General features: G+C 72.0%; 43 protein-coding genes, 1 pseudogene and 1 riboswitch (1 of these 45 running past the window's edge). Of the genes and pseudogenes, 25 read left to right on the top strand and 19 right to left on the bottom strand.

Annotated elements, in window-relative coordinates; translation table 11 throughout:
• Nucleotides 1–401: the 3' portion of a DUF2244 domain-containing protein gene (locus ACKUB9_RS15420; RefSeq protein WP_407523416.1), read on the top strand. Its footprint begins 136 nt before the window's first position; 401 of the gene's 537 nt are visible here — the last part of the coding sequence; its start codon lies beyond the left edge, outside the window; its stop codon occupies nt 399–401.
• A gap of 52 nt (nt 402–453) precedes the next feature.
• Here the strand turns inward: ACKUB9_RS15420 and recD2 are convergent, their stop codons facing one another.
• From recD2 to ACKUB9_RS15405, 3 genes are all read right to left on the bottom strand, one after another.
• Nucleotides 454–2,652 carry an SF1B family DNA helicase RecD2 gene (gene recD2 / locus ACKUB9_RS15415; RefSeq protein ID WP_407523419.1) on the bottom strand — a complete coding sequence of 733 codons (2,199 nt, stop codon included), beginning with the start codon at nt 2,650–2,652 and terminating at the stop codon, nt 454–456.
• Nucleotides 2,653–2,703: 51 nt separating this feature from the next.
• Nucleotides 2,704–3,075, bottom strand: coding sequence for a hypothetical protein (locus tag ACKUB9_RS15410; RefSeq protein ID WP_407523422.1), 372 nt, complete (start codon nt 3,073–3,075; stop codon nt 2,704–2,706).
• 108 nt (nt 3,076–3,183) lie between these two features.
• Nucleotides 3,184–4,083: a LysR substrate-binding domain-containing protein gene (locus tag ACKUB9_RS15405; RefSeq protein ID WP_407523425.1), complete on the bottom strand. Its 900-nt coding sequence runs from the start codon at nt 4,081–4,083 to the stop codon at nt 3,184–3,186.
• A 109-nt stretch (nt 4,084–4,192) separates the two neighbouring features.
• Between ACKUB9_RS15405 and bioB the strand changes: the two genes are divergently transcribed.
• Nucleotides 4,193–5,191, top strand: coding sequence for a biotin synthase BioB (bioB, locus tag ACKUB9_RS15400; RefSeq protein ID WP_407523427.1), 999 nt, complete (start codon nt 4,193–4,195; stop codon nt 5,189–5,191).
• Between the two features lie 76 nt (nt 5,192–5,267).
• Nucleotides 5,268–6,689, top strand: a complete 1,422-nt coding sequence (locus ACKUB9_RS15395; protein WP_407523429.1) for a DUF459 domain-containing protein — start codon at nt 5,268–5,270, stop codon at nt 6,687–6,689.
• Nucleotides 6,690–6,721: 32 nt separating this feature from the next.
• Here ACKUB9_RS15395 and ACKUB9_RS15390 read toward each other — a convergent pair whose 3' ends face one another.
• From ACKUB9_RS15390 to gltB, 3 genes are all read right to left on the bottom strand, one after another.
• Nucleotides 6,722–8,152 (bottom strand): glutamate synthase subunit beta, encoded by a 1,431-nt coding sequence (locus ACKUB9_RS15390; protein ID WP_407523432.1) that lies wholly within the window; start codon nt 8,150–8,152, stop codon nt 6,722–6,724.
• Nucleotides 8,153–8,220: 68 nt separating this feature from the next.
• On the bottom strand, nt 8,221–8,811 hold the full coding sequence (locus ACKUB9_RS15385; protein WP_407523435.1) for a glutathione S-transferase family protein: 591 nt from the start codon (nt 8,809–8,811) through the stop codon (nt 8,221–8,223).
• A 100-nt stretch (nt 8,812–8,911) separates the two neighbouring features.
• Nucleotides 8,912–13,603, bottom strand: a complete 4,692-nt coding sequence (gene gltB / locus ACKUB9_RS15380) for a glutamate synthase large subunit (RefSeq protein WP_407523438.1) — start codon at nt 13,601–13,603, stop codon at nt 8,912–8,914.
• Between the two features lie 604 nt (nt 13,604–14,207).
• Between gltB and ACKUB9_RS15375 the strand changes: the two genes are divergently transcribed.
• From ACKUB9_RS15375 to ACKUB9_RS15350, 6 genes are all read left to right on the top strand, one after another.
• Nucleotides 14,208–15,269, top strand: coding sequence for a threonine aldolase family protein (locus ACKUB9_RS15375; RefSeq protein WP_407523441.1), 1,062 nt, complete (start codon nt 14,208–14,210; stop codon nt 15,267–15,269).
• 112 nt (nt 15,270–15,381) lie between these two features.
• The gene (locus ACKUB9_RS15370) at nt 15,382–16,296 is read left to right on the top strand and encodes a hypothetical protein (protein WP_407523443.1); all 915 of its coding nucleotides are present in this window, start codon (nt 15,382–15,384) and stop codon (nt 16,294–16,296) included.
• A 332-nt stretch (nt 16,297–16,628) separates the two neighbouring features.
• The gene (locus tag ACKUB9_RS15365) at nt 16,629–17,843 is read left to right on the top strand and encodes an ABC transporter substrate-binding protein (RefSeq protein WP_407523445.1); all 1,215 of its coding nucleotides are present in this window, start codon (nt 16,629–16,631) and stop codon (nt 17,841–17,843) included.
• Between the two features lie 105 nt (nt 17,844–17,948).
• Nucleotides 17,949–18,821: a branched-chain amino acid ABC transporter permease gene (locus ACKUB9_RS15360; RefSeq protein ID WP_407523447.1), complete on the top strand. Its 873-nt coding sequence runs from the start codon at nt 17,949–17,951 to the stop codon at nt 18,819–18,821.
• A gap of 67 nt (nt 18,822–18,888) precedes the next feature.
• Nucleotides 18,889–20,943 carry a branched-chain amino acid ABC transporter ATP-binding protein/permease gene (locus ACKUB9_RS15355; protein WP_407523449.1) on the top strand — a complete coding sequence of 685 codons (2,055 nt, stop codon included), beginning with the start codon at nt 18,889–18,891 and terminating at the stop codon, nt 20,941–20,943.
• Between the two features lie 4 nt (nt 20,944–20,947).
• Nucleotides 20,948–21,670 carry an ABC transporter ATP-binding protein gene (locus ACKUB9_RS15350; protein WP_407523451.1) on the top strand — a complete coding sequence of 241 codons (723 nt, stop codon included), beginning with the start codon at nt 20,948–20,950 and terminating at the stop codon, nt 21,668–21,670.
• A gap of 67 nt (nt 21,671–21,737) precedes the next feature.
• Here the strand turns inward: ACKUB9_RS15350 and ACKUB9_RS15345 are convergent, their stop codons facing one another.
• The 3 genes from ACKUB9_RS15345 to ACKUB9_RS15335 all read right to left on the bottom strand — a co-directional run bounded on the left by ACKUB9_RS15345 (nt 21,738) and on the right by ACKUB9_RS15335 (nt 26,843).
• Nucleotides 21,738–23,189 (bottom strand): PepSY domain-containing protein, encoded by a 1,452-nt coding sequence (locus tag ACKUB9_RS15345; RefSeq protein ID WP_407523453.1) that lies wholly within the window; start codon nt 23,187–23,189, stop codon nt 21,738–21,740.
• Nucleotides 23,190–23,195: 6 nt separating this feature from the next.
• The gene (locus ACKUB9_RS15340; RefSeq protein WP_407523540.1) at nt 23,196–25,328 is read right to left on the bottom strand and encodes a TonB-dependent receptor; all 2,133 of its coding nucleotides are present in this window, start codon (nt 25,326–25,328) and stop codon (nt 23,196–23,198) included.
• Between the two features lie 184 nt (nt 25,329–25,512).
• Nucleotides 25,513–25,708, bottom strand: a riboswitch (cobalamin riboswitch).
• 268 nt (nt 25,709–25,976) lie between these two features.
• Nucleotides 25,977–26,843: a UTP--glucose-1-phosphate uridylyltransferase gene (locus tag ACKUB9_RS15335; protein WP_407523455.1), complete on the bottom strand. Its 867-nt coding sequence runs from the start codon at nt 26,841–26,843 to the stop codon at nt 25,977–25,979.
• A 143-nt stretch (nt 26,844–26,986) separates the two neighbouring features.
• Here ACKUB9_RS15335 and galE point away from each other — a divergent pair, with 143 nt between their 5' ends.
• Nucleotides 26,987–27,976, top strand: coding sequence for a UDP-glucose 4-epimerase GalE (gene galE, locus ACKUB9_RS15330; RefSeq protein WP_407523457.1), 990 nt, complete (start codon nt 26,987–26,989; stop codon nt 27,974–27,976).
• Between the two features lie 4 nt (nt 27,977–27,980).
• Nucleotides 27,981–29,162 carry a lytic murein transglycosylase gene (locus ACKUB9_RS15325; protein ID WP_407523459.1) on the top strand — a complete coding sequence of 394 codons (1,182 nt, stop codon included), beginning with the start codon at nt 27,981–27,983 and terminating at the stop codon, nt 29,160–29,162.
• 109 nt (nt 29,163–29,271) lie between these two features.
• Here the strand turns inward: ACKUB9_RS15325 and ACKUB9_RS15320 are convergent.
• From ACKUB9_RS15320 to ACKUB9_RS15300, 5 genes and pseudogenes are all read right to left on the bottom strand, one after another.
• Nucleotides 29,272–31,498: pseudogene (locus ACKUB9_RS15320) on the bottom strand (xanthine dehydrogenase family protein molybdopterin-binding subunit).
• Nucleotides 31,491–32,552, bottom strand: coding sequence for an FAD binding domain-containing protein (locus ACKUB9_RS15315; RefSeq protein WP_407523461.1), 1,062 nt, complete (start codon nt 32,550–32,552; stop codon nt 31,491–31,493). Before ACKUB9_RS15315 ends, ACKUB9_RS15320 begins: the two are co-directional and overlap by 8 nt.
• Complete coding sequence (locus ACKUB9_RS15310) at nt 32,549–33,046, bottom strand: (2Fe-2S)-binding protein (RefSeq protein ID WP_407523464.1); 498 nt, start codon at nt 33,044–33,046, stop codon at nt 32,549–32,551. The genes ACKUB9_RS15315 and ACKUB9_RS15310 overlap by 4 nt, the downstream gene beginning before the upstream one ends.
• Before the next feature lie 264 nt (nt 33,047–33,310).
• Nucleotides 33,311–33,637 carry a YnfA family protein gene (locus tag ACKUB9_RS15305; protein WP_407523467.1) on the bottom strand — a complete coding sequence of 109 codons (327 nt, stop codon included), beginning with the start codon at nt 33,635–33,637 and terminating at the stop codon, nt 33,311–33,313.
• Nucleotides 33,638–33,674: 37 nt separating this feature from the next.
• Nucleotides 33,675–37,205 carry a hypothetical protein gene (locus tag ACKUB9_RS15300; protein WP_407523470.1) on the bottom strand — a complete coding sequence of 1,177 codons (3,531 nt, stop codon included), beginning with the start codon at nt 37,203–37,205 and terminating at the stop codon, nt 33,675–33,677.
• Between the two features lie 469 nt (nt 37,206–37,674).
• On the opposite strand from ACKUB9_RS15300, the gene ACKUB9_RS15295 reads away from it, so the two are divergent.
• The 8 genes from ACKUB9_RS15295 (at nt 37,675) to ACKUB9_RS15260 (ending at nt 46,523) form a co-directional block, all read left to right on the top strand.
• Complete coding sequence (locus ACKUB9_RS15295; RefSeq protein WP_407523473.1) at nt 37,675–38,136, top strand: MerR family transcriptional regulator; 462 nt, start codon at nt 37,675–37,677, stop codon at nt 38,134–38,136.
• 151 nt (nt 38,137–38,287) lie between these two features.
• Nucleotides 38,288–40,081 carry an acyl-CoA dehydrogenase C-terminal domain-containing protein gene (locus tag ACKUB9_RS15290; protein ID WP_407523476.1) on the top strand — a complete coding sequence of 598 codons (1,794 nt, stop codon included), beginning with the start codon at nt 38,288–38,290 and terminating at the stop codon, nt 40,079–40,081.
• A 29-nt stretch (nt 40,082–40,110) separates the two neighbouring features.
• Nucleotides 40,111–40,365, top strand: coding sequence for a hypothetical protein (locus ACKUB9_RS15285; protein WP_407523479.1), 255 nt, complete (start codon nt 40,111–40,113; stop codon nt 40,363–40,365).
• Between the two features lie 167 nt (nt 40,366–40,532).
• Nucleotides 40,533–41,741, top strand: coding sequence for an acetyl-CoA C-acetyltransferase (locus tag ACKUB9_RS15280; protein ID WP_407523482.1), 1,209 nt, complete (start codon nt 40,533–40,535; stop codon nt 41,739–41,741).
• Between the two features lie 117 nt (nt 41,742–41,858).
• Nucleotides 41,859–42,329: a DUF2059 domain-containing protein gene (locus tag ACKUB9_RS15275; protein ID WP_407523484.1), complete on the top strand. Its 471-nt coding sequence runs from the start codon at nt 41,859–41,861 to the stop codon at nt 42,327–42,329.
• 78 nt (nt 42,330–42,407) lie between these two features.
• Entirely contained in the window at nt 42,408–44,612 is a 2,205-nt protein-coding gene (locus ACKUB9_RS15270) for a 3-hydroxyacyl-CoA dehydrogenase NAD-binding domain-containing protein (protein WP_407523488.1), read from the top strand.
• 100 nt (nt 44,613–44,712) lie between these two features.
• Nucleotides 44,713–45,648, top strand: a complete 936-nt coding sequence (locus ACKUB9_RS15265; RefSeq protein WP_407523490.1) for a diacylglycerol/lipid kinase family protein — start codon at nt 44,713–44,715, stop codon at nt 45,646–45,648.
• Nucleotides 45,645–46,523: a metallophosphoesterase family protein gene (locus tag ACKUB9_RS15260; protein ID WP_407523493.1), complete on the top strand. Its 879-nt coding sequence runs from the start codon at nt 45,645–45,647 to the stop codon at nt 46,521–46,523. The genes ACKUB9_RS15265 and ACKUB9_RS15260 overlap by 4 nt, the downstream gene beginning before the upstream one ends.
• On the opposite strand, the gene ACKUB9_RS15255 is transcribed toward ACKUB9_RS15260, so the two are convergent.
• From ACKUB9_RS15255 to ACKUB9_RS15235, 5 genes are all read right to left on the bottom strand, one after another.
• The gene (locus ACKUB9_RS15255) at nt 46,498–46,884 is read right to left on the bottom strand and encodes a RidA family protein (protein ID WP_407523496.1); all 387 of its coding nucleotides are present in this window, start codon (nt 46,882–46,884) and stop codon (nt 46,498–46,500) included. The two genes, ACKUB9_RS15260 and ACKUB9_RS15255, sit on opposite strands and share 26 nt — an antisense overlap.
• A gap of 47 nt (nt 46,885–46,931) precedes the next feature.
• Nucleotides 46,932–47,468, bottom strand: a complete 537-nt coding sequence (locus ACKUB9_RS15250; RefSeq protein ID WP_407523498.1) for a coiled-coil domain-containing protein — start codon at nt 47,466–47,468, stop codon at nt 46,932–46,934.
• Between the two features lie 33 nt (nt 47,469–47,501).
• A complete protein-coding gene (locus ACKUB9_RS15245) occupies nt 47,502–47,642 on the bottom strand; it encodes a hypothetical protein (protein WP_407523501.1) in 141 nt (46 codons plus the stop codon).
• A 42-nt stretch (nt 47,643–47,684) separates the two neighbouring features.
• Nucleotides 47,685–48,152, bottom strand: coding sequence for a cupin domain-containing protein (locus tag ACKUB9_RS15240; RefSeq protein WP_407523504.1), 468 nt, complete (start codon nt 48,150–48,152; stop codon nt 47,685–47,687).
• Between the two features lie 161 nt (nt 48,153–48,313).
• The gene (locus ACKUB9_RS15235) at nt 48,314–49,903 is read right to left on the bottom strand and encodes a catalase (protein WP_407523507.1); all 1,590 of its coding nucleotides are present in this window, start codon (nt 49,901–49,903) and stop codon (nt 48,314–48,316) included.
• A gap of 181 nt (nt 49,904–50,084) precedes the next feature.
• Between ACKUB9_RS15235 and ACKUB9_RS15230 the strand changes: the two genes are divergently transcribed.
• From ACKUB9_RS15230 to pgeF, 6 genes are all read left to right on the top strand, one after another.
• Entirely contained in the window at nt 50,085–51,026 is a 942-nt protein-coding gene (locus ACKUB9_RS15230; protein WP_407523510.1) for a LysR substrate-binding domain-containing protein, read from the top strand.
• Nucleotides 51,027–51,110: 84 nt separating this feature from the next.
• On the top strand, nt 51,111–52,178 hold the full coding sequence (locus tag ACKUB9_RS15225) for an AbrB family transcriptional regulator (protein ID WP_407523513.1): 1,068 nt from the start codon (nt 51,111–51,113) through the stop codon (nt 52,176–52,178).
• 89 nt (nt 52,179–52,267) lie between these two features.
• Entirely contained in the window at nt 52,268–53,815 is a 1,548-nt protein-coding gene (gene ilvA / locus ACKUB9_RS15220) for a threonine ammonia-lyase, biosynthetic (RefSeq protein WP_407523515.1), read from the top strand.
• Between the two features lie 59 nt (nt 53,816–53,874).
• Nucleotides 53,875–54,771, top strand: coding sequence for a prolipoprotein diacylglyceryl transferase (lgt, locus tag ACKUB9_RS15215; protein ID WP_407523518.1), 897 nt, complete (start codon nt 53,875–53,877; stop codon nt 54,769–54,771).
• Nucleotides 54,772–54,797: 26 nt separating this feature from the next.
• On the top strand, nt 54,798–55,865 hold the full coding sequence (locus tag ACKUB9_RS15210; RefSeq protein ID WP_407523542.1) for a class I SAM-dependent methyltransferase: 1,068 nt from the start codon (nt 54,798–54,800) through the stop codon (nt 55,863–55,865).
• A gap of 10 nt (nt 55,866–55,875) precedes the next feature.
• Nucleotides 55,876–56,643, top strand: a complete 768-nt coding sequence (pgeF, locus tag ACKUB9_RS15205; RefSeq protein WP_407523521.1) for a peptidoglycan editing factor PgeF — start codon at nt 55,876–55,878, stop codon at nt 56,641–56,643.
• The last annotated feature ends 506 nt before the right edge of the window (nt 56,644–57,149 follow it).

The following is a 57,149-nucleotide window of genomic DNA, read 5'->3' as shown; positions in this document are numbered from 1 at the left end:
TGATGGGCTTCTGCTGCCTCGTCTCCCTGGTGACGAGCCTCGTCTTCCTGCAGAAGGGCTTTTGGCCGGTCGCCGGCTTCTTCGGCCTCGACATGCTGGCACTGTGGCTGGCGCTGCGCGTCAGCTTCCGGCGCGGGCGCTCCTTCGAGGAGGTGATGATCAGCCAGATCGAGATCCTGCTCGCCCGCGTGAGCCCCAAGGGCGAGCGGGCGGAATGGCGCTTCAACCCGCTGTGGAGCCGGCTGCACACGGTCGAGGACGACGAGTACGGGCTGCAATCGCTCGCCATCGTCTCCCGCGGGCAGCGCGTGCTCGTGGCCCGCGATGCCTCGCCGCCGGAGCGCCAGACCATCGCGGAGGGTATGACCCGCGCGCTGGCGGAGGTGAAGAAGGGGTTCTGAGGGCGTCCGCCCGGCCCTCGCGGCCGCATCGCCCGGAGGGACGCGCCAGGCCCTAGCCCAGCCACTCCCGCAGCTTGGTGAACCGGGGCCGCATCGCGCCGCCGCGCACCGCGATCCCGACCGCGCGGCGCTGCGCCACCAGCACGACGAGGCGCTTGCCCCGGGTCACGCCCGTGTAGAGCAGGTTGCGCGCCAGCATCGTGTAGTGCTGGAGCGCCACCGGGATCACCACGGCCGGGTATTCCGAGCCTTGCGCCTTGTGGATGGTGATCGCGTAGGCCGGCGAGAGGGCGTCGAGTTGGTCGAAGGGCCACGTCACCTCGCGTCCGTCGAAGCCGGCGACCAAAGTCCCCTCCTCCGGGTCGATGCGCAGCACCAGGCCGAGGTCGCCGTTGAAGACCTCGCGGTCGTAGTCGTTCTGGCCCACCATCACCCGATCGCCCGGCGCGAAGCGCCAGCCGAAGCGCTCGACGGAGGCCGCGGGCTGCGGGTTGAGCACCTGCTGGAGCGCGTGGTTGAGGTGGCGGCTGCCGAGCGCCCCGCGGGTCATCGGGCAGAGCACCTGCACGTCGCGCACCGGATCGAGGCCGAAGCGGCGCGGGATGCGCCGCGTCACGATCTCGACGAGCTTCTCCGCCCCGATCTCGGGGTCGTCGATCTCGACCACGAAGAAGTCGCCGGACGGGTCCGGGCTGCCTTGCGGCATCCGCCCCTCCTTGATCCGGTGGGCGTTGACGATGATCCGGCTCTCGGCGGCCTGGCGAAACACCTCGGTCAGGCGGGCCACCGCCACGCGCCCCGACGCGATGACGTCGGCGAGCACCTGTCCCGGGCCGACCGAGGGCAACTGGTCGACGTCGCCGACGAGCCAGAGCGCGGCGTGGCGCGGCAGGGCGCGCGTCAGGGCGTTCATCAGCGGCACGTCGATCATCGAGGCCTCGTCCACCACGAGGAGGTCGCAGCTGAGCGGGTCGTGCTCGCCGCGCTGGAAGCCGCCCCGCGACGGGTCGACTTCGAGCAGGCGGTGGAGCGTCTTCGCCTCGCGCCCGGTCTGCTCGCTCATCCGCTTGGCGGCCCGGCCGGTGGGCGCGGCGAGGAGCACGCGCGCCCCGACGGTGTCGAGCACCCGCAGCAGCGCGTCGAGGGTGCTGGTCTTGCCGACGCCGGGCCCGCCGGTGATGACCGCGACCTTGGCGGCGAGCACGCTCCGCACGGCCTCGGCCTGCGAGGGCGACAGCGTCCTGGCCGTCTGCGCCTCGACGGCGGCGAGCGCCGGCCCGGCCGCGACCTCCCCCCAGGGGAGCGGCGCCTCGTCCAGCGCGGTCAGCCGCTCGGCGATGGCCCGCTCGGCCGCGTGGAGGCCGCGCAGGAAGACGTGGGTCTCGCCCCCGATCGCGTCCGCCACCACCGCGTCGCCGCCGAGTTCCTCCACCAGCGCCGTGCGGGCGAGCGCCGGCTCGACGCCGAGAAGGTCGGCCGCCCGCGTCACGAGGTCGGGCACCGGCAGGGCGCAGTGGCCGTCATCCATGGCCGCCTGGAGCGCGTAGGCGATGCCCGCCCGCAGCCGCGCGGGCGCGGTCGGCGGCAGGCCGAGCTTGGCGGCGATGGCGTCCGCCGTGCGGAAGCCGATGCCGCGCACGTCGCGGGCGAGGCGGTAGGGGTCCTCCGTCATCACGGCGACCGACTCCGCCCCGTAGGTCTTGTAGATCCGCACCGCCCGGGCCGTGCCGACCCCGTGCGCGTGCAGGAAGATCATGATCTCGCGCACCACCTTGTGCTCGGCCCAGGCCGCCACGAGGCGCGCGGCCCGGGTCGGGCCGATGCCGGCGACCTCGATGAGGCGGTGGGGCTCGGCCTCGATCATCGCGAAGGTCTCGGCCCCGAAGGCGCGCACGATGCGCCGGGCCATCTCCGGGCCGATGCCGCGCATCTGGCCAGAGGCGAGGTAGCGCGCGATGCCCTCCTCGCCCGTGGGCGGCGTGCAGGCCAGCGTGTCGGCGCGGAATTGCAGGCCGTGGGTGCGGTCGCTCACCCAGGCACCGGTGGCGGTGATCCACTCGCCGGCCGCGACCGCGGGCGCGTGCCCGACCACGGCCACGAGGTCGCGCTTGCCCCGCGCCTTGACCTTCAGGACGCAGAAGCCGGTCTCGGAGCTGTGGAAGGTGACGCGCTCGATCGAGCCCGCGAGCGCGTCGCGCGGGGGCGCGCCGGTTTCGTGTCCGGCGGGGCGGCGTGTGGCGGCGGCGGGCATCGGGCGACGGGGGAGAGATTGGCACTTCGGCCCGCCGCCGCAAGGCCGCGCCTACCAGCCGTCCGGGATGTCCGCGGGGGGCAGCGGCGGTCCGAGGCGGCGGCGCGGCGGACCTTCCTCGTCCGGGCCCCAGTCGGGGCCGCGCCAGCCGGGGCCGCGCCAGCGCGGCGGGCCGTCGAGGGCCGGTCCCTCGTCGCAGACCCGGACCCGTCGAACCACCTCGTCGCCGTAGGGGTCGATCCGCCGCTTCACGAAGACCCGGCAGGTCTCAGTCGGGGGCACGACGCGCGGCGGCGGCACCCAGCCGGGACGGGACTCGAACCGCGGCGGAGGCGGCGGCTCCTCGTAATCCGCGGCGAGGACCGGCGCGGTCAGGATGAGCGCGGCGGCCGTCGCGGCGGCCAGGCGAACGACGCGTGACATCGGATCGATGCTCCCGGGCGGGCACCGGCCCGCCGATGCCCGATCCTCGATCCGCTCGCTTGAACCGCGACTGAAGCCGGCGTTGCCGGCCGTACAGGATCCACGGGATCAGCTCAGCTCCGCCATCTCCGGATCGATCCCGAGCTCGCCCGCCAGCCAGCGCGCGAAGGTGCGCAGCGGCGCGCGCGGCCGGTTCCCCGCCGGGAAGACGAGGTGGTGGCCGACATAGGTCACGTCGCGCGCGAGCCCCCGCAGCGGGGCGACCAGGCGGCCGCTCGCGATCTCGCGCTCGGCGAGCAGCGTCGATTCGAGAGCGACGCCGAGCCCGTCCGCGGCCGCCGCGATGGCGAGGAAGCTGCGGTCGAAGCGCACCCCGAGCGGCCGGGGCGCCGGCAGGTCGTTCTGCGCGAACCAGAGCGGCCAGCGCACGAGCTTGTTGTCGCTCTGGATCAGCACGTGGGTGAGGAGGTCTTCCGGCGCGCGGATGCGGGCCGCCCGCACGGGGTCGCAGAGCGGCGTCACGGTCTCGGTGCAGAGCGGCACCACCACCAGCCCTTCCCCGCGCGGCGGGCCGTAGACGATGTCGGCGTCGAACTCGTCGGTGGTGAAGCGCGCGTAGTCCATGCCGGCGGCGAGCCGCACCTCGAAGCCCGGATGGTCGGCGAGGAAGCGGGCGAGCCGCGGGGTGAGCCACTGCGCCGCGAAGCTCGGGGCGCAGTGCAGGCGCAGGAGCTGCGGCCCGCGCGCCGCCACGAGGTCGAGGCCGCGGTGCAGCTCCTCGAAGGCCCGCCCGACATGCTCCAGCAGCGCCTCGCCGGCGGCGGTGAGCGCCACCCCCTGCCCGGCCCGCTCGAACAGCGCGACGCCGAGGGCCTCCTCCATCTTGCGGATCGCGTGGCTCACCGCGCTCGCGGTCAGGTTCAGCTCGGCCGCCGCGGCCTTGAACGAGCGCCGCCGCGCAGCGGCCTCGAAGGACCGGACGGCGGAGAGGGGCACCCGGAGCGACATGCGCCACGATGCCGCCGACCACCCCGGATTGGCAACGGTTGGACCCCGCGAGGGGCGGGACAAGCCGGGCAGATCGCGCTATGCGGACGGCAGAGACCCGAGGAGCCCGATGAGCACCGACACCGCGCGCCCCGACGCCATCCGGCACGATTGGACCGTCGCCGAGATCCAGGCGATCCACGACCTGCCGCTCCTCGACCTCGTGCACCGGGCGGCCGGCGTGCATCGCGCCCATCACGACCCGGCCGACATCCAGCGCGCGAGCCTGCTCTCGATCAAGACCGGCGGCTGCCCGGAGGATTGCGCCTACTGCCCGCAATCGGCCCACCACAAGGAGGCGGGTCTCGGCCGCCAGCGCCTGATGCCGGTGGAGACCGTGCTGCGCGAGGCCGCCGCCGCCAAGGCGGCGGGCGCGACCCGCTTCTGCATGGGCGCCGCGTGGCGCCAGCCGAAGGACGGGCCCGAATTCGACGCAGTGCTGGCGATGGTGCGCGGCGTGCGCGGGCTCGGGATGGAGGCCTGCGTGACGCTGGGCATGCTCACGCCCTCGCAGGCCGAGCGCCTCGCCGCGGCCGGCCTCACCGCCTACAACCACAACCTCGATACCGGGCCGGATTTCTACGGCGACATCATCTCGACGCGCACCTACGCGGACCGGCTCGACACCCTGCAGGCGGTGCGCGATGCCGGGATCGGCGTCTGCTGCGGCGGCATCATCGGCATGGGCGAGGGCGTGCAGGACCGCGCCGCGATGCTGCAGGTGCTGGCCAACCACGCGCCGCACCCCGAGAGCGTACCGATCAACGCCCTCGTGGCGGTGGAGGGCACCCCGCTCCAGGACCGCCCCCCGGTCGACCCCCTCGACCTCGTGCGCATGTGCGCCACCGCCCGCATCGTGATGCCCAAGGCCCGGGTGCGCCTGAGCGCGGGCCGCCGGGCGCTCACCCGCGAGGCGCAGGTGCTGTGCTTCCTCGCCGGCGCCAACTCGATCTTCTACGGCGAGCGGCTGCTCACCACCGCCAACAACGAGGCCGACGCGGACGCCCAGCTCCTGCGCGACATCGGCGTGCCGGTGCCGGAGGTGGTGGGCCTGGAGGCGGCCGAGTAGCGCCCGCCTCCTGCCCCGGGGTGCGCTTCGGGCCGCCGCGCGTTATCCTGGCGCGGCGTTCAGGAGCGAGCAGCGGATGACGGGGCCGAGACATCCAGGATTGACGATCGGGCTCGTCGGCGCGCTCTTCGTCATGGCCGCCTCGTCGGCCTCGGCGCAGTGGTGGGGCGGAGAGGACGCCGCCCAGCCGCCGCGCCGCCAGGACCCCTACGGGTACGGCTCCCGCAGCCGCGGCTACGGTGAGGATCCGTACGGCCGGCAGGGCTACCGGCGCGCCCCCGCGCCCGAGCCGCAGCGCGACGGGTTCCGCTGGCCCTGGGAGCCGCAGCAGCCGCAGCAGGCCCAGCCGGCTCCGGCCCCGGCCCCGAGCTACGGCGGCGGTTACCGTACGCCGCGCCCGCGGCTGCGCGAGGCCCCGGTCCGCGAATCCTATCGCAGCCACGAGGGACGCTCGGTGCAGCGGCCGAAGCCCCGCCCGGCGGCGCCGGTGGCGGCCGCGCCGGCCGCCAAGCCCAAGACCAACCCGACGACGCAGATCGCGGTCTTTGGCGATTCGCTCGCCGACCTCCTCGGCAAGGGGCTGGAATCCGCCTACGAGGCGAACGGCGACGTGCTGGTGATCCGCCGCGCCCGCGGCGACAGCGGCCTCGTGCGCAAGGACGTGGTCGACTGGCCGAAGGCCGCCGAGGAGTACCTGGCCGCCAACCCCAAGCTGACCTACGCGGTCGTGATGATCGGCGCCAACGACCGCCAGTCCCTGCGCGACGGCGACCAGTCGCTGGAGGCGCTCGGCGACCGCTGGCGCACCCTCTACCGCGACCGGGTCGACGCGCTCCTCAAGGTGTTCACGGACGCCAAGGTGCCGGTGATCTGGGTCGGCGTGCCGCCGATGAAGAGCGAGTCCTTCTCGGCCGACCTCAGCTCGATCAACGAGATCTACCGCGACCGGGTGCAGCGCGCGGGCGGCATCTACGTCGACATCTGGCCGGCCTTCGCGGACGAGCAGAACCGCTACGCGGCGACCGGCCCGGACCTCGAAGGCCAGTCGGCGCGGCTGCGCACCGCCGACGGGGTGCACTTCACCCAGGCGGGCGCCCGCAAGGCCGCGCACTTCGCGGATGTCGAGATCAAGCGGCTGATGGAGGCGCGCGGCGTCCTGCCGAGCGTGCCGGACGCCGTGGCGGCCACCCCGCCGCCCGCCTCCGGCGAGGCCGGGCAGCCGCGCCTCGACGACGATGCGGCCATCGACCGGCTCATCACCGCGATGCTGCCGAGCCTGCCGGAGCCGCCCGGCATCCCGGCGCTGCCGGTCAAGCCGGCGGCCGGACCGGTGGTGCCGCTCACCCGCAACGAGGTGTCGCCGAACGGCCAGCTCCTCAGCGGCCGTCCGCGGGTCGACGGCGATGCGGGCTACACCGTCGAGCGCAGCCTCACCCGCGGCGCCCCCGCCACCCCGCAGCCGGGCCGGGCCGACGATTTCCGCTGGCCGCGGAGCTGAGACGCCTCCCCTGGCCGCCTCCCCTTGCCGCCTCAGAGCGGCAGGGTCGTCGCGCCCATCAGGGCCTCGTCGATGGCGCGGGCCGCCTGACGCCCCTCGCGGATCGCCCAGACCACCAGCGACTGGCCGCGGCGCATGTCGCCCGCCACCCAGACCTTGTCGTTCGAGGTGCGGTAGGAGACCTCGTCCGCCTGGACGTTGCCGCGGCGGTCGCGCGCGACGCCCGATTCCTCCAGCAGGCCCGGCGAGACCGGACCGGAGAAGCCGAGCGCCACGAAGACGAGGTCGGCCGGGAGCAGGAACTCGGTGCCGGCCAGCGGCTGGCGCTTCTCGTCCACGCGGGCGCAGATGACGCCCTTCACCTTGCCCTTCTTGCCCTCGATGCGCAGGGTCGCGGCCTGGAACTCGCGCTCGGCGCCCTCCGCCTGGCTCGACGACACGCGCATCTTGGTCGCCCAGTAGGGCCACACGGCGAGCTTGTCCTCGCGCTCCGGCGGACGCGGGCGGATGTCGAGCTGCGTCACCGAGAGGGCGCCCTGCCGGAAGGCCGTGCCGATGCAGTCCGAGGCGGTGTCGCCGCCGCCGATCACCACCACGTTCTTGCCGGCCGCCAGGATCGGCGTCTCGCCCGCCAACACCTCGTCCTCCGATCCGACCCGGCGGTTCGACTGCACGAGGTAGGGCATGGCGTAGTGCACGCCCTCGAGGTCCTGGCCCGGCAGCTTCGGGTCGCGCGGGTCCTCGGCGCCGCCCGCGAACAGCACCGCGTCGAACTCGTTGTGCAGGCTCGCGAAGGAGCGGGTGACGCCGACATTGACCCCGTAGTGGAACTGCACGCCTTCGGCCTCCATCTGCCGCACGCGGCGGTCGATGTGGCGCTTCTCCATCTTGAAGTCCGGGATGCCGTAGCGGAGCAGGCCGCCGGCCCGCGGCTCGCGCTCGAACACGTGGACGTCGTGGCCGACCCGGGCGAGCTGCTGGGCGGCGGCGAGGCCCGCCGGCCCGGAGCCGATGATCGCCACCGTCTTGCCTGTCTTCGCCTGCGGCGGTTCGGGCACCACCCAGCCCATGCTCCAGGCCTTGTCGGCGATCGCCTGCTCGATGGTCTTGATGGTGACCGGCTGGTTCTCGAGGTTGAGCGTACAGGCCTCCTCGCAGGGCGCCGGACAGATGCGGCCGGTGAACTCCGGAAAATTGTTCGTGGAGTGGAGATTGCGCGAGGCTTCTTCCCAATCCGCGTTGAAGACGAGGTCGTTCCAGTCCGGGATCTGGTTGTGGACCGGGCAGCCGGTCGGCCCGTGGCAGAACGGGATGCCGCAATCCATGCAGCGCGCCGCCTGCTTCTTCAGGTCGTGCTCGTCGAGCGGCAGCGTGAATTCGAGGAAGTGCCGCACGCGATCGCCGGCGAGCTGATACTTCTGCTCCTGGCGGTCGTATTCGAGGAAGCCTGTGACCTTGCCCATCGGAAGAACTCGAAGTCTGGAACGAAGAACGGGCCGGTGCGAACCTTGAGGGAGCCCGGCGCGGCGATTTAGGTCGCGCGCGGCAGGCCGAGGGCCTGCATGCAACGCGTGAGCCAGCCCCGCACGGCCGGCCTTGTGTCGAGGCTGAACCCGCCCTCGTCGGCGAATTGCGTATAGGCGAACAGGGCGACGTCCGCGATGGTGAAGCCGTCGCCCGCGAACCACTCCGCGGCGACCAAGCGTCGCTCCATCAGGTCGAGGGCCGCCTCTCCGCCCGCCACCTTCCGCGGGTCGCGGGTCTCGGCCGGCTCGCCCCGGTAGCGCATGTGGAAGCGGCAGACCGCGATCGTCGGCTCGTGGCTGTACTGCTCCCAAAAAAGCCACTCGTCGATCTTGGCCTGGGTCCACGGATCCTCGGGCAGCAGCGCGCTGCCGCGGGCGAGGTGGCGGATGATCGCGTTCGACTGCGCGAGGCAGCGCCCGTCCGCGAATTCCACCCCGGGCACCTGCCCGGCGGGAAAGCGGGCGAGGTACTCGGGCGTGCGGCTCTCCCCCCGCATGATGTCGATCGGCACCCAGGTGTAGGACAGGCCGAGATGATCGGCGACGTACTTCACCTTCAGGCAATTGCCCGACTTGTCGTCGCCGTAGATCTGCACCGCCGGAATCTCCCTGCTTCGCAAGCGTTGCCACATCGAGCGCGGGAACCCCTCTCCCGAGTGGGAGAGGGGTTCCCGTGCCAATCTCCGAACCGTCGGCCTACTCCGCCGCCACCGGCATCCGGGCCCGCTCCATCTCGCGCAGCGCCCGCCGGTACTCGACCGGCATCACCTTCACGAACTTGGTGCGGTAGGTGTCCCAGTTGTCGATGATCGCCTTGGCGCGCACCGAGCCGGTGTACTTGAGGTGGTTGTTGATCAGGCCGACGAGGCGCTCCTCGTCGTGGCCCGACATGTTGGCCAGGATGTCGATGCGCCCCTTGGTCTCCAGGTCGCCGTCCTGGTGGAAGCGGCGCATGAACTCGTCCTCCTCCTCGACGGGTTCGAGATCCACCATCGAGAGGTTGCAGCGCTTGGCGAACGTGCCGTCCTCGTCCAGCACGTAGGCGATGCCGCCCGACATGCCGGCCGCGAAGTTGCGCCCGGTCTCGCCGATCGACACCACGACGCCGCCGGTCATGTACTCGCAGCCGTGGTCGCCCATGCCCTCGACCACCGCGATGGCGCCCGAGTTGCGCACCGCGAAGCGCTCGCCCGCCGCGCCCCGGATGTAGGCCTCGCCCGCGATCGCGCCGTACAGCACCGTGTTGCCCACCATGATGGTGCGCTCGGCCGGCGAGCCCAAGGCCTCGGAGGGCCGCAGGATCAGCTTGCCGCCCGACAGGCCCTTGCCGACGTAGTCGTTGCCGTGGCCTTCGAGGATGAGCGTCACGCCCGCGGCGAGCCACGCGCCGAAGCTCTGGCCGGCGGTGCCGGTCAGGTGCACGGTGAGCGTGTCGTCGGGCAGCCCCTCGTGCCCGTGCGCCTTGGCGACCTCGCCCGAGAGCATCGCGCCCGCGGCCCGGTCGGAGTTGCGGATGACGTCCGAGACGCTGGCCGGCTCGCCGGAGGCGATCGCACCTTTCAGCGCCGCGATCAGGCGGCGGTCCAGCACGGTGTCGATCGGGTGGTTCTGCGCCTCCACGTGGCGGATCGCGACGTGATCGGGCACGTCGGGCTTGTGGAAGAGCTTCGTGAAGTCGAGGCCCTTGGCCTTCCAGTGCGAGATGGCCGCGAGCTTGTCGAGGTAGTCCGAGCGCCCGATCAGGTCGTCGAGCCGCGTCACGCCCATCGACGCCATCAGCTCGCGCACCTCCTCGGCCACGAAGAAGAAGTAGTTGATGACGTGCTCGGGCGTGCCCTTGAAGCGCTTGCGCAGCACCGGGTCCTGGGTGGCGACCCCGACCGGGCAGGTGTTGAGGTGGCACTTGCGCATCATGATGCAGCCGGCCGCGATCAGCGGCGCGGTGGAGAAGCCGAACTGGTCGGCCCCGAGCAGGGCCGCGATCAGCACGTCCCGGCCGGTGCGGATGCCGCCGTCCGCCTGCAGGGCCACGCGGCCGCGCAGGTGATTGAGGACGAGGGTCTGCTGCGTCTCGGCGAGCCCGGTCTCCCAAGGGCCGCCCGCATGCTTGATCGAGGTGAGCGGGGCCGCGCCGGTGCCGCCGTCGTAGCCCGAGATGGTGATGTGGTCGGCGCGCGCCTTGGCGACGCCGGCCGCCACCGTGCCGACGCCGACCTCCGAGACCAGCTTCACCGAGACGTCGGCGGCCGGGTTCACGTTCTTGAGGTCGAAGATCAGCTGGGCCAGATCCTCGATCGAGTAGATGTCGTGGTGGGGCGGCGGCGAGATCAGGCCGACGCCGGGGGTCGAGTGCCGCACCTTCGCGATCTTGGCGTCGACCTTGTGGCCGGGCAGCTGGCCGCCCTCGCCGGGCTTGGCACCCTGCGCCACCTTGATCTGCATCATGTCGGCGTTGACGAGGTACTCGGTGGTCACGCCGAAGCGGCCCGAGGCCACCTGCTTGATCGCCGAGCGGCGCGAGCGGCCGTCCGGCAGCGGGCGGTAGCGCTCGCGCTCCTCGCCGCCCTCCCCCGAGTTCGAGCGCCCGCCGAAGGAGTTGAGGGCGATCGCCAGCGTCTCGTGCGCCTCCTTGGAGATGGAGCCGTACGACATCGCGCCCGTGGCGAAGCGCCGGACGATCTCGGCGGCCGGCTCGACGGCGTCGAGCTCCACCGGCGCCCGGCCGATCTCGGCCGCGCTCTTGATCCGGAACAGGCCCCGGATGGTCTTGAGGTGGTTCTCCTGCTCGTTCACGAGGCGCGCGTACTCGCGGTAGCGCTCGGGCAGTGCGAGGCGCACCGCGTGCTGGAGCGTCGCCACCGTGTCGGGCGTCCAGGTATGGGCCTCGCCGCGCAGCCGGTAGGCGTACTCGCCGCCGACATCGAGGGCGTTGCGGTAGACCGGCGCGTCACCGAAGGCGTCCTGGTGGCGGCGGATCGTCTCCTCGGCCACCTCGGCCATGCCGATGCCCTCGATCGTCGTCGCCGTGCCGAAGAAGTCGCGCTCGACGAAGGACGAGTTGAGGCCGACGGCGTCGAAGATCTGCGCGCCGCAATAGGACTGGTAGGTGGAGATGCCCATCTTGGACATCACCTTGAGCAGGCCCTTGTCGATCGACTTGATGTAGCGGGTGACGATCTCGTCCTCGGAGACGTCGGGCGGCAGCTCGTCCTTCATGGCGAGCAGCGTCTCGAAGGCGAGGTAGGGGTTGATCGCCTCGGCGCCGTAGCCGGCGAGGCACGCGAAGTGGTGCACCTCCCGCGGCTCGCCCGATTCCACCACGAGCCCCACCGAGGTGCGCAGACCCTTGCGGATCAGGTAGTTGTGCACCGAGGCGGTGGCCAGCAGCGCCGGGATCGGCACCCGGTCCGGCCCGACCGCGCGGTCGGAGAGCACGATGATGTTGTAGCCGCCGCGCACCGCCGCCTCGGCGCGGTCGCAGAGCCGGTCCACCGCCCCGTCCATGCCGGCCGCGCCGAGTTCGGACGGGTAGGTGATGTCGAGGGTCTTGGTGTCGAAGCGGTCCTCGAAATGGCCGATGCAGCGGATCTTCTCCAGGTCCGCGTTGGTCAGGATCGGCTGGCGCACCTCCAGGCGCTTCTTGCGCGAGGTGCCCTCCAGGTCGAGGATGTTCGGCCGCGGCCCGATGAACGAGACGAGGCTCATCACGGCCTCCTCGCGGATCGGGTCGATCGGCGGGTTGGTCACCTGCGCGAAGTTCTGCTTGAAGTAGGTGTAGAGGAGCTTCGGCTTGTCGGAGAGCGCCGAGAGCGGCGTGTCCGAGCCCATCGAGCCGACCGCCTCCTGGCCGGTGACGGCCATGGGCTGCATCAGGAGCTTCAGGTCCTCCTGGGTGTAGCCGAAGGCCTGCTGGCGATCGAGGAGCGACACGTCGGTGCGCGACTCGCGCGGCTGCACCGGGCGCAGCTCCTCCAGCACGATCTGGGTGCGCTTCAGCCAGTCCTTGTAGGGGTTGGCGACCGCGAGCTCGCTCTTGATCTCCTCGTCGGAGACGATCCGGCCCTTCTCCAAATCGATGAGCAGCATCCGGCCCGGCTGCAGGCGCCAGGACTCGACGATGTCCTCGTCGCGGATCGGCAGCACGCCCATCTCGGAGGCGAGCACCACGAGGCCGTCGCGGGTCACGACGTAGCGCGCGGGCCGCAGGCCGTTGCGGTCGAGGGTGGCGCCGATCTGGCGCCCGTCCGTGAAGGCGACCGCGGCCGGCCCGTCCCACGGCTCCATCAGCGCCGCGTGGTACTCGTAGAAGGCGCGCCGCTCCTCGCTCATCAGCGGGTTGCCGGCCCAGGCCTCCGGGATGAGCATCATCATCGCGTGCGCGAGCGGGTAGCCGCCCTGCACGAGGAATTCGAGCGCGTTGTCGAAGCAGGCGGTGTCGGACTGGCCCTCGTAGGAGATCGGCCAGAGCTTCGAGATGTCGTTGCCGAACAGCTCCGAATCCACGCTCGCCTGGCGCGCCGCCATCCAGTTGACGTTGCCGCGCAGCGTGTTGATCTCGCCGTTATGCGCCACCATCCGGTAGGGGTGGGACAGGCGCCAGGTCGGGAAGGTGTTGGTGGCGAAGCGCTGGTGCACGAGGGCCAGCGCCGAGGCGAAGCGCTCGTCCTTGAGGTCGAGGTAGTACTGGCCGAGCTGATGGACCAGCACCATGCCCTTGTACACGATGGTGCGTGAGGACAGGGAGACCGGATAGAACTCCTTGAGCTTGGGATCCTTCAGGTCGTAGACCGAGTTCGAGATGACCTTGCGGCAGAGATAGAGCCGGCGGTCGAAGGTGTCCTGGTCGGGGCTCGACGCGGGCCGGCCGATGAAGACCTGCCGGTGGCGCGGCTCACTCAGCTTCACGCTCTCGCCGAGGTCGCTGCCGTCCACCGGGACGTCGCGCCAGCCGAGCAGCGTCAGGCCCTCGTCGGCGATTGCCTTCTCGACGATGCCGACCACCTGCGCGAAGCCGGCCTCGTCGCGCGGCATGTAGAGCTGGCCGACACCGTAATGGCCGGCCTCCGGCAGGTCGATGCCGAGGCGCGCCGCCTCCGCGGCGAAGAAGTCGTGCGGGATCTGCACGAGGATGCCGCAGCCGTCGCCCATCTTGGGGTCGGCGCCCACCGCCCCGCGGTGGTCGAGGTTCTCCAGGATCTGCAGGCCCTGCTGGACGATGGCGTGGCTGCGCCGGTCGTGCATGTCGGCGACGAAGCCGACGCCGCAGGCGTCCTTTTCGCGGGCCGGGTCGTAGAGGCCTTGCGCCGCCGGCAGCGCCGGATCGCGCACGACGAGGGCCGGTGCCGCCTGCCCGCGGGGAGGGTGCTGGGTCTTGTCCAGGCCGCTCATCGTCTCAAGTCTCCCTCACGCCCGTGCCGGGCTCGCGCCCGCGGACGACCGCTCGATGGCAACGCCTCCGCCCGTCCGGGCGTGCCGCTGGTCCGGTGATCCGCCGGACCCCGGCGGGGCCGGGACGGCGGGCAGGAACGGCCGGACCCGGGAGGGTCCGCCGTCTGGTCTCTCGTCTGGAGGTCCGGTCGCGTCTCGCGTCAGGGAGCGCCCGCACCTCGCGGGCACCCGGCGGCTTTGTCAGCCGGCGCGCACCCGCATCGCCTCGGCGGCGATGCATGTCGTATCTCGTTTGGCCGTCGTGCAAGCCACAAGCCAGCGCCCTTCGCGACCCGGATGCAGGAATCCGGGAAAATGGGACAGCCCTGCTGTCCTAAGTCCGGAAGCTGCCAGATTTCAATCGGTCCAGCAAGGGCCGAGACGGCCGACGATTGTGCTTTTCTTGCGCATTGCGGCGCGGCGCCGCAACGAACGACCGCGGCGGCATGATCTCGCGCAGCTTTCGCGTCCCGGCGCATGCCCGTCATGATTCCGCCGCGGGGACATGGCCGCGCCGGCCTGCCATGGCGACCGGTAGACCGAATCGGCCCGGGAGGGAGAGCGCATGAACTTCGCGAGCGACAACGTGACCGGCGCGAGCGCGCCGATCCTCGACGCGCTGGTGCGGGCGAACGCGGGCGCGATGCCCGCCTACGGCGAGGATCCGCTCACCGCGAGCCTCACGGCCCGCTTCCGCGAGGTGTTCGAGCATCCCGATCTCGTCGTGTTTCCCGTCGCCACCGGCACGGCGGCCAACGCGCTCGCGCTCGCCGCGATGGTGCCGCCCTTCGGATCCTGCCTCTGCCACGCGGAGGCGCACGTCACGACCGACGAGTGCGGCGCGCCGGAATTCTACACCCACGGCGCCAAGCTCAGCCCCCTGCCCGGGACCGGCGGGCGGATCGACCCCGAGGCGTTGGCGGCGGCGCTGGCGGGCCGCCCTCTCTCCGTCCACCGGATGCCGGCCCGCGCCCTGTCGCTGTCGCAGGCCACCGAGGCCGGCCTCGTCTATGCGCCGGAGGCGCTGGCGCGGCTGTGCGGGATCGCCCATCGGCACGGGCTCTCCGTCCACATGGACGGGGCGCGCCTCGCGAACGCGGTCGCGAGGCTCGGCTGCCGCCCGGCCGAGATCACGTGGCGGGCCGGCATCGACATCCTCTCCTTCGGGGCGAGCAAGAACGGGGCGCTCGCCGCCGAAGCGATCGTGGTCTTCCGTCCCGACCTCGCCGAGACGATCGCCCATCGCCGCAAGCGGGCCGGGCACCTGCTCGCGAAGGGGCGCCTGCTCGCCGCGCAGCTCCACGCCTATCTGGCGGACGATCACTGGCTCGCCAACGCCGCTTGGGCGAATCGCATGGCCGCCCGCCTCGGCACCGGCCTCGCGGCGCTCCCGGGCGTGCGGCTCGCGTGGCCCGTGGAGGCGAACGAGGTCTTCCCGATCCTGCCCGGCCCGCTGGCGCGGCGGCTGCGGGAGGGCGGCGGGGCCTTCTACGACTGGAGCAGCACCTCTCTGCCCGAGGGCGAGCGCGTGCGAGAGGACGAGACCCTCGCGCGCCTCGTCACCTCCTTCGCCACGCAGGAATCGGAGGTGGAGGCTCTCCTCGACCTCGCGCGGCAGGCGGGATGACCCGCTGCGGCGCAGCCCCCGCATTCCCGCCCCAATCGGGCGGTCTAACGGGCGCGTCCAAGCACAAGGGGATGCGGGGAGTTCGCTCCCGGCGGAACCCGAGAACAAGGGAATGCGGGACATGATCGCGGTGCGATCCAAGAGGAGCGGGGCCGCTGCGGCCGCGCTCGCCCTCGCGGGCCTCCTCGCCTGCGCGGGGGGCGGCGTCTCCACGCCGGCCGCCGCGCAGGCGTTCTACGGGGTCGAGGAGGTCGACGCCGTGCTCGCGCCGCGCGCCGTGCTCGGGCGCCTCAGCCGCGACGGCTACCGGGCCTTCTCCCATCCCCGCTTCGACGGCGAGGCCTACACGGTCGATGCCGACAGTCCCTGGGGCAACCGGGTGCGGCTCATCGTGGATGCCCGCAGCGGCCGTCTGATCGACCGCGAGCGCATCGAGGCGCCGCTCTACCCGCCGGGCGCGATCCCGGGCGGCCGCCGCGCCGGCTATGGCTGGACCGAGGCGGATGTCCGCGTTCCGCCGGCCGAATCCTCCCGCGATCCGGCGCTGCGCGCGCCCTATCGCGGCGAACTGACCTACGGCCGCGAGGAGCCGATGGAGGAGCGGCGGGTCGCGACCCGGCCGGGTCCGCTGCCGTCCGACCGTCCGGCCGTGTCGCGGGCCGCACCCGGCGTGCCGCCCGCGGCGGCCGCGGCACCGGCCGCGCCGGGCGTCAATCCGCTCGGCCTGAACCCGGACAGCCCGGAGGCGCGCGCCGTCCGCCGCCCGGAGACGCCGCGCAGGATCGCGAAACCGGCCAAGCCCGTCGAGAGCCCGGCCGCCCTGATCGAGCCGAAGCCCGCCGCCAAGGCGGCCCCCGCGCCGGAGGCCAAGCCCGCCGAGACCGTCGCGGACGCGAGCCCGCCGCCGGCCCCGAAGGCGGCGGAACCGGGCTGGAAGTCGCCCCCCGACGGCGGGCGTCCGGTGCGCGTCATCGGCGGCGTCACCCCGGTTCCCGCCAAGGACGAGGCCAAGAACGAGGCGAAGTAGCCGGCAGGCGGCACCCCGGGTCTCTCGATCCGGAGCTGGCGAAGGGCTGGACCGACGCCCGCCGGCAGCCCGTGCGATGGAGCGCCCGCGCTCACGCCAGGGAATTGTCAGACGAACCGGCCGGTGCTCGCCGTTCGCAGTGTAGAGCGGGCGGCGCCGTCGAACTTCCACAAGCACCTGCCGGCCGCGATCGGGTGACGGCGCGCTTGTCATCCCCAACCCTCTAGATCTAAAGACGCGCTCGACAAGGGCCGGCGGCTTGGGTTTCATCCGCCGCTCCTGGGCCGATCCCTGCGGGTCGGCAAAAGAAACGTTCTCGGAGGAGATACCCGATGCGATTGCCCTTCACCGCCCTTGCGGCGGCGCTCGTCTGCGCGACGGCGCTCACCGGCAGCGCCCAGGCGGCCGATCCGATCAAGATCGGCGTCTCGGGCCCCTTCACGGGCGGTTCGTCGTCGATGGGCGTGTCGATGCGCGACGGCGTGCGCCTCGCGGTGCAGGAGATCAACAAGAAGGGCGGCGTGCTCGGCCGCCAGCTCCAGATCGTCGAGCGCGACGACGAGGCCAAGAACGAGGTCGGCGCCCAGGTCGCGCAGGAGCTGATCAACAAGGAGAAGGTCGTCGCGACCCTCGGCTTCATCAACACCGGCGTCGCGCTCGCCGCGCAGCGCTTCTACCAGGAAGCCGAGATCCCGGTGATCAACAACGTCGCCACCGGGACGATCATCACCAACCAGTTCAATCCGCCGGACTACGACGCCAACTACGTCTTCCGCACCTCGGCCTACGACGTGCTGCAGGCCGGCATGATGGCCGACGAGGCGATCGCCCGCGGCTTCAAGAAGATCGCGATCCTGGCCGACTCGACCAATTACGGCCAGCTCGGCCGCGAGGACCTTGAGAAGTACCTCAAGGACAAGGGCGTGAAGCCCGTCGCGGTGGAAAAGTTCAACATCAAGGACGTCGACATGACGCCCCAGCTGCTGAAGTCGCAGGCGGCGGGCGCGGACGTGATCCTGGCCTACGGCATCGGGCCGGAGCTCGGGCAGGTCGCCAACGGCATGGCCAAGCTCGGCTGGAAGGTGCCGATGATCACCTCGTGGCCGGCCTCGATGCAGAGCTTCATCGATATCGCGGGCACGAACGGCAACGGCGTGACGATGCCTCAGACCTTCATCGAGGACCAGACCCTGCCCAAGCGCAAGGCGTTCCTGGAAGGCTACTACTCCACCTTCAAGGTCAACAAGATCCCGACCCCGGTGGCCGGCGCGCAGGGCTACGACTCGGTCTTCCTCCTGGCGGCCGCGATCCAGCAGGCCGGCAGCACCAACGGGCCGAAGATCCGCGCGGCGCTCGAAGACCTCAAGGAGAAGGTCGAGGGCGTGGTGACGACCTACGACAAGCCCTTCACCAAGACCGACCACAACGCCATCACCCGCAACATGGTGGTGTTCGGCAAGGTGCAGGACGGCCGGATCGTCTACGCCAAGGAAGAGGACGCCAAGAATGCCGGCGTCGTCCGCGTGAAGGAGAAGGCGTCGAACTGACGCCGCTCACCCGGGCGTGAGGCCCGGGTCCCCGCCTGAGCCCGAGCCCGCGCGGTCCCCCGCGCGGGCCTCGTCCCATCCACGGCCTCCCTCCGGGTCTCTTCGATGACCATCTTCCTGCAACTCGTGGCGAGCGGCGTCGCGGTCGGCATGATCTACGCCGCCATCGCGTTCGGCTATCAGCTCACCTTCGCCACCTCGAAGACCCTGAACTTCGGCCAGGGCGAAGCCCTGGCGCTCGGCGCGCTGTTCGGCCTGACGCTGGTGCCCTTCACCGGCTACTGGCTGATGCTGCCCCTCGTGCTGATCTTCGGCTTCGCCCTCGGCGCGGTCGTCGAGCGGCTCGGCGTGCGCCCGGCCGTGAAGATCAAGTCCGAGTACGGGTGGATCATGGCCACCATCGCGCTCGGCATCATTTTTCGCAATGTCGCCGAGAACATCTGGGGCCGTGACGACCTCAAGTTCCCCTCGCCGCTGCCCGAGGCCGCGCTGACCTTCGAGGGCATCCGCGTCCTGCCGATGGAACTGCTGATCGTCGCCGGCGCGCTCCTGATGATGCTCGCGGTCGAGATCTTCAACCGCAAGTCGATCTGGGGCAAGGCGGTGGTCGCCACCTCGAACGACATCGACGCGGCCGGCCTGATGGGCATCAACACCCGCAAGGTCATCACCCTCTCCTACTCGATCAGCGCCATGACGGCGGCCTTCGCGGGCGTGCTCGTCGCCCCCGTGACGCTCACGGGCGCCACCATGGGCGCCGTGCTGGCGCTCAAGGCCTTCGCGGTGGCGATCATCGGCGGCCTCGAATCGGGCCTCGGCGTGATCGTGGGCGGCCTGATCCTCGGCATCGTCGAGACGCTGACCGGCTTCTACATCTCGACCGGCTACAAGGACGTGCCGGGATTGATCCTGCTCCTCCTCGTCCTCGCGGTCAGGCCGGTGGGCCTGTTCGGCAAGGCCGTGATCAAGAAGGTCTGATCGGGAACATCAGATCCGGGCGCCGCGCCCTCGTCCCGCTCCAACTCTGCCTCAAGGTTTCCTCATCATGGCGCAGTCCGCCCAAGCGCTCGCCCGCGAGACCGTCCCGCCCGCCGCCCCGGCGGCGGCCGGGCTCGGCCGCTACACCAGCCTGATCGGCGCGGCCCTCCTGGTCCTGTTCCTGGCGGCCTTTCCCCACGTCGTCACGAGCCAGTACTACATCCACCTCCTGATGGTGATCGCGATCTACGCGATCCTGATCCTCGGCCTCGACATCGTGGTCGGCTACACCGGGCAGGTGAGCCTCGGGCATGCGGGCCTGTTCGGAGTCGGCGCCTATTCGGCGGCCGTGCTCTTCCTGCACTTCAAGCTCGGCCTGTGGTGGGGGATCCTGGCCGGCATCGGGGTCACGGCGGGCTTCGGCCTGCTGCTCGCCATCCCGGCGCTGCGGGTGAGCGGTCCCTACCTCGCGATGGTGACGCTCGCCTTCGGCACCATCATCCAGATCTTCATCAACGAGATGACGCCGCTGACGAACGGCCCGCTCGGCATCACCCTGCCGCCGGCCCGCGTCATCGACTTCTCCCTCGTCGGCATGCAGGCCCCCTGGGGGGCGGCCGGGCGCAAGCTCGAATTCTACTACCTCGTCTGCGCCTGCCTGCTGCTCACCATCGTGGTGGTGAACCGGATCGTGCGCTCGCCGTTCGGGCGCGCCTTCGAGGCGTTGCGCGACTCGCCCATCGCCTGCGACTGCATGGGCGTGAGCGTCTACCGCTACAAGGTCTACGCCTTCGTGGTCTCGGCGGGGCTCGCCGGCCTCGCGGGCGCGCTGTTCGCGTGGTCGGAGCGCTACGTCGCGCCGAACTCCTACGGCTTCGAACTCACGGTGCTCTTCCTCCTCGCCGTCACGATGGGCGGGCGCAAGTCGCGCTCCGGCCCGCTGATCGGCGCGGCCATCATCGTGATGATGCCCAACATCCTGGCCGACATCGCGCTCGTGCGCATCATGGCGGGCATCATCGCGGCGCTGGCGCTGGTGATCCTGGCGGTGGCCTTCCTGCGCCGCCAGGAGAACCGCATGGCGATCCTGGTCCCGGCGCTGCTGTGCATCGCCTTCTTCCCGGCGACGCTCGCCCTGCAGTCGGTGACGGATTTCCGCCTCACCGTCTTCGGCCTGATGATCCTGTTCGTGGTCTACTACCTGCCGGAGGGGATCGTCGGATACCTCCGCGAAAAACTGCCCTTCCTGCGCCCGGCCCATACGGGCGAGGGCAAGGCGCTCGCCTCCTCGGGCGAGGCGCTGATCCAGCAGGGCGGGCGCGCGGGCGCCGATCCGCTCCTCAAGGTCGACGCTGCGGTGATGCAGTTCGGCGGCCTCAAGGCGCTGGCGGGCGTGACCCTCGACGTGCGCCCCGGCACGATCCACGGCCTGATCGGGCCGAACGGCTCGGGCAAGAGCACGATGATGAACGTGCTCACGGGCATCTACAAACCCACCGACGGCGCCGTGACGCTGGCGGCGGGGGCCGGCGCGGGCAAGCGCCTCGACGGCCTCACGCCTTCCGACATCGCGCTCTCGGGCGTGGCGCGCACCTTCCAGAACGTGCAGCTCTTCCGGGAGATGACCGCGCTGGAGAACGTGCTCGTCGGGCTCCACCACGCCTTCCACGGCACGATCTTCGACGCGATCCTCGGCACGCCGCGGCGGCGGCGCGAGGAGCGCGAGGCCCGCGCCCGCGCCATGGCGATCCTCGACTTCGTGGGCCTGGGCAGCCTCGCGCAGGTCGAGGCGCGCAACCTGCCCTACGGCAAGCAGCGCCTCCTCGAGATCGGCCGCGCGCTCGCGCTCGATCCGGTGCTCCTCCTCCTCGACGAGCCGGCGGCGGGCCTCACCGCCCCCGACATCGCGGAACTCATCACCATCATCCGCAAGATCCGGGACGCGGGCATCACCGTCATCCTGATCGAGCACCACATGGACGTGGTGATGGGGCTGTGCGACCGCGTCAGCGTGCTCGATTTCGGCCACAAGATCGCGGAGGGCAGCGCCCGCGAGGTCCAGGCCGATCCCAAGGTCATCGAAGCCTATCTCGGCAGCCCGGTTGCCGACGCCGCGGAGTAGCCCGATGCTCGACGTCACCGGATTGGCCGCCGGCTACGGCCAGGTGGAGGTGCTGCACGGCCTCACCTTCGCGGTGCCGAAGGGGCAGGTCGTCACCCTCATCGGCTCGAACGGCGCCGGCAAGACCACGACGATGCGGGCCCTCTCGGGCATGATCAAGCCGAAGGCCGGCTCGATCCGCCTCAACGGCCGCGAGATCGCCGGTCTCGACAGCCACGAGGTCGCCCGCACCGGCCTCGCCCACTCGCCCGAGGGGCGCCGGGTGTTTCCGACGCTCACCGTCGAGGACAACCTGACGCTCGGCGCCTTCCCGCGGCTGACCGGCTCGCGCCCCAAGGGCGACGTCTCGGCCGACCGCGAGCGCGTCTACGTGCTCTTCCCGCGTCTCAAGGAGCGGCGCGCGCAGCTCGCCGGCACCCTGTCGGGCGGCGAGCAGCAGATGCTGGCGATGGGCCGCGCGCTCATGCTGCGCCCGGACATCCTGCTCCTCGACGAGCCCTCGATGGGCCTCGCGCCGAAGCTGGTGGAGGAAGTCTTCCGCACCATCCGCCGGCTGAAGGAGGAGGCGGTGACGATGCTGCTCGTCGAGCAGTTCGCCATGGCGGCGCTGGGCGTCGCCGACCACGCCTACGTGCTGGAGAACGGCCGCATCCGCTTCCAGGGCCCGGCCGCGCAGCTGCGCAACGACCCGGCGGTGCGCGCGGCCTATCTCGGCGGCAGCCACTGATCCGCGCCCCGGCGACCGGTCGCGCCGCGACCGGACGCCGCTCCCGGCCTCGTTTCGCGGCCGAGCGTCAGCGCAGCCGCCGCCAGCCGATCACGAGTCCGGACACCGAGATGACCAGGCCGGCGGCCGAGAGCAGCCAGACCACCGCGTCCCAGGCCGGTCGCCGCCTCAGCAGGAACAGGAAGTCGAGGCTGTGCGGCGCGTGGAACAGCCACCGGTAGGCGCGTGAGGAGCGGTCCGCCCTCCCCAGGATCTCTCCCGTGGCGGGATCGATGTGGAACCACGTCGCGTCGGGATCAGCGAACGTCACGCGCAGCACCGGCAGGCGGCGCGGCTGGTGATGCGAGTACCAGTAGGCGTCCTCCTCGGTCAGCAGCACCGCCCCGGTGAGCGCGGCCTCCGGCAGCAGCCGTCGCGCCGCCTCCACGATCCTGGCCCCCTCCCCCTCCGAGGCACCCGATGACGGCGCGCAGCAGACCACCGGTGGTCCCTCCCGGCAGGTGAGGAGGGCGCGCGGCTCTCCCGCCAGCCAGCCGAAGCGCACCTCGGCGAGGTCGGGGCAGGCGGCAGCGCGGACCCGAGCCAGATCCAGGCCGGAGCGCGGCTCGACCGCCCCCGCGTAGCGCTCCAGCATCGCCTGCGTCGGCGCGCGCGGACCGAACCAGCGGTTCGGGTTCATCGATAGCCAGCCGCTGGCGACGAAGGTCAGGAGGGTCAGGCCGCCGACCAGTCCGCCGAGATGGTGCCATGCGGCCCAGCCGCGATACGGGGAGATCGATCCCGACGCGTAGCGACGGCGAACCCGCACCCGCAGCAGCCCGACCCACAACCCGGTGATCGCCCCCACGATCGCGATCCCGGAGACCCACAGCACCACGTCCCGCCACAGCTCCGCCTGCGCCCGCAGCGGCGTGAGGTAGATCCAGTGCGGGATGGCGCCGAGCCAGTTCCAGAACCGCTCCGTCCCGGAGGTATCGAGGGCGATCTGGCCGGTCCGGGCGGACACGTAGAGCCGCGTGTTCTCTCGGTCGCCCAGGGCGACGAGGTGGAACGGCCGCAGCGCATTGTAGCGCGCCGTCACCGACCATTGGTCGCGCTCGACCTCGCCGGCGAGCCGGGGCTGCACCGTCCGCGGATCATGTGCGGCCACGGCGAGCGCCACATCTGCCTCGATGCCGCTGATCAGCCGGCCATCGGCGGCCGAGACGGTGTGCTGTCCACCATCCCAGGCCACCATCCGGTAGACCGGCTCCCGGTCGAGCATCGCCAGGCGCAGCTCGCGCGGGAAGCGGGTCAGTCCCGCCGTGGCGAGCGCGGCGTCGGGGGAGATCGCGACGCGGTCCCATGCGAGCCCCGGCAGGGCCGCGCGCCGCTCCGCCTCGGTCAGGCCCGGAAAGCCGACATCCATCATCACGATGCCGGACACGAACCAGATCACGAACAGCTGGCAGGTGGCGATGCCGAGCCAGCGGTGGCCGAGATACAGCCACCGCTTCAGGCGCTTCACGAGCGGGCGCATCGCGGCTCAGAACGCGACGTTGTAGGCCACCTCGACCGAGCGCGGTCGGCCGAGCAGCCAGTAGGTGGACCCGCCCGTCACCGGGTAGATCCTGTCGAGCAGGTTGTAGACCCGCACGCTGAGACGCGAAGTGTCCGTGATGCGGTAGTCGAGGCTCGCGTTCACCACCTCGTAGGCCGGCCGTCGCACGGTGTTGGCGAAGTCGCTGTAGGTCTCGCCGACGAACTGGACGCCGGCCCGCGCCTCCCAGCGCGGCGCGAAGGCCCAGGACAGCCAGAGATTGGCCACGCGCTCCGGCACGTTGATCGGCTGCTTGCCCGCGAAGTTGACGGCGACGCCGCCGACGGATTGCTGGAAGTCGTCGTACTGCGCGTGCAGCAGGGCGAGGTTGCCCTCGATGCGCCAGTTCTCCCACAGGCCGAGCGAGACGAAGGCCTCGACCCCGTGCGAGGACTGGCTGCCGACCTGGATCGCCACGGTCGGGCGCTGCGGATCGACGGTGAGCAGGTTGTCCTTCCGGATCCGGTAGCCGGCGAGCGTGAACTCGCCCCGGCCGCCCCAGAACACCTGCTTGTAGCCGACCTCGACCTGCTCGCCGGTCGAGAGTTCGAAGTCCTTCTGCGCCAGCGACAGCGTGATCAGCGAGTTCACCGGATCGACCGCCGTGGCGTAGCTCGCGTAGAGCGAAGAATCGGGCGTCGGGTTGAAGACGGCGCCGAACCGGTAGCTGACCGCGCTGAAATCCTTGGAGAAATCATTGGCCGGATTGCGCAGGTCCTCGCGGCGGACGGTCGGCGCATCGTAGCGCACGCCCGCGATCAGGGAGAGCTGATCCGTGACGATCAGCCGGTCCTCCGCGAACAGCGCGTACTGGTCGGAGCGGGTGGCGTAGCCGGGGCTGGTTCCGTTCACCCGCAGGAACGTGCCGGGCGAGAAGACGTAAGGATTGACGAAGCTCGTTCCGCCATAGGGCGAGTTGTTGGTGTGCAGGAAGTCGATGTGGTTGACGTCGAAGCCGACCACGACCTCGTTCCTGAGCCCGAACAGGCTGCCCCGGAACGTGGCGTCGAAGCGATTGCCGATCTGCTCCTGGTCGTGGAAGATCTCGATGTAGTCGGAGCGCCGGATCAGGCCGCTGGCCGGCACGAAGGCGTAGATCTCGGCGTTGCGCCAGCGCCGCTCCGAGGTGAGGTGATAGGCCGTGTTGCGGATGGTCACGTCCGCGCTGGGGGTCCACTCGGTCTTGAGCTGGGTCCAGTTGTCCTTGAAGATGATCCGGCTGTCGTCGACGTTGTAGTTGCTGAACCGGGTGCGCGGATCGATGCGCCCGCCGATGAGCGGGGTGCCGAAGTAGCGCAGCGGCTCCTGATAGCCGTAATCGTGCGAGAGCGTGAAGGCGAGGTCCGGCGTGGCCTGGAACAGCAGCGCGCCGGAGATCGCGAGGTTCGAGAAATCGCCGTTCTGCCGCAGCCAGCCGTCGGCCTGGTTGCCGCTGACGTTGAGGCGGTAGAACAGGCTCTCGCCCAGGGGACCGCCCGAATCGAAGGCGAGGCGCTTGACGCCGTCCGAGCCCAGCGCGGCGCGCGCCGCGTTGATCGGGACGAGGGTCGGCTTCTTGGGCACCACGTTGATGATGCCGCCGATGGCGCCGTCGCCGGAGAGCACGGAGGCGGGACCGCGCAGCACCTCGATGCGGTCGACGTTCCAGGTGTCGAACGGGTAGGTGATGGTGCCCGCCCCGACGTAGAGGCGGGTGCCGTCGTAGAGCTGCATCACCGAGTTGACGCCCGCGAAGCCGCGGGAGGTGTAGGAGTTGAAGCCGTTGCCGGGAGCGCCGAGCGTGGTGATGCCGGTGGCGTTCTGGGTGATGGCCTCCTGCACCGTCTCCTGCCCGCGCTCGCGGATCTTCTGCCCGGAGATGATCTCGATGCTGGCCGGCGTCTCCAGCGGCGAGAGGTCGAGGCGGCTGCCGCTGCGGTTCGGCGTCGCGAGGTTGAGCCCGGCCGGCGCAGCCGTGTAGGGCGTGGGCGCCAGCAGGGTCACGCCCGAGCGCTGCCCCGCCACGGTGATCTGGTCGAGTGCCACGACGCTCCCACTGGGCGCCTGTTCCTGGGCCTGCGGGGTCGCCGGCGCGAGCATCGCGGCGGTCGACAGGAGCAGCGCGGCCCGCAGGCGCGGGCGCGGCGGAAAAACCGCCGGGGGGAAGAGGGAGAACACGGGTGAGCCTCGGGAGACGGCAGTGGCACGTCACCGCGAGCGAGGTCGGGCCGGCGCGAGCGCCCGCTTCGACACGCATCGGGACACCCCGCCCGGCGCGTTTCGCGTGTGACCACGGCTGACGGCAGGTCTCCTGGCTCGCGGGTCAGGGCCCGCCACCGTCTTCCCGGGTGAGGCACCCAGTGACGTCGGTGGTGGCAGGCTCGCCGCTCACAGTTGCGGGGACAGCCGCGGCCTCGGGCCGGAGCCCTCACCGCGTTCCCTTTTGATCCCCGAAGGGAACCGTCACAGCTTGTGTTGCAGGCCCCTGTCCGGCGGTCAAGGCGCACGGCGCAGGATCCGAGAACCCGTGTCCCGTGAAGCACGGGCCATCCACACCCGCGTCGCGCGGGGCAGCGGGCAGAAAAAAAGGCCGTTCGCGAGGAACGGCCCGAAGTCTAGGGAGGAAACGCCCAAGGAGGGCAGCGAGACCGCGACGCCATCGCGATCTCGCAATGCACAATTTAAGGCGCGGCGCACAAACCGCAAGCGGAATTTAACGCCCGGCCCCGCATCGCGTGCATGCCCGCCTCACGCCCCACGCATCAGCTCGGCTATTTCGCGCTTCAGGTCGTCGCGCAGGTCCTCGCGCTCCAGCGCGTAGGCGAGGTTGGCGACGAGGAAGCCGAGCTTCGAGCCCGTGTCGTAGGTCTTGCCGCGGTAGCGCATGCCGTAGAAGGCCTGGGTCTCGGCCAGCCGCTTCATCGCGTCGGTGAGCTGGATCTCGCCGCCCGCGCCCTTCTCGCCCTTCTCCAGGATGCCGAAGACCTCGGGCTGCAGGATGTAGCGGCCGGAAATGATGAAGTTCGACGGCGCGGTGCCCTTCGGCGGCTTCTCGACCATCCCGGTGATCCGGAAGGTGTCGCCGTACTCCTCGCCGACGCTGACGATGCCGTACTGGTGGGTCTGGTCGGGAGCGACCTCCTCGACCGCGATGATGTTGCCGCCGTGGCGCTCGTAGGCGGCGAGCATCTGCTTCATGCTGCCCCGGCTCAGCATGTCGGGCAGGATCACCGCGAAGGGCTCGTCGCCGACGATCTCGCGCGCGCACCACACCGCGTGGCCGAGGCCGAGCGGCGCCTGCTGGCGGGTGAAGCTGGTCTGGCCCGCCTGCGGCAGGTCGCGCTTCAGCTCCTCATAGGCCGCCTGCTTGCCGCGCTCCTGAAGCGTGCGGTCGAGTTCGAAGGCAATGTCGAAATGGTCCTCGATCACGCCCTTGCCGCGGCCGGTGACGAAGATGAAGTGCTCGATGCCGGCCTCCCGGGCCTCGTCGACCACGTGCTGCACCACCGGCCGGTCCACGACCGTCAGCATCTCCTTGGGCACCGCCTTGGTGGCCGGGAGGAAGCGGGTGCCAAGGCCCGCGACGGGCAGGACGGCTTTGCGAATCGGCTTCATCGTGCGTGATCCGGTGGAACGAGTGGGGGACGGGATGACCCGCCGCTGCCCCAGCCATACCCTGCCGCATCGCAGCGGGACAGGTCATTGACGCCAGGGCGAGGCCGGCTAGTGATCGGAGCGCACAAGCGCGGGAGCGGGGCATGGCGGTACTGGTGACGGGTGGGGCCGGGTACATCGGCAGCCACATGGTTCTGGCGCTGCTCGATGCGGGCCAGGACGAGGTGGTGGTGATCGACGATCTCTCCACCGGCTTCGCCTGGGCGCTGCCGCCGGAGGTCACCCTGGTACACGGCGACATGGGCGACCAAGCCCTCGTCGCCGAGACGATCCGCCGCCACGAGGTCGATGCGATCGCGCATTTCGCGGCCAAGATCGTGGTGCCGGATTCGGTCACCGACCCGCTCGGCTATTATTTGAACAACACGGTCAAGTCGCGCGCCCTGATCGAGACCGCGGTGCGCGAGGGCGTGCGCCACGTGATCTTTTCCTCCACCGCCGCCGTCTACGGCGAGCCTGCCGTGGTGCCGGTGCCCGAGGACCTGCCGACGAACCCGATCAACCCCTACGGCCGCTCGAAGCTGATGACCGAGTGGATGCTGGCGGATGCGGCGCGCGCCCACGGCCTCGCCACGGTGGTGCTGCGCTACTTCAACGTGGCGGGCGCCGATCCGCGCGGGCGCTCCGGCCAGTCGACCCCGAACGCCACGCACCTCATCAAGGTGGCGACGCAGGCCGCGCTCGGCACCCGCAGCCACATGGAAGTCTTCGGCACGGACTACCCGACGCCGGACGGCTCGTGCCTGCGCGACTACATCCAGGTCTCCGACCTCGCCGACGCCCATCTGGTCGCCCTCAACCACCTGCGCGGCGGCGGGGAGAGCCTGACGCTCAACTGCGGCTACGGCCAGGGCTATTCGGTGCTGGAGGTGATCCAGGTGGTCAAGGAGGTGTCGGGCCGCGATTTCGAGGTCCGCCTCTCGCCGCGCCGCCCCGGCGACCCGTCGCAGATCGTCGCCGAGGCGCAGCGCATCCGGGATCTCGGCTGGACGCCGAAGAACGACGATTTGCGCGCCATCGTCTCGCAGGCGCTCGCTTGGGAGGCCTCCCTCGCCACGCGCAACCAGCGCTGAGGCGATGCGCCGGCTGCTGTTCGCGCCGCTCCTGCTCGTCGCCGTCCTCTCCGGGGCCGCCGCCCAGCCGGACGCCTTCCGGGCCTGGATCGAGGGGCTGTGGCCGCTGGCGCGCGAGCGCGGCGTGTCGCGGGCGACCTTCGACGCGGCGTTTCGGGACGTGCCGGGCCCGGACCCCGCCGTCCTCGCGCGGATCCGCCGCCAGGGCGAGTTCGGCCGGCCGGTCTGGGAGTATCTCGCGGGCGCGGTCTCGACCGGGCGGATCGCCCGTGGCCGGGCCGAGGCGGCGCGCCGGGCCGAGACGCTCGCGGCCATCGAGGCGACCTACGGGGTGCCCGGGCCGGTGCTGCTGGCCTTCTGGGGCATGGAATCGGATTTCGGCGGCGGGACCGGCGGCACCTCGGTGATCCGGGCCTTGGCCACGCTCGCCCAGGCCGGCCACCGCGGCGACCTGTTTCGCGACGAACTCCTCGCTGCGCTCACCATCCTCGAGCGGGGCGAGGCCAGCCCCGCGACCCTGCGCGGCTCCTGGGCCGGCGCGATGGGCCAGACCCAGTTCCTGCCCTCGGCCTACCTGCGGGCGGCGGTGGATTTCGACCGCGACGGCCGGCGCGACATCTGGGCCTCGGCCCCCGACGCGCTCGCCTCGATCGCGAATTTCCTGCGACAGGCCGGCTGGCAGCCGGGCCTGCCCTGGGGGGCGGAGGTGCGCCTGCCGGCGGAGTTCGACCTGTCGCGCTACCGCGGCCCCTATCCGGATTTCGCGGCCCGCGGCGTGGTGCGGACGGACGGCGCGCCCCTGCCGCGGACGGGCGAGGCGAGCCTCTTCCTGCCGGGCGGCGCGGGCGGGCCCGTCTTCCTGATCGGCGACAACTTCGAGGCGATCCGCGCCTACAACACCTCGGACGCCTACGCGCTCGCGGTGGGGCATCTCGCCGACCGCATCGCCGGCGGCCCGGCGCTGGCCGCCCCCTGGCCCGTGACGGCGCCGCGCCTCGATCAGGCCGGCCTCAAGGCCCTGCAGCAGGGCCTCGCCGCGCGCGGCCACTACGCCGGCCCCCTCGACGGCCGGGCCGGCCCGAAGCTGCGCGAGGCGGTGCGCCGCTACCAGATCGCCGCCGGCCTGCCGGCGGACGGCTACCCGACGCCCGCGCTTCTGCGCCGCCTGCAGGAGGCGGCGCGGTAGAGCGCTCTCCGCCGAAGTGGACGCCGGTTCGGCGTTGGAGAGCGCGAAAAACACAGAGCCGGGAGCTGCACTCGATGGCAAAGTGATCGAATGCAGCTCCCGCTGCGTCTCACAGCAGCCGGTCGAGCGTGATCGGGAATTGCCGTACGCGCACGCCGGTGGCGTGCCAGACGGCGTTGGCGATGGCGCCCGCGGTGCCGGTGACGCCGATCTCGCCCACGCCCTTGATGCCGAGCGCGTTGACGTGGGGATCCTCCTCCTCGACCAGGATCGCGTCGAGGGAGGGCACGTCGGCGTTCACCGGCACGTGGTACTCGGCCAGGTTGGCATTCATGATCCGGCCCGAGCGCGGATCGGTCACCGCCTGCTCGTGCAGGGCGAAGGACACACCCCAGACCATGCCGCCGTAATACTGGCTGCGCACGAGGCGCGGATTGATGATCCGGCCGGCCGCGAAGGCGCCGACGAGGCGGGTGCAGCGGATCTGCCCGAGATCGGGATCCACCTTCACCTCGGCGAAGACCGCCCCGTGGGCGTGCATGGCGTAGGATTCCCGCAGACCGGGGTCGCCCGCCCCGGTGCCGCTTCCCTCGACATGGTCGAGGCCCGCACGGGCCAGGATGTCGGTGAAGGCCTCGCCGCGGCTCTCGTCATCGCGGCGCAGCAGGCGCCCGCCGCGGGCCACCACGCCGGCATTGCCGGCGCCGTAGAGCGGCGAACGCTCGTCGCCGGTGGCGAGGGCGGCGAGCTTCGCCACCGCATCCGCGCCGGCGGCGTGGATCGCCGCCCCGGCGGTGGCGGTGTGGGCCGAGCCGCCCGCGATGCCGGCATTGGGCAGGCGCGAATCGCCCATGCGAAACTCGACCGCGTCGAGGTCGAGGCCGAGTGCGTCGGCGGCGATCTGAGCGAGCGCCGTCCAGGCCCCCTGCCCCATGTCGTGCGCGCCGATCTCCACGGCGGCCCCGCCGTCCCGGCGCAGCACCGCCCGGGCCTCGGCCTGGAACATCAGGGCCGGGAAGGTCGCGGTGCCGACCCCCCAGCCGACCAGCAGCCCGTCCGCGTCCCGCATGCGGCGCGGTTCGAGCGGCCGGCCGCGCCAGCCGAACCGCTCCGCCCCTTGCGCGTAGCAGGCGCGCAGGGCCTTCGAGGAAAAAGGCCGGCCGCTGAGCGGTTCGGTCTCGGCATAGTTGCGCAGACGGAATTCCAGCGGGTCGAGGCCGCAGGCAAGCGCGAGTTCGTCGATCGCGCTCTCCAGCGCCGCGCTGCCCGACGCCTCGCCGGGCGCACGCATGAACAGCGGCGTGCCGGTGTCGAGCCGCACCGCCTCGTGCGTGGTCGAGAGGGCGGGTGTCGCGTAGAGCGTGTGGGAGACGCCGCCCGCCGGCTCGAAGAAGTCGTCGAAGGTGCTCGACGCCGTCAGCGTGTGATGGTCGAGGGCGGTGAGCCGCCCGTCGCCATCCGCGCCGAGCCGCAGGGTCTGGCGGGTCGGGGCGCGGTGGCCGACCGGGCCGTACATCTGGTCGCGCCGCAGCACGAGCTTCACGGGATGCCCGACGAGGCGGGCCGCCATCGCGCCGAGCACCTGCGGCCCGGAGATCAGCCCCTTCGAGCCGAACCCGCCGCCCAGGAACGGGCTGCGGACGTGGATCCGCTCCGGCTTGATGCCGAACAGGCCGGCGAGCCGCCCCTGCGCGATCGCCATCCCCTGGCTCGGCGTGTCGAGGATCAGGTCGTCGCCTTCCCATGCGGCCACGACGGCGTGGGGCTCCATGGCGTTGTGGTACTGCGCGGGCGTCTCGTAGGTCGCCTCGATCCGCGCGGAGGCCCCGGCGAGGCCCGCCGCCCCGGGACGCCGCCGCAGGATCGCCGACACCGATCGCCTCCGGCGCGAAGGGCGAGTCCGCATCGAGCCCGACGCGGGGCGGCTCGGCCTCGTAGGCCGGGGCGAGGAGGGCCGCGCCCTCGGTGGCCGCCTCCAGCGTCTCGGCGATCACCACGGCGATCGGCTGGCCGGGATAGCGCACCCGATCGTCCTGCAGCAGGTCCAGGCGGAAGGTGAAGGGGTCGCGCTTCTCGTCCGGGTGCCGGGCGAGCGCGGGAGCATTGTCTGGCGTCATCACGGCGACCACGCCCGGATGGGCCTCGGCCGCCGCCACGTCGAGGTGCGCGACCCGGCCGCGCGCCACCGTGCTCGCCGCGATGACCGCGTGGAGCAGGCCCTCCGGACGGGCGTCGGCGGCGAAGCGGGCGCCGCCCGTGACCTTCAGGCGGCCCTCGCGGCGGGTGAGCGGCTGGCCGATGCTCGACCCGTGGCGGACGCGGACGGCCTCAGACATGGGCGGGCGCTCCTGCTGTGTGGGTGGGGAAGACCGAGGCCGGCAGCGCCGGCAGGCGCTCTGGACGCCCGTCGGCCGCGCGGGCGAGCGTGCGGGCGACGAGGCGTGCTGCGAGCGTGATCTTGTGGGCGTTGTCGCCCGAGGGCGCGGCGCCGGCCAGCGCCGCCTCGCCGGCCTTGCGGAAGAGCGCCGGGTCGGCGGCCGCGCCCGCGAGCAGCGCCTCCGCCTCCCGGGCGCGCCAGGGCTTGTGGGCGACGCCGCCGAGCGCGATGCGCGCCTCCGCGATGCGATCGCCCTCGAAGCGCAGGCCGGCGCAGACCGAGACCACCGCGAAGGCGTAGGACGTGCGCTCGCGGACCTTCAGGTAGCGGGAATGATCCGCGAAGCCCGCGGCCTCGGCCGGCAGCCGCAGGGCGACGATCAGGTCGCCCGGCTCCAGCACGGTGTCGCGCTCGGGCTCATCTCCGGGCAGGCGGTGGAAGGCGTCGAGCGGCACCTCGCGGCGCCCGCCCCTCCCCTCGATCTCCACCACCGCGTCGAGGGCCGCCAGCGGCACGCAGAAGTCGGACGGGTGTGTGGCGATGCAGCGCTCGCTCCAGCCGAGCACCGCGTGCTGGCGCGTCTCGCCGCCGCGCGCGTCGCAGCCGGCGCCGGGCGTGCGCTTGTTGCAGGCGCTCGCCGGGTCGGCGAAGTAGGCGCAGCGCGTGCGCTGCACGACGTTGCCGGCCGCGGTGGCGGCGTTGCGCAGCTGGGCCGAGGCCCCGGAGAGCAGCGCCTCGGCCAGTGCCGGATAGGTCGCCTCGACGTGCGGGTCGTGGGCGAGATCGGCGTTGCGCACCAGCGCGCCGATCCGCAGGCCGCCGTCCGGCAATTGTTCGATCCGGTCGAGGCCCGGCAGCCGGGTGACGTCCACGAGGCGGGAGGGGCGCATCACGCCGCCCTTCATCAGGTCGACGAGGTTGGTGCCGCCCGCCAGGAAGACGGTGCCGGGCTGGGATCCGGCCGCCACCGCCTCGGCCACCGAGCCGGCGCGCAGGTAGTCGAACCGGTTCATGCCGCCTCTCCCTGAGCCTGCTGACGCAGGCGGCCCTGCGCGTCGAGGACGGCCTCGGTGATGCCCGCATAGGCGCCGCAGCGGCAGAGATTGCCGCTCATCGCCTCCCGCACGCGCTCGGGATCGTCGCCGGCCCGCCCCTCGCGGATCAGCCCCACCGCCGACATGATCTGCCCCGGCGTGCAGAAGCCGCACTGGAAGGCGTCGTGGGCCACGAACGCCTCTTGGACCGGATGCAGGGCCTCGCCCTCGGCCAGTCCCTCGATGGTGAGCACCCGCGCCCCGTCGAGGCTGACCGCGAGGGCGAGGCAGGCGTTCACGCGTCGGTCGTCCACCAGCACCGTGCAGGCGCCGCATTGCCCGCGGTCGCAGCCCTTCTTGGCGCCGGTGAGGTGGAGGCGTTCGCGCAGGAGGTCGAGGAGCGTCACGCGCGCGTCCTCCAGCACCACCGTGCGGGACGTGCCGTTCACGGTGAGGGTGATCGGGATGGTCATGCCGCCGCTTCCCTGAGTGAAACGCCGGGGCAGGTAGTTCCGCGAGACCGTACGACCAGTCTTGACGGCGGCGGCGCCCCTGCGTTGCGCCGCCGCATGGTCCGTTTCGTCCGTCAGCCAGGGGAAAAACGGTCGTTCGAGCATCACGCCGAGAGTCGTCGGCGACCGTGACGCCAAACAGGACGTCGAGCGGAGGTGTTCAAGGCTGGTCCGCTTGAATGCGTCCCGGCGAGGCTGAGGCCGCCTGTCTCGGGCGATGAACCCTCAGCGGACCCGCGGCCCCAGCAGGATCACGGCGGTGCCGAGGAGGCAGAGCGCCGTGCCGCCGAGGTCCCAGCGGTCCGGCCGCTGGCCCTCCGCCGCCCACAGCCAGAGCAGCGAGGCCGCGATGTAGACGCCGCCATAGGCCGCGAAGGCCCGGCCGGCCGCCTCGCTCCCGACCCGCGTCAGCAGCACCGCGAACAGCACGAGGCTGACGAGGCCTGGCACCGCCCAGAGCGGCGAGCGGCCGAGGCGCAGCCACGCCCAGAAGGCGAAGCAGCCGGCGATCTCCGCCAGCGCCGCGGCGGCGTAGGCGAGGAGCGTCGTCATCCCGCGGGTCTCGCCCGGGCCGGACGCCCCGGGGCGGTCACACCCCGGTGCCGGCAGGCTTGGCGGCGCTCCGCGCCGGCTCGGGACGGCGCTGCGGCCCCGCCGGAGGCGGCGCGCCGATCAGCGACATCGGCGCGGCGGCCTGGGCGGTGCCCTCGGGCCGCGGCGGCGGCGGCTCGTTCACGGCCGGGTCGCCGGCTCTCGGCTTCCAGGCTTCCGCCGCGGCCTTGGCGGCCGCCAGGTCCTTGGGCGAGAGCTTCGCGGCGACCTCGTCGCGCTTGCGTCCCGCATCCTCGTCGCCCTGCGCGGCCGCGGCGGCGAACCAGCCGTAGGACTGGGAAAGGTCCTGCGAGGCGCCGAGCCCGCGGGCGAGCAGCACCGCGAGGTTGTACTGGCTGTCGCGAATGCCGAACTCGGCCGCGCGGCGGAACCATTGCGCGGCGGCGGCGTAGTCGGGCTTGCCGCCCGCGGCCCCCGATTCCGCCAGCATCACCGCGAGGTTGTGCATGGCGCGGACATGGCCCTGATCGGCGGCGCGGCCGTACCACAGGCGGGCCTGGCCGGCATCCCGGGTGACGCCCATGCCCTTCTCGTACTGGCTGCCGAGCCGGTACTGGGCCGGCGCGTAGCCGGCGGCGGCCAGCCGCTCGAACAGCTTGGCGGCGAGCGCGAGGTCGCGGACCATGCCCCGGCCGTCTCCGGCCCGGCTGGCGATCTCGTAGAGCGCGGTGCCGTCTCCCTCCAGCGCGGCTTGGCGCAGGGGCGCGAAGCTGGCCGGGAGTCCCGCGAGGTCCCCGCCGAGCGCGGCAGCGCTCGCGACCCGGGGCACCGCGGGCGCCTTCTCGACGGCCGCCGGCTTGTCGCTGCCCGGCGGCTCGGCCTGGGGCAGCGCGGAGGCGGATGGTGCGGCGGGCGCGGCCGGCTTCGTCTCCGGCGCGGCGAGCGCCTGCGTGGTCGGCGGGTCGATGGGCTTCGGAGGAGGCGACACGATCGGCGCCTGAGCCACGCTCGGAGCCGACGCGGGCGGCGGCTCGGCACTGCCGAACAGGCCGTTCACCGCCTGGAGCGTGCCCAGCGCGAGGACGATGGCCGCGAGGCCGAGGAGCAGCGGCCGGCGGCGGCGCTCCAGCGTGGCGCGCAACTGCCCCACCAACCCCGACGGCACGGCCGCGGGGGCCGCGCCCGGGTGAGCGGCGCGCGCGGCATCGGCACCGCTCCCGGCGGCCTCGGCCGCCGCGGCCTGCGCCGCCCGGCGGGCCGCCGCGATGAAGTTCGCCTTGATGTCGCCGGCGGGGAGTTCGGGGGCCGCGCCGGCCGCGGGCGCGGCGCTCGCCGCCGGGGCGGACCGGGACACGCGCGGGCGGATGGCGCCCGGCTCCAGCATCTCCTCGGAGGGGCGCGCCGGGGCGGCCTGCGCCGCGGCGGCCGGACGCGCGTCGCGCCGGCGCTGGGCCGGATCGGACGCCGCCTCCTCGGGCCGCGCCCGTTCTCCCTCCATCTGGCTCAGCCGCGAGACGAGGCGTTCGAGCGCCGTGTGGACGCCCTCCATGGTGGCCTGCATCCGCCGCTCGGAGGCGTCCTGCTGCGCCTTGAGGTCGGCGAGCGTGGCCTGCAGCGACCCGAGCTGGGCCGAGCCCGGGCCCGTCCCGGAGGGCAGCCCGCTGCCGATCGTGTCGGCGACGGCGTGCCGGGCCGCGCGCTCCACCGCGGCCTGGATCGGCGCCTCGTCGCGCAGCATCGCCACCTGGGCGAGCAGGTCGCCCATCGTGCGCTCCAGCCCCGCCAGGGCCGGATCGCTGCCGCGGGTGTCGATGCGCTTGGCGAGCGCCAGCACCTGCTTCTCGAGCCCGTCGAGGGCGTCGCTGCCCGCGCCCTGCCCGACCCGGTCGAGTTTCTCGGCGAGGCCGCGCAGCATGCCGTGGATCGACGCGAGGTCGCCCCCGGCCAGCGCCGGGCTGCGCAGCGAATCGCCGATCTGCTCCAGGCGCTCGATGACGTCGCCGACCGGGCCGGCCGCCGCCATCGTGTCGACCTTGGCCGACAGGGCATCGATGCGCCCGAGGATGTCGTCCGTCGCGGCCTCGGGAATCTCCCGGGCGGCGGTCTGGGCGCGCAGCTCGTCGATCTTGCGGTCGAGGCCGGCGATGCTCCGGGTCAGGTCCGGCGAGGCGGCCTCGGCGGGCGCGCGCAGGCCGCTGCGGATTTCTTCCAGCAGCGGCCGGAGTTCGGCGACGACGGGCCCGTCCTCGCCCGCGCCGCCGCTGTGCGAGGCCGCGATCTGGAGGCTCAGCTCCTCCACCGTGCGGGCGAGGCTCTGGATCCGCTCGGGCTCGGCGAGCGCCGCCACTTGGCGGCGGATGGCATCCAGCTCGCGAAACAGGTTGGAGATCGCGTCGCGGTTGGCGAGGCTGTTGACGTCGCTGGCGTTGAGCGCGCCGTCGACCCGGCGGGCGAGCCGCTCCACGTCCTGCGTGACGCGGGCGTGCACGTTGGCGGCGACGTCGTCGGCGAGGCGCGCCACCTGCACGCGCATCAGGTCGATCGGTCCGACGATGGCCGCGAGGTCCTCGGGCTGGCGCGCCCGCTGCACCTCGGCGGTCATCGTGCGGACGGCGTGCTCCAGCGCGCCGAGGTCGCGGCTCGTGGCGAGCCCGGTGACCGCCTCGCGCAGGCGCGAGGTCTCGGCCTGGAGATTCGCGATGGCGGGCGACAGGGTCTCGGCGGCGGCCTCGGACGTCTCGGCCACCCGCGCGAGGTCGCGGCGCATGGCCGTCATGAGATCGGCCGCATCCTCCTCGCCGTCGTCGAGCTGCTGCTGGCGCTGGCGGATCTCCGCCACGGCCGCGCGCAGCTCGTCCTGCACCGGCAGGCCGCGCCGTCCGATCGGCCGCTGGCCGCTGGCCGCGATCCGCTCGCCCAGAGCGGCGATGCGCTGCTCGAACTCGGCCAGCATGGTCTGGAGGCCGGCCGATCCGTCGGCGCCGCGGGCCGCCCGCAGGGCCTCGCCGAGCCGGCTCTCGATGCCCTCCACGGCGCGCACGATCGCCTGGTCGATGGCCTCGCGGTTCTCGGACAGCCGCCGGTCGAGCTCGGTCGTCACTAGGGCTTCGAGGCGGCGCGGGTCGGTCTCGCCCGTGCGGTCACGCAGCAGGGTGAGCACCCGCCCCTCGATGTCGCCGGCCACCCGCTCCACGCTGCGGTGGGTGGAGGCGGCACTGGCGTCGAGGCGGCGGTCGATCTCGTCGAGGCGCTGCGTCATCGCCGAGAAGGCCGCGGCGAGGCCGGGCGCGGCCTCTTGCTTCCCCTCGGCCGGCTCCCACCCTCGCACCGGGTCGGCCCGCTCGCCGGACGGGCGCTCACCGGATGGACGCTTGGCGGGACGCCGCGGCAGCGGCCGCTCGGCCTGCCGCTCGAAGCGAGGCCGCGGTGCGCCGCGGGAGGCGTCGCGCGAGATCGCGACCGCGAGCCACTCGTCGAGCGACAGGCCTGCCCGCCGCGCCGCTTCGCGCGCCGCCTCCCGCACGTCGGGATCGAAGGCATCGAAGCTCGGGGGTGCGTTCCGTCTCATGGGCGGCTCTGGACTCGCGAGAGGCGGGGCCGGGTCCGCGGGGTGAACGCGGTCGGTCCGATGCAGACCTGAATTCCTGGTCAATGACAGAGAGCCGAACGGCCTCAGGGCGACCTTCCTTCGGATAGGGTAAACAAGCTGTTAAGCCGGAGCCGCGCCGGCCGGCGCCACTGCGGGACGGGGCTTGACCGTATCGGCCTTTTGCGTCCTTTCTGCTCACAACTCCTGGGAGTGGCCATGGGTGCGTGCGGCACCTCCTGCGGGATCGGGGCGGGTTGAAGGGTGCGTTACGGTAACCATTTTTCGGACCTAACGCTTTGATTCGGCGAAGGTTTAACCGTATGTAACACACGCTCAAGTTGACTTAACCTTTCCCTAAGGTAGCTCAACTGAGCTTGTTTGTGTCACAGTACGTCACGAGGCGGCGTGCGCCGTCCTGGCTTTTGGACCCAACCGGGGGGTTGATGGCATGGCTTACGAACGACAGAGCGACGTGATGAGGGCCGCAGGCGGGCGCTCCGGAACGACAGCGCGGGGCGGACGCGGTCCTGCTGCGCGCACGGCTGCTCCCGCCACCCTCACCATCGGCGACTTGGCCGAGGAGTTCGGCGTGACGCTGCGGGCGCTGCGCTTCTACGAGGCCAAGGGCCTGCTCCACCCGCAGCGCCGGGGCACCACGCGCCTCTACACCGAGGACGACCGCACGCGACTCGCCACGATCCTGCGCGGCAAGGAACTCGGCTTCACCCTGCGGGAGATCGCCGCGATGGTGGACGGCGAGGAGATCGGCGAGCCCGGCGGGCAGCCGTCCCTCACCCTCTCGCCCGCGCAGGTCGAGGAGCAGATCGCGCATCTGGAGAACCAGAAGGCCGAGATCGAGCGTGCGCTCGCGGCGCTCCGGAACTACGGCAAGCCCAAGACCAGCGCCTGATCCACCAGCGCCTGACGCGAGGCGGCCCCGGGCGTGCGCCGGGGTCGTCCGACCTGAACCGGATTCCCCCTTCCCTACTGCGCCCAGATAGTTTACATGTGAACTATCTCGTGGCGGCACAGCCGCGGACCAGGGTGGGAGAAGGGGTTCCATGCCGAGCTACAAGGCACCCGTGGAGGACATCCTGTTCCTCCTCAACGACGTGTTCGGGTTCGAGCGGTACAACAACCTGCCGGGCTTCGCGGACGCGTCGCCCGACGTCGTCGAGGCGATCCTTCAGGAAGGTGCGAAGCTCTGCGAGGAGGTGCTGGCGCCCCTGAACCTGCCGGGCGACGCCGAGGGCTGCACCCGCCGCGAGGACGGCACCGTCACGACGCCCAAGGGCTTCAAGGCCGCCTACGACGCCTATGCGGGCGGCGGCTGGATGGGGCTGTCGATGCCGGCCGAGTACGGCGGCCAGGGCCTGCCCCACACCCTCAACAGCGTGATGCAGGAATTCACCTCGGCGGCGAACCTCGCCTTCGGGATGTATCCGGGCCTGACCCAGGGCGCGATGGCGGCGCTGCTCGTCCACGGCACGGAGGAGCAGAAGCGGACCTACCTGCCCCGGATGGTCGAGGGCGCCTGGACCGGCACCATGAACCTGACCGAGCCGCATTGCGGCACGGATCTGGGCCTGCTCAAGACCCGCGCGGTGCCCAACCCCGACGGCTCCTACAGCATCACCGGCACCAAGATCTTCATCTCGGCCGGCGAGCACGACCTGTCCGACAACATCATCCACCTCGTGCTCGCCCGCATCGAGGGGGCGCCGGCCGGCACCAAGGGCATCTCGCTCTTCGTGGTGCCGAAGGTGCTGGTGAACCCGGACGGCAGCCTGGGCGAGCGCAACGGCGTGTCCTGTGGCTCGATCGAGCACAAGATGGGCATCCACGCCAACGCCACCTGCGTGATGAACTACGATTCGGCGACGGGCTGGCTCGTCGGCGAGGCCAATCGCGGCCTCAACGCCATGTTCGTGATGATGAACGAGGCGCGCCTCGCGGTGGGCATCCAGGGCCTCGGCCAGTCGGAGGTCGCCTACCAGAACGCCGTCGCCTACGCCAAGGACCGGCTCCAGGGCCGCGCCCTCACGGGCGCCAAGGCGGCCGACAAGCCCGCCGATCCGATCATCGTGCATCCGGACGTGCGCCGCGCCCTGATGACGATCCGCGCCTTCAACGAGGCTGCCCGCGCCCTGGTGCTCTGGACCGCGCTCCAGGCCGACATCGCCCACCGCTCCGACGACCCGGCCGAGCGGCAGGCCGCCGAGGACCACATGGGCCTGATGACCCCGGTGGTGAAGGGCGTGCTCACCGACAAGGGCTTCGACAACGCGGTGGCGGCCCAGCAGATGTTCGGCGGCCACGGCTACATCGAGGAATGGGGGATGTCGCAGTTCGTCCGCGACGCCCGCATCACGCAGATCTACGAGGGCGCCAACGGCATCCAGGCGATGGACCTCGTCGGCCGCAAGCTGCCGCGCGACGGCGGCCGGGCGATGATGCGCCTCCTCCAAGAGATCGACACCTTCTGCAAGGAGAACGCGGCCGAGGCGGCGTTGAAGCCCTATCTCGGGCCCCTCGCCGCCGCGGTCGGCGACCTGCAGAAGGCGACGATGTGGCTGATGCAGAACGCGATGGCCAAGCCCGACAACGCGGGCGCGGCGGCCACGGACTACATGCACCTGATGGGCCTCGTGGCGCTCGGCTACATGTGGGCGCGCATCGCCCGGGCGGCGGTGACGGCCAAGGCCGAGGGCCGTGGCGCGGAATCCCGCATGGACGCCAGGCTCGCCACCGGACGCTTCTTCATGGAGCGGATGCTGCCCGAGACCGCGACCCGGCTCGCGCGCATCTCGGCCGGCGCCGATGCCGTCATGGCGCTCCCGGCGGAGATGTTCTAGCCTGAAGCACCAGCCCGGAGCCGCCGCCGATGGCCGAACCCGAGAACCTCGTGCTGGAGCATCTGCGTGCGATCCGCGCCTCGATCGAGCAGCTTGAGGCCCGCTTCGAGGCGCGCTTCGACGGTGTCGACACCCGTTTGGATGCCGTCGAACACCGCCTCGACGGCCTCGAGACGCGCCTCGACGGTCTGACGCACGCGGTGATCGCCGGATTCGGCGCCCTCGTCCATCGCCTCGACGGCCACGAGAAGCGGATCATCCGCCTCGAAGCGGACCGCGCCTGACGCGCCCTCGCCCCTTGGCGGAACGGCCTGAATGCCGTTCCGCCGGAGCCCCTGTCCTTGCATCGTTTCCGCTGCCGAACCGGTGCCGCCTCGGCCGACGATGCATGGATCCCTTCCGCGGTCCGGCGTCGAGCCGGACGGCCCGCGCCATCCAGGGAAGACGTCCCATGCCCGACGCCTACATCTACGACCACGTCCGCACGCCCCGCGGCCGCGGCAAGCCCGACGGCTCGCTCCACGAGGTCACGGCCCTGCGCCTCGCCGAGACGGCGCTGCGCGCCCTCAAGGAGCGCAACGGACTCGACAGGGCCACGGTCGACGACGTGGTGCTGGGCTGCGTCGACCCGGTCGGCGAGGCGGGCGGCGACATCGCCCGGGCGGCCGCCCTCGTGGCCGATTACGGCGAGCACGTGCCGGGCGTGCAGCTCAACCGCTTCTGCGCCTCGGGCCTCGACGCGGTGAACTTCGCGGCCGCCCAGGTGATGAGCGGCCAGCACGACCTGACGGTCGGCGGCGGCGTCGAATCGATGAGCCGCATCGGGCTCGGCGCCTCGGGCGGCGCCTGGCCGGTCGACCCGGCGATCGCCGTGAAGTCCTACTTCATGCCCCAGGGCGTGTCGGCGGACCTGATCGCTACCAAGTACGGCTTCTCGCGCGACGCCTGCGACGCCTACGCGGTGGAATCGCAGAAGCGCGCCGCCCGCGCGTGGCAGGAGGGCCGCTTCACGAACGCGGTGGTGCCGGTGCGCGACGTGAACGGCCTGACGCTGCTGGCCACCGACGAGCACATGCGGCCCGCCACCGACATGCAGACCCTGGGCGCCCTCAAGCCGTCCTTCGCCCAGATGGCGCAGATGGGCGGCTTCGAGGCGGTGGCGATCGCCGCCCATCCGGAGGTCGAGGTCCTCGACCACGTCCACCACCCGGGCAATTCCTCGGGCATCGTGGACGGCGCCGCCGCGGTGCTGATCGGCTCGCAGGAGGCCGGGACGGCGGCGGGCCTGCGGCCGCGTGCGCGCATCCGCGCCTTCGCCAATATCGGCTCCGATCCGGCGCTGATGCTCACCGGGCCGGTCGACGTCACCCGCAAGGTGCTCGCGCGCGCCGGAATGACCCTCGACGACATCGACCTGTTCGAGGTCAACGAGGCCTTCGCCTCGGTGGTCCTGCGCTTCCAGCAGGCCTTCGACCTCGATTCCAGCAAGGTCAACGTCAACGGCGGCGCCATCGCGATGGGGCACCCGCTCGGGGCGACCGGCGCGATGATCCTCGGCACGGTGCTGGACGAACTGGAGCGCACGGGCCGGTCCACCGCCCTCGTCGCCCTCTGCATCGGCGCCGGCATGGGCACCGCCACGATCATCGAGCGGGTGTGAGGGACCGCGCCGGGGCCGCCGGGCGGACACGGCATCGTGTCCCAAGGGGGTGCTTGACGATGGCCGGGCGAGCGGGCCTTCCGTGCGCGGCGTCGACCCCCCAACGAGGAACCATTCATGACGAAGACCTTACCCCTGCTCGGCCTCGCGCTGGCCCTCGCACTCGGCTCGGCCGCGCAGGCGGATGAGCGCGTGGCGCTCGCCCGCGGCATCGTCGAGGCGACCGTGACCAAGAACCTCGGCGCGGCCTTCCAGCAGGCCCGGGAGCGCTCCCTCGCCGCCCTGCCGCCCGAGCAGGCCGACCGCCTGCGCGCGGAGCTGGACAAGGGCTTCGCGGACGAGCGCACCAAGCTCTTGGACGAGCTCTCCAAGGAGTACGCCCAAAAATTCAGCACGGACGAACTCAAGCACATCGCCAAGATCTACGAGGACCCGATCTACCAGAAGTTCCAGGCGGTCAACGCCGATCCGAACTCCCTGGCCTCGACCATCACCAAGACCGCCGTGACCAGGATGATGAACATGCTGGCGATGGCGACGATGTCGCAGCAGCAGCCGGGCGCCGGCCCGGTCCCCCCGAAACAGTGACGCGCGGACGGCCCGCGGCGCGCATCGGCCGCCGCGGGCGCCTCACCCGCCCGGACGACGCCTGACGAGGACGCCCCGATGGACCTCACCCATTTCCGCTTCGAGATCGATTCCGACGGCATCGCGCTCGCGACCTGGGACATGCCCGGCCGCTCGATGAACGTCATCACGCCGGAGGTGATGGCGGAGCTCGACCGCATCGTCGACGCGGTGACGGGGGACGCGGCCGTGAAGGGCTGCGTCGTCACCTCGGGCAAGGACACGTTTTCGGGCGGCGCCGACCTGACGATGCTCCAGGGTCTCGGGGCCGAGTACGCGCGGCTCGCGCGCGAGCGCGGCGAGGAGGAGGCGATGCGCTTCTTCTTCGAGGAATCGCGCCGGCTGACGCTACTCTACCGCAAGATCGAGACCTGCGGGAAGCCGTTCGCGGCGGCGGTGCACGGCACCTGCCTCGGCGGGGCGTTCGAACTCGCCCTCGCCTGCCACTTCCGGATCCTGTCGGACGACGACCGGACCCGCGTCGGCCTGCCGGAGATCAAGGTCGGGCTCTTCCCCGGCGCGGGCGGCACCCAGCGCGTCGCCCGGCTGATGCAGACCGGCGACGCCCTGCAGATGCTGTTCAAGGGCGAGCAGATCCGCCCGCTCATGGCCCGCAACATGGGCCTCGTCCACGCGGTGGCCAAGCGCGACGAGATCGTCGCGCAGGCCAAGGACTGGATCCGTAACGGCGGCTCGGCGGTCGCGCCCTGGGACCAGCCGAAATTCAAGGCGCCCTCCGGCAAGGTCTACTCGCCGGCCGGGATGATGACGTGGCCGCCCGCCAACGCCATCTACCGCCGCGAGACGCACGACAACTACCCGGCCGCGAAGGCGATCCTGCAATCGGTCTACGAGGGCCTGCAGCTGCCGATGGACCTCGCGCTCAAGGTCGAGAGCCGGTACTTCGCCAACATCCTGCGCTCGCCGCAGGCCGCCGCGATGATCCGCTCGCTGTTCGTCTCGATGGGCGAACTCAACAAGGGCGCGCGCCGCCCCGAGGGCGTGGGTGCGACCGCGATCCGCCGGGTCGGCGTGGTCGGCGCGGGCTTCATGGGGGCGGGCATCGCCTACGTCACGGCTCAGGCCGGCATGGAGGTGGTGCTGGTGGACCAGTCCGCCGAGGCGGCCGAGAAGGGCAAGGCCTACGCCCACAAGCTCGTCTCCGACCAGATCATGAAGGGCCGCGCCAAGACCGCGGACCGCGACGCGCTGCTCGCGCGCATCACCGCCACCGCGGAGTACGGGGATCTTGCCGGCTGCGACCTCGTGATCGAGGCCGTGTTCGAGGATCCGAAGGTCAAGGCCGAGGTGATCGCCAAGGTCGAGGCCGCGATCGGTCCCGAGGCGATCTTCGCCTCCAACACCTCGACGCTGCCGATCAGCGGGCTCGCCCGCTCCTCCGGCCGACCGGCCCAGTTCATCGGCATCCACTTCTTCTCGCCGGTCGAGAAGATGCTGCTCGTCGAGATCATCATGGGGCAGGAGACCGGCGAGCGGGCGCTGGCCACCGCCCTCGACTACGTGCGGGCGATCAGGAAGACGCCGATCGTGGTGAACGACGCGCGCGGCTTCTTCGCCAACCGCTGCGTCGGGGCCTACGTCCTCGAAGGCCACCTGATGCTCGCCGAGGGCGTGCCGCCGGCGATGATCGAGAATGCGGGCCGGCAGGCCGGCATGCCGGTGGGGCCGCTCTCCCTCAACGACGAGGTCGGGGTCGATCTCGGCCTCAAGATCCTCAAGGCCACGAAGGCGCAGCTCGGCGACGGCGCGGTCAACCCGGTGCAGGAGCGCCTGCTGACCGCCCTGGTCGAGACGGAGGGCCGGCTCGGCCGCAAGAACCGCAAGGGTTTTTACGACTACCCGGCCGAGAAGGGGCCGAAGCGGCTCTGGCCCGGCCTCGCGGATCTCGCGGGCGCGCGGCTCGACCCCGACTCGGTCGATTTCGCCGAGCTGAAGCAGCGCCTCTTGGTGGCTCAGGCGGTGGAGGCCGCGCGCGTCTACGGCGAGGGCGTGGTCACCGATCCGCGCGAGGCCGATGTCGGCTCGATCCTCGGCTTCGGCTTCGCGCCGTTCACGGGCGGCGTCCTGTCCTACATCGACGGCATGGGCGCCCGCCGCTTCGTGGAACTGTGCCGGGCGCTGGAGGCCAAGCACGGCGCCCGCTTCGCGCCGCCGCAGAGCCTCGTGGCGATGGCCGAGAGCGGTGGGCGGTTCTACGGCAAGGCGGAGAAGCAGGCCGCCTGACGCGGCCGGGACGTCCGGCATGGGACGGCATCCCGCACTGCCATCTGCCTGAGATGAAGTCCTGGCAGGGACGCTTCCGCGGCACGGCCGGGAGGGCGGGATGGACGGAGTGGCGGGCGAGGCCCGGATACGCACGGTCGCGCTCGTGACGAACGCCGCGTCCGGGTCGCTCGCCGAGCGCGGGCTCGATCCGGGTGCGCCCGCCGCCGCCCTGGCGGCCGCGGGCCTCGCGGTCCGGCCGGAGCCCGATCCCGCCCTGCCCCTCCGGGCGCGCCTGCGCGCCGCCGCCTCCCTCCCGGGCATCGATGCGCTGGTGGTCGCCGGGGGCGACGGGACGCTGGCTTGCGCCGCTCAGGCGCTCGCGGATACCGGCGCGGTGCTCGGCATCCTGCCGGTCGGGACGATGAACCTGCTGGCGCGGGATCTCGGCATCCCCCTCGACCTGAGAGCGGCGGCCGCGGTGATCGCGGGCGGGCGCGCCCGGGCCATCGATCTCGGCGAGGTCAACGGCCACGTCTTCGCGATCAATTCGGTGCTCGGCATGCCGGCCCGGATGGCCCGCTACCGGGAGGCCGAGCGCGGGCGCCTCAGCCTCGCGGGGCTCGCCCGCTTCCTCGCCGCGCTCCTGCGCAATCTCGGCCCGTCCGTCCGGATCGGCGCGCGCCTGACGATCGGCGGCGAGACCCGGCGCGTCCGCTTCCACACTTTCGCGGCGGTGGTGGGCGATTACCGCGAGGGGGTCGGCGAGGTTCTGAGCCGGGGGGAGGTCGACCGCGGGCGGTTCACGCTCTACCTCCTGGCGCGGCTGCCGGCGCGGCGCCTGCTGCGGCTCGGCCTGGGCTTCGCCGCCGGGGCGTGGCGCGCGCTGCCGGATCTCGACCGGCGCGAGGCGACGGACTTCACGCTCCACACCCGGCGCCCGAGCCTACGGGTGATGAACGACGGAGAAGCGATCCTGCTGGAAACACCCCTGACCTACCGCATCCGGCCCGGCGCCCTCCGGGTTCTCGTGCCCGCCGACGGGGCCGGGGCGTGAGGCGCATCGCCCACATCTCCGACCTGCATTTCGGGCGCGTCGATCCGGCGGCGGTCGAGGGCCTGCTGGCGGAGCTGAACCACGACGCGCCCGACCTCGTGATCGCCTCGGGCGACTTCACCATGCGGGCGCGCACCCGGGAATACGAGGAGGCCAGCGCCTTCCTGGCGCGGATTCTTCCGCCGGTGCTCGCCGTGCCGGGCAACCACGACATCTCGCCCTACCGGCTCTGGCAGCGCTTCGTCACCCCGTTCCGGCGCTACCGCCGCTTTATCGCGCCCGAGACCGAGCCGGTGTTTCAGGACGACGAGATCGCGGTGATCGGCCTCAACACCGTGCGGACCTGGGCGCCGGAGCGGGACTGGTCGCAGGGCAAGATCGCCCGGGCGCAGATCCGCCGCACCGAAAAGGTGCTGGCCGCCCTCCCCCCGCACCTCTTCCGGATCATCGTGGGCCACCACCCGTTCATCCCGCCGCCCTGGGATGCCGAGGCGCGCTTGGTCGGGCGGGCCGACGAGGCCCTGGCGGCCTTCCAGCGCCACCATGTCGGGCTCACGCTCGCGGGGCACCTGCACCGGGGCTATTCGCGCTTCGTCACGCCCACGCCGTCGGGGCCGCCGCGGGCGGTGATCGATCGCAGCGAGGCGCAGACCACCGGGACCCGGCTCCTCGCCGTGCAGGCGGGCTCCGCGACCTCGACGCGCCTGCGCGGCAACGAGCCCAACGCCTACAACCGCATCACCGTGGAGGGCGGCGGCGCCACCGTGCAGGTGCGGCTCTGGACCGGGAGCGGCTGGTGCGACGCGGCCGCCGCGGGCTCGGCGCGCTGCGCCTCCGACGAGGCGGCGGTCACCGGGCCGGCAGCACCGCCGTGACCTCGATCTCGACCTTCATCTCGGGCCGCAGGAGGCCCGCCACGACCACGAGCGTCGCGGCGGGCCGGGCCGCCCCCATCACCCGCCCGCAGACGGCGAGCACCGCTTCCGCGTCGGCCCGGTCCGTGACGTAGTAGGTGGCGCGCACCACCTGCTCCAGGGAGGAGCCGGCCTCGACGAGCACGGCCGCGATGGTGCGCCAGCAGGCCTCCGCCTGCGCGGCCACGTCCTCCGGCATGGTCATCGCCGTGTAGTCGTAGCCCGTCGTGCCGGCCACGAACACGAACCCGTCCTGCACCACGGCTCGGGAATAGCCGTAGGCCGCCTCGAAGGGCGAGCCGCCATCGATCCGCCTGCGCATGTCGTTTTCCCCGCCTTATCGATCCAGCCGCCGCGACCGGGGCCGGGTCAGGGCTTCAGCAGGCGCGCCAGCGCGACGATGGCACCCAGCATGATGATCGTCTGGAAGCCGACGGCGCCGACCACCCACTTGATGACGTCGGCCTTGGCCTCGGCGACCTGTGCCTTGATCTCGGCCTTGAGGGAGGTCTCGGTCGTCTTGAGGTCGTTGGCGACGCCCTTGATCTCGGCCCGCAGCACCGTCTCCACGCCCTTGATCTCGGCGCGCAGTTCGTTCTCCACTCTTTTGATCTCGGCGCGCAGTTCGCTTTCTACGCCCTTGATCTCGGCCCGTAGCACCGTCTCTACGCCCTTGATCTCCGTGCGCAGTTCGCTTTCTACGCCCTTGATCTCGGTGCGCAGTTCATTCTCCACGCCTTTGATCTCGGTGCGCAGCTCGTTCTCCACCCCTTTGATATCGGCCCGGAGATCGCTCCCCACGCGCGTGATCTCAGCCCGGACTTGAGTCTCCGAGGCCTTCAGGTCGGACCGGAGCGCAGCCTCCGTGGCTTTGAGGTCGGGCTTGGTGACGAGGTCGGCCTGCACCGCGTCGGAAATGGCCTCGGCAAATCCCTCCGCCTACTCGGGCGACAGCTTCGCCTTGTCGCGCAGGGTCCGGGCGAGCTTCAGCGTGTCGAAGGCGACGGCGGTCATCCGGGAGTCCTGCGCGCCCAGCCGGCGGCGCGGCCGATGATAGCAGCCGGTCCGGGCCGCGGCCATGCTTGCCGCTAGGGAAAATCCGCTTCGACCGGCAGGCCGGCGTCAGCCGACCTCGCTCCAGCCGGCAAACCCCGCGAGCGGTTCTTGATCGTAGGCCGCCATCAGCTCCCGCATGGCCTGCCCGTCGCCGAGGCGTCCGGCTTGCGCGAGCGCGGCCAGCCCCTCGAAGAAGCCTTCGCGGCGCAGGGCCGGTGTGAAGGTCAGGGTGAACCGCACCGGCCGGTCGCCGCGATTGGCGAAGGCGTGCGGCTCGCCGGGGCGCACCAGCAGGAAGCCGCCGGGGCCGAGCGCGACCTCCCGCTCGCCGAGCCGCAGGGACAGGGTGCCCTCGTGGACCTCGAACGCCTCGGTGAGCACCGCGTGACGGTGCAGGCCCGCGCCGGGCGAGCGCGGCGCCAGACTCATGCCGTAGATGCCGAGCGCGTCGTCGGTGGCCTCGCTGCGGGCGAGGTAGCGCACCTGCATCCGGCCGATCGTGACGCCGTCGTGGGGGCCGGGAGGGGAGTCCATGCGGGCGTCTCCAGGGAGGCTGCGGGCGGCGCATCGGGGCGGACCCGCGCCAGCGTCGAGACCAGATAGCAGCCGGAGCATCGGCGGCCACACCGACGCAACGAAAAGCCCCGCCCGGATCTCTCCGGGCGGGGCTGATCCCTCGCGGGTGGGGGCCGGCGTTACTCGGCCGCGACCTGATGGGCGGGCGAGCCGTCCGAGTAGGTCTCGGTGGCGAGGCGCTTGTGCGGCGCTGCGCGGCCCGGCAGCGGCGGCAGGGCCTTCGCCTTCTCCAGGTCGATGCCCGCGCCCTCGGCGACGCGACGGCCGTAATCCTCGTCCGCGTGCCAGAAGTGCCAGACCATCCGCAACTGGATGGCTTCCGGGCACTGCTTCATGTCGGCCACGAGGTTGGCGATCAGGTCCTCGCGCTCCCACGCCTCGAAGGAGCGGTAGCGGGCGCCGGCCTGGGTGTAGTCGTCCTCGGCGCGCGAGGTCTGGTAGCGGCCGAGGTTGCCCTGGACCGGCTGGTGGTAGTCGCGTGCCGGCTTGGGCGCTTCGCGCAGGCCCTCGGCCAGCGTGCTCGGCTCGTAGTTGATGTGCTTGTTCGGGCCGGTGCCGTCGACGGAGTACGTCATCTGCCCGTCGCGCTGGTTCGAGTAGACCTTCACGCCCGGCTGAGGCGCGTTGATCGGCAGCTGCAGGTAGTTCGGGCCGACGCGGTAGCGCTGCGTGTCCGAGTAGGACAGGGTCCGGCCCTGCAGCATCTTGTCGTCCGAGAAGTCGATGCCGTCCACGAGCACGCCCGTGCCGAAGGCCGACTGCTCCACCTCGGCGAAGAAGTTGTCGGGCACGCGGTCCAGCACCATCCGGCCGCACTTCAGCAGCGGGAACTGGTCCTCGGGCCAGCGCTTCGTGTCGTCGAGGGGATCGAACGACAGATGGTCGTTCGGGTCGTCCGGCATGATCTGCACGGCAAACTCCCACTCGGGGAAGTTGCCCTTGGAGATGTTGTCGTAGAGGTCACGGGTCGCGTGGCCGACATCCTTGGCCTGGATCTCGGAGGCCTGTTGCGAGGTCAGGTTCCGCACGCCCTGCTTGGGAATCCAGTGGAACTTGCAGAGCACCGCCTCGCCCTGGTCGTTGACCAGCTTGTAGGTGTTGACGCCCGAGCCCTCCATCTCGCGGTAGTTCGCCGGGATGCCCCAGGGCGACTTCAGCCACGTCACCATGTGGATCGCTTCGGGGTGCTGGGCCACGAAGTCGAAGAAGCGCCACGCTTCCTGCCGGTTCGTCACCGGGTCGGGCTTGAAGGCGTGGATCATGTCCGGGAACTTGATGGCGTCCCGGATGAAGAAGACCTTGAGGTTGTTGCCGACGAGGTCCCAGTTGCCGTCGACGGTCTTGAGCTTCACCGCGAAGCCGCGCGGATCGCGCTCGGTCTCGGGCGATTCCTTGGCGCCAGCCACGGTGGAGAAGCGCACGAAGACCGGGGTCTTCACGCCGGTCTCGTTGAGGACGCGGGCGCGGGTGTACTTGGAGGCCGGCTCGTCGCCGATCTTGCCGTAGGCCTCGAAGTAGCCGTGGGCGCCGGCGCCGCGCGCGTGCACCACGCGCTCCGGGATCCGCTCCCGATCGAAATGCGTGATCTTCTCGATGAACTGGTAGTTCTCGAGCGTGGCCGGGCCCCGCTCGCCGACCGTGCGCAGGCTCTGGTTGTCGCGGACCGGATGGCCCTGGCGGGTGGTCAGGATGGGGCGCTGGTCGCTCATGCTCGCTCCTGTTCGCATGAGGGGGGCGGGAAACCGCCCCCCGGAGTTCCGCAGGGACACGGGAGATAGGGACGGCCTCTTGCCGACCCAAGGACCCTGGAACTGGTCTGGTTCCGGTTTATGACCCGCGTGCGACCGCCTGACAAATGCATCATTGCGAAGCGCGTGATAGACGGCGTCTATGAACGTGGCCGGGCTGTCCCTTCGCGATCTCGAATACGTCGTTGCCGTCGCTGAGGAAAATCACTTCGGGCGGGCGGCGGAACGCTGCAACGTCAGCCAGCCGACCCTGAGCGTGCAGGTGCGCAAGCTGGAGGAGGCGCTGGGGCTCGTCCTGTTCGAGCGCACCAACCGGCGGGTGCTGATCACCCCCGGCGGGCAGGCAGTGGTGCGCCAAGCCCGGGTGATGCTGTCCGAGGCGCACCGGCTCCTGATGCTCGCCCGCGAGGGGCACGGGGCGCCGCTCGCCGGACGCCTCCAGCTCGCCGCGATCCAGACGCTCGGGCCCTACCTCTTCCCGCAGGTGCTGCGGCCGCTGCGCCAGGATTTCCCCCAGCTCTCGCTGGCGCTCAGCGAGGGCCGCACCGCCGAGATCCTGGAGGGGCTGCGCGAGGGCCGGCTCGACGCGGCCCTGGTCTCGCTGCCGATCCCGGAGGCGGGCCTCGCGGTGGCGCCGCTCTTCCGCGAGCCTTTCCTGATCGCCTGCCCGGCCGATCACGCCTTCGCGAGCGGGACCGCCCCGCGCGCCGCGGACCTCGCCGGGCCGGACCTGCTCCTCCTCGACGAGGGCAATTGCCTGCGCGACCAAGCCGTGGCGGCCTGCGGCGCAGGGCTTGGGGTCGGCCGGCACGCTACCAGCCTGGAGACCCTGCGCTCGATGGTGGCGGCGGGGGCCGGCTACACGCTCCTGCCGGCGCTCGCCGCACCGCACGGGCCCGATCCGAGCGGCCTCACGGTCTGCCGGCCCTTCGGGGACAACGGCCCGGACCGGGTGATCGCGCTGGTGTGGCGGGCCAGCGACCCGCGCGGCGAAGGCTTGGCGCGCCTCGCGGAGTTCTTTCGCGATCATGCGCCCGGCGCAACACTACCCTGCGTCAAGGACAGAGAGGCCCCCGTCCAATGAGGGTCGTCCGGAGGTCGACCGGATCACCCGAGGATGACTCCGGCCCGAATCGTGGATAGCGACGCTCCGAAACCCTGATCGCACATGAAGCCATTCCCCCCTCCCCCGGACCGGACCGCCCTGCATCCGGCCCTGCAATGGAGCATCCTGCTCGCCGTCTCGGCGCTCCTGTCGGCCGGGTTCTCGGCCGCTGGGTTCCCGGCGGCGCTGCTGCTCGGGCCGATGCTCGCCGCCATCGGCCTCGGGGTCTCGGGTGCCACGGTCCGGGTGCCGCAGCTCCCCTTCCTCGGGGCGCAGGCCCTGATCGGCTGCCTCGTGGCGCACGCGGTCAACGCCTCGATCATGCGCACGCTGATGGCGGACGGGGTGCTGATGCTGGCGGTGGTTTTGGTGACCGTGGCGGCGAGCGCGGCGGTGGGTCTCGTTCTCACCCGCATCCGGCTCCTGCCCGGCACCACTGCAGCCTGGGGTTCGTCCCCCGGGGCCGCCTCCGCGATGGTGGCGATGGCGGAGGAATTCGGGGCCGATCCGCGCCTCGTCGCCTTCATGCAGTACCTGCGGGTCGCCTGCGTGGCGCTCTCGGCCTCGGTGGTCGCGCGCCTGTGCGTGGGCGACGCGCCGGCTTCCGTGCCGGCGCCGGTGGGCGAGGCCGGGCCGCTCGCGGTCGCCGGCACCCTCGCGGTGGCGGTGATCGGCGCGTGGCTGGGCCGGATTTTGCGGATTCCGGCCGGCGCGATGATCGGCCCCCTGGTGATCGGCGCGACGCTTCACGCGACCGACCTCGCCAGCATGGGCCTTCCGGCGTGGCTCCTGGCGCTCGCCTATGCGGGCATCGGCTGGACCGTGGGCCTGCGCTTCACGCGCGCGACCGTGCGGGCGACGGTCACGGCCCTGCCGGGGGTGCTCGCGGCGACGCTCGGGCTGATCGCGCTGTGCGGCGCCTGGGCCTGGGGGCTGACCTTCATCCTGCCGATCGACCTCCTCACCGCCTTCCTGGCCACGAGCCCCGGCGGGCTCGACTCGGTGGCGATCATCGCGGTCGGCTCCGGCGCCGACGTGTCCTTCGTGCTCGCGGTCCAGACGCTGCGGCTCCTCGTCGTCATCCTGACCGGGCCCTGGGTGGCCAAGTGGATCGCCCGCAGCGCCAGCTGACACGGCCACGCTCGCATCGCTGCCCGAAAGGGGCTATGCGGCCGGCATGGCGGGATGCCGCGCGTCCCGCTCCGGTTCGGATGCCTCCCGTGCACGACTACATCAGGAAGATCCTCACCGCCCGCGTCTACGACGTGGCGAGCGAGAGCCCGCTCGATCCGATGCCCCGCCTCAGCGGCCGGCTGAAGGCCCCGGTGCTGCTCAAGCGCGAGGACCTGCAGCCGGTTTTTTCGTTCAAGCTGCGCGGGGCCTACAACAAGATGGCGGCTCTGCCGCCCGAGGCGCTGGCGCGCGGCGTCATCTGCGCCTCGGCGGGCAATCACGCCCAGGGGGTGGCGCTCGCCGCCGCCAAGCTGCAGGTGCCGGCCACCATCGTGATGCCCCGCACCACCCCGGCCATCAAGGTCGAGGCGGTGCGCGCGCGGGGCGGCACCGCGGTCCTGCACGGCGACGCCTTCGACGAGGCCTACGCGCACGCCAAGACCCTGGAGTCCGAGCAGGGGCTGACCTTCATCCACCCCTACGACGATCCCGACGTGATCGCCGGCCAGGGCACGGTCGGCATGGAGATCCTGCGTCAGCATTCCGGACCGATCGAGGCGATCTTCGTGCCGATCGGCGGCGGCGGGCTCGCCGCCGGCATCGCCACCTTCGTCAAGTTCCTGCGCCCCGAGACCAAGGTCTTCGGCGTCGAGCCCGACGACGCGGCCGGCATGGCGGCGGCCCTCAAGGCGGGCGAACGCGTGGTGCTGAACCAAGTCGGCCTGTTCGCGGACGGCGTGGCGGTGCGTCAGGCGGGGGCCGAGACCTTCCGGCTCTGCCGCGAGCACCTCGACGGCGTCGTCACGGTGGACACCGACGCGATCTGCGCGGCGGTGAAGGACGTGTTCGACGACACCCGCGCCATGTCCGAGCCCTCGGGCGCGCTCGCGGTGGCGGGGCTCAAGGAGTACGTGGCCCGCGGCGAGGGCCGCGGCGGGACCCTCGTCGCCATCAACAGCGGCGCCAACCTCAACTTCGACCGCCTGCGCCACATCGCCGAGCGGGCGGAGCTGGGCGAGCGCCGGGAGGTGCTCCTTGCCGTCACCATCCCGGAGCGGGCGGGCAGCTACCGGGCCTTCATCGAGGCGCTGGGACGCCGCGCGATCACCGAGTTCAACTACCGCTACGCGGAGGGGCTGGAGGCGCACATCTTCGTGGGCGTCCAGCTCCAGGGCCTGCCCGGCGAGAAGGCGGCGCTGGTCGCGAGCCTCACCGACCGCGGCTACCCGGTGCTCGACCTCAGCGACAACGAGATGGCCAAGGTCCACGTGCGCTACATGGTGGGCGGGCGCGTGCCGGGGCTCGCCGACGAGCGCCTGCTGCGCTTCGAGTTTCCGGAGCGGCCCGGCGCCCTGCTCCGGTTCCTCGACGGGCTCGGCGACATCTGGAACATCTCCCTGTTCCACTACCGCAACCACGGGGCCGATTACGGCCGGGTGCTGGCCGGCATCCAGGTGCCGGAGGCGGACCGCGACCGCTTCTCCCGCGCGCTCGCCGATCTTGGCTACCCGCATCACGACGAGAGCGACAACCCGGCCTACCGCCTCTTCCTCGACGGGAACGCGGCCGGCATGGAGGCGCTGCAGCCCGCCTGAGCGTTCGCCCGCACTCCCGGGTTGACGACGCCCCGCGCCGGGTTCACCTCTGCCGACCGATGCCGCCGCTCCTCGCGATCCCGTTCCCCGCCATCGACCCGGTCGCCGTCGCGATCGGCCCGCTCGCGATCAAGTGGTACGCGCTCGCCTACATCGTCGGGCTGGTGGGCGGCTGGTACTACGCCAAGCGCCTCGCCGCCGCCGCCTCGCTCTGGGGTCCGGTGCGGCGGCCCTCGGCGGCCGACATCGACGACCTGATCGTCTGGGTGGCGCTCGGCGTCGTGCTGGGCGGGCGCATCGGCTACGTGCTGTTCTACAACCTGTCGGCCTATCTCGCGAACCCCTCCGAGATCCTGGCGATCTGGCGCGGGGGCATGTCGTTCCACGGCGGCTTCCTCGGCGCGGTGCTGGCGCTGGTGCTCTTCGCCCGGGCGCGGGACCTCAACCCTTACGCGATGCTCGACCTCGCCGCCGTGGTGGTGCCGATCGGGCTGTTCTTCGGGCGCATCGCCAACTTCGTGAACGGCGAGTTGTGGGGCCGGCCCGCGCCCGACTTCCCCTACGCGGTCGTCTTCCCCGGCGGCGGTCCGGTGCCGCGCCACCCGAGCCAGCTCTACGAGGCGGCCACCGAGGGCCTGATCCTGTTCGTCGTGATGGCCTTCGCCGCGCGCCGCTTCGGCTTCCGGCGGCCGGGCCTGCTCGGGGGCATCTTCGTGCTCGGCTATGCCATCGCCCGCACCGCCTGCGAGGTTTTTCGCGAGCCCGACCCGCAACTCGGCTTCCTGTTCGGGACGCACTTCCCGGTGCTCGGCGGCGGCATCACCATGGGGATGCTGCTCTGCCTGCCGATGGCCCTCGTGGGCCTCGTCTTCATCGTGCGGGCGCTGCGGGGGGCGACCCGGCCCGTGCCGCGGCGGGGCGAGGAGCCGGTGGAATCCGGAGCCCCGTCGGCGTGAGCGCGCTCCTGGCGGAGCTGCGGGCGATGATCGCGCAGAACGGGCCGATTCCGCTCGACCGCTACATGGCGCTCTGCCTCGGCCATCCGGTGCACGGCTATTACCGCACCCGCGATCCGCTCGGCGCCTCCGGCGACTTCACGACGGCGCCCGAGATCAGTCAGATCTTCGGGGAGCTGATCGGCCTGTGGGCGGCCGAGGTCTGGCACGCGATGGGCCGGCCCGCACCCTGCCGTCTGGTGGAGCTCGGGCCGGGCCGCGGCACGCTGATGGCCGACGCGCTGCGCGCCGTCTCGACCGCGCTGCCGGCCTTCGCGGAGGCGATCGACCTGCACCTCGTCGAGACGAGCCCGGTGCTGCGCCGGGCGCAGGCCGCGCGCCTCGACGCCGCCGGCGTGCCGGCCACTTGGCACGAGGCCGCCGGGACGGTGCCGGACGGGCCGGCCCTGATCCTCGCCAACGAGTTCTTCGACGCGCTGCCGGTGCGCCAGTTCGAGCGGACCGCCCAGGGCTGGTGCGAGCGCCGGGTCGGCCTCGCGCCGGACGGCGCGCGCCTCGTCCTCGGCCTCGACCCGGATCCGACGCCCGGCCTGCCGGCCACCGCCGGCACGGGCGCGATCCTCACGCTGCCCTCCGTCGCCTTGAGCGAGATGCGCCGCCTCGCCGGGCGGCTCGCGCGCGGCGGCGGCGCGCTCCTGTGCGTCGATTACGGCGAGGTGCAGCTCGGCCTCACCGATACGCTGCAGGCGGTGCGCGGCCACCGTTTCGCCGACCCGCTCGCCGCACCCGGCGAGGCCGATCTCACCGCGCAGGTGGATTTCGGGGCGCTCGCCCGCGCGGCCGTCGAGGCCGGGGCGCGCCTGCACGGGCCGGTGACACAGGCCGAATTCCTGGGCGCGCTCGGCCTCGCGCAGCGCGCCGAGCGGCTCGCCGCCCGGGCCCGGCCGGACCAGGCCGGGGCGGTGACGGAAGCGGCCGCCCGGCTGGTCGATTCGTCGCGCACCGGCATGGGCCGTCTGTTCAAGGTTCTGGGCGTATCGGGGCCGGACCTGACCCATCTGCCGGCCCTCCCCTCCTCCACCCTCTCCGCCTAAGGCCTGACCGATGCTGATCGAAGCCCCCGCGCTCGGCGCGCTCCCCGGCCTGCGCCACGCCTTCTTCACCCGCCAGGGCGGCGTCTCGGAGGGGCTCTACGCCTCGCTCAACGGCGGGCTCGGCTCGGGCGACGACCCCGCCCGGGTCGTCGAAAACCGCCGCCGCATGACCGCACGGCTCGGCCTCGCGCCGGACGCCCTCGCGAGCCTCTACCAAGTGCATTCCGCCGAGGCCCTGGTGGTGGAGGCGCCCTTCACGGAGCGGCCGAAGGCGGACGGCATGGCGACGCGGGTGCCGGGTCTCGCGCTCGGCATCCTGACGGCCGATTGCGGGCCGATCCTGTTCGCCGATCCGGAGAACCGGGTCGTGGGCGCGGCGCATGCGGGCTGGAAGGGGGCGCTCACCGGGGTGATCGAGGCCACGCTGGCGGCGATGGAGGGGCTCGGCGCCGACCGCGCCCGGGTCACGGCCGTGCTCGGCCCGACCATCGGGGCCGGTGCCTACGAGGTCGGTCCCGAGTTCCGCCAGCGCTTCGAGGACTCTGCGGCCGATACCGCGCGCTACTTCGCGCCGAGCCTAGAGCGCCCCGGCCACAGCCTGTTCGACCTGCCCGCCTACATCGTCGCACGGCTCGAACGGGCGGGCGTCGGCACGGTCGCCGATCTGGGCCTGTGCACCTACTCGGACCCCGACCGCTTCTTCAGCTACCGGCGCACCACCCATCGCCGTGAGACCGATTACGGGCGCCTCGTGGCGGCGATTGCCCTGGCGCCGTAGGGCTGCATCCGCTCGATACGCCACCGGATGCAACTCTAAGTCATTGTTCTCGTGCGCACTCCGCGCTGCAGCGGACACCGGTTCGGGCGGAGCGCGACGAGGTGCCGTTTGCCTCTCGTTAAGCAACACGTCGAAAGCTTGGCAAAAAATTTTCGCCGCCGCGTGAACCTTAGCCATTCGACAGCGTTGAGGGCATAAGGAGCCAAGGGAATGCCCGCGACGAAAAGCCGATAAGGCCGCGGTCATCGTCACCAGCGTTGTCGCGAAGTCACAGCTTTCGCAAGGCTGCCGGGATATGTCGAAGGGACTGCCTCGGGTGATCGACCGGTATCAGCCGGCATCGCTCCAGGGCATAGTTGGAGGACCAGGATCATGAAGTCGCTTCTCAAGAGCGCAACCGCCCTGTCGGGCATGCTCATTGCCGGTTCCGCCCTCGCCGCGGACCTTCCACGCCGCGCGGCTCCGCCGCCGGTGTTCACGCCGGTTCCGGTGTTCACCTGGACGGG

It is taken from the genome of Methylobacterium oryzisoli, assembly GCF_046557895.1.
In the GTDB taxonomy this organism is placed as follows: Bacteria; Pseudomonadota; Alphaproteobacteria; order Rhizobiales; family Beijerinckiaceae; genus Methylobacterium; species Methylobacterium oryzisoli.
Note: the sequence above shows the minus strand (reverse complement) of the source record. Positions and strands in the feature narration are given on the sequence as shown.

What these genes read in the sequence shown, in the direction of transcription:
- ACKUB9_RS15290 (WP_407523476.1), top strand. Translation starts at nt 38,288, where the DNA reads ATGCCGAGCTACAAGGCACCCGTGGAGGACATCCTGTTCCTCCTCAAC.
- ACKUB9_RS15350 (WP_407523451.1), top strand. Translation starts at nt 20,948, where the DNA reads ATGCTCGACGTCACCGGATTGGCCGCCGGCTACGGCCAGGTGGAGGTG.
- bioB (WP_407523427.1), top strand. Translation starts at nt 4,193, where the DNA reads ATGAGCACCGACACCGCGCGCCCCGACGCCATCCGGCACGATTGGACC.
- lgt (WP_407523518.1), top strand. Translation starts at nt 53,875, where the DNA reads ATGCCGCCGCTCCTCGCGATCCCGTTCCCCGCCATCGACCCGGTCGCC.
- ACKUB9_RS15405 (WP_407523425.1), bottom strand. Translation starts at nt 4,083, where the DNA reads ATGTCGCTCCGGGTGCCCCTCTCCGCCGTCCGGTCCTTCGAGGCCGCT.
- ACKUB9_RS15340 (WP_407523540.1), bottom strand. Translation starts at nt 25,328, where the DNA reads ATGCTCGCGCCGGCGACCCCGCAGGCCCAGGAACAGGCGCCCAGTGGG.
- ACKUB9_RS15335 (WP_407523455.1), bottom strand. Translation starts at nt 26,843, where the DNA reads ATGAAGCCGATTCGCAAAGCCGTCCTGCCCGTCGCGGGCCTTGGCACC.
- ACKUB9_RS15300 (WP_407523470.1), bottom strand. Translation starts at nt 37,205, where the DNA reads ATGAGACGGAACGCACCCCCGAGCTTCGATGCCTTCGATCCCGACGTG.
- ACKUB9_RS15355 (WP_407523449.1), top strand. Translation starts at nt 18,889, where the DNA reads ATGGCGCAGTCCGCCCAAGCGCTCGCCCGCGAGACCGTCCCGCCCGCC.
- ACKUB9_RS15305 (WP_407523467.1), bottom strand. Translation starts at nt 33,637, where the DNA reads ATGACGACGCTCCTCGCCTACGCCGCCGCGGCGCTGGCGGAGATCGCC.
- ACKUB9_RS15410 (WP_407523422.1), bottom strand. Translation starts at nt 3,075, where the DNA reads ATGTCACGCGTCGTTCGCCTGGCCGCCGCGACGGCCGCCGCGCTCATC.
- ACKUB9_RS15395 (WP_407523429.1), top strand. Translation starts at nt 5,268, where the DNA reads ATGACGGGGCCGAGACATCCAGGATTGACGATCGGGCTCGTCGGCGCG.
- ACKUB9_RS15360 (WP_407523447.1), top strand. Translation starts at nt 17,949, where the DNA reads ATGACCATCTTCCTGCAACTCGTGGCGAGCGGCGTCGCGGTCGGCATG.
- ACKUB9_RS15210 (WP_407523542.1), top strand. Translation starts at nt 54,798, where the DNA reads ATGATCGCGCAGAACGGGCCGATTCCGCTCGACCGCTACATGGCGCTC.
- ACKUB9_RS15345 (WP_407523453.1), bottom strand. Translation starts at nt 23,189, where the DNA reads ATGCGCCCGCTCGTGAAGCGCCTGAAGCGGTGGCTGTATCTCGGCCAC.
- ACKUB9_RS15245 (WP_407523501.1), bottom strand. Translation starts at nt 47,642, where the DNA reads ATGGCCGCGGCCCGGACCGGCTGCTATCATCGGCCGCGCCGCCGGCTG.
- gltB (WP_407523438.1), bottom strand. Translation starts at nt 13,603, where the DNA reads ATGAGCGGCCTGGACAAGACCCAGCACCCTCCCCGCGGGCAGGCGGCA.
- ACKUB9_RS15225 (WP_407523513.1), top strand. Translation starts at nt 51,111, where the DNA reads ATGAAGCCATTCCCCCCTCCCCCGGACCGGACCGCCCTGCATCCGGCC.
- ACKUB9_RS15270 (WP_407523488.1), top strand. Translation starts at nt 42,408, where the DNA reads ATGGACCTCACCCATTTCCGCTTCGAGATCGATTCCGACGGCATCGCG.
- ACKUB9_RS15325 (WP_407523459.1), top strand. Translation starts at nt 27,981, where the DNA reads ATGCGCCGGCTGCTGTTCGCGCCGCTCCTGCTCGTCGCCGTCCTCTCC.
- ACKUB9_RS15235 (WP_407523507.1), bottom strand. Translation starts at nt 49,903, where the DNA reads ATGAGCGACCAGCGCCCCATCCTGACCACCCGCCAGGGCCATCCGGTC.
- ACKUB9_RS15240 (WP_407523504.1), bottom strand. Translation starts at nt 48,152, where the DNA reads ATGGACTCCCCTCCCGGCCCCCACGACGGCGTCACGATCGGCCGGATG.
- ACKUB9_RS15310 (WP_407523464.1), bottom strand. Translation starts at nt 33,046, where the DNA reads ATGACCATCCCGATCACCCTCACCGTGAACGGCACGTCCCGCACGGTG.
- ACKUB9_RS15370 (WP_407523443.1), top strand. Translation starts at nt 15,382, where the DNA reads ATGCGGGACATGATCGCGGTGCGATCCAAGAGGAGCGGGGCCGCTGCG.
- pgeF (WP_407523521.1), top strand. Translation starts at nt 55,876, where the DNA reads ATGCTGATCGAAGCCCCCGCGCTCGGCGCGCTCCCCGGCCTGCGCCAC.
- ACKUB9_RS15230 (WP_407523510.1), top strand. Translation starts at nt 50,085, where the DNA reads ATGAACGTGGCCGGGCTGTCCCTTCGCGATCTCGAATACGTCGTTGCC.
- recD2 (WP_407523419.1), bottom strand. Translation starts at nt 2,652, where the DNA reads ATGCCCGCCGCCGCCACACGCCGCCCCGCCGGACACGAAACCGGCGCG.
- ACKUB9_RS15280 (WP_407523482.1), top strand. Translation starts at nt 40,533, where the DNA reads ATGCCCGACGCCTACATCTACGACCACGTCCGCACGCCCCGCGGCCGC.
- ACKUB9_RS15255 (WP_407523496.1), bottom strand. Translation starts at nt 46,884, where the DNA reads ATGCGCAGGCGGATCGATGGCGGCTCGCCCTTCGAGGCGGCCTACGGC.
- ACKUB9_RS15375 (WP_407523441.1), top strand. Translation starts at nt 14,208, where the DNA reads ATGAACTTCGCGAGCGACAACGTGACCGGCGCGAGCGCGCCGATCCTC.
- ACKUB9_RS15365 (WP_407523445.1), top strand. Translation starts at nt 16,629, where the DNA reads ATGCGATTGCCCTTCACCGCCCTTGCGGCGGCGCTCGTCTGCGCGACG.
- ACKUB9_RS15285 (WP_407523479.1), top strand. Translation starts at nt 40,111, where the DNA reads ATGGCCGAACCCGAGAACCTCGTGCTGGAGCATCTGCGTGCGATCCGC.
- galE (WP_407523457.1), top strand. Translation starts at nt 26,987, where the DNA reads ATGGCGGTACTGGTGACGGGTGGGGCCGGGTACATCGGCAGCCACATG.
- ACKUB9_RS15315 (WP_407523461.1), bottom strand. Translation starts at nt 32,552, where the DNA reads ATGAACCGGTTCGACTACCTGCGCGCCGGCTCGGTGGCCGAGGCGGTG.
- ACKUB9_RS15295 (WP_407523473.1), top strand. Translation starts at nt 37,675, where the DNA reads ATGGCTTACGAACGACAGAGCGACGTGATGAGGGCCGCAGGCGGGCGC.
- ACKUB9_RS15390 (WP_407523432.1), bottom strand. Translation starts at nt 8,152, where the DNA reads ATGGGCAAGGTCACAGGCTTCCTCGAATACGACCGCCAGGAGCAGAAG.
- ACKUB9_RS15275 (WP_407523484.1), top strand. Translation starts at nt 41,859, where the DNA reads ATGACGAAGACCTTACCCCTGCTCGGCCTCGCGCTGGCCCTCGCACTC.
- ACKUB9_RS15265 (WP_407523490.1), top strand. Translation starts at nt 44,713, where the DNA reads ATGGACGGAGTGGCGGGCGAGGCCCGGATACGCACGGTCGCGCTCGTG.